This window comes from Roseateles sp. P2_H4 (genome assembly GCF_056403315.1).
The window spans coordinates 1-43,467 of the sequence record NZ_JBFUFR010000050.1 but is presented as its reverse complement, the minus strand read 5'-3'; the positions used below and the strand labels follow the sequence as shown (position 1 = coordinate 43,467).

At 67.5% G+C, this 43,467-nt stretch carries 42 protein-coding genes and 1 pseudogene; 26 read left to right on the top strand and 17 right to left on the bottom strand.

The genetic code is table 11. The features are described from left to right. The 4 genes from AC1DW3_RS26995 to AC1DW3_RS26980 all read right to left on the bottom strand — a co-directional run. Positions 1–1,347: TolC family protein (locus AC1DW3_RS26995; protein WP_477936720.1), on the bottom strand; the 1,347-nt coding region annotated here is incomplete at its 3' end. Next, positions 1,344–1,598 carry a hypothetical protein gene (locus AC1DW3_RS26990; protein ID WP_477936718.1) on the bottom strand — a complete coding sequence of 85 codons (255 nt, stop codon included), beginning with the start codon at positions 1,596–1,598 and terminating at the stop codon, positions 1,344–1,346. The genes AC1DW3_RS26995 and AC1DW3_RS26990, both read right to left, overlap by 4 nt. An 82-nt stretch (positions 1,599–1,680) precedes the next feature. Next, entirely contained in the window at positions 1,681–2,016 is a 336-nt protein-coding gene (locus AC1DW3_RS26985; protein WP_477936716.1) for a hypothetical protein, read from the bottom strand. 10 nt (positions 2,017–2,026) lie between these two features. Continuing rightward, positions 2,027–2,881, bottom strand: a complete 855-nt coding sequence (locus AC1DW3_RS26980) for a cupin domain-containing protein (RefSeq protein ID WP_477936714.1) — start codon at positions 2,879–2,881, stop codon at positions 2,027–2,029. A gap of 101 nt (positions 2,882–2,982) precedes the next feature. On the opposite strand from AC1DW3_RS26980, the gene AC1DW3_RS26975 reads away from it, so the two are divergent. Together AC1DW3_RS26975 and AC1DW3_RS26970 are read left to right on the top strand one after the other, a co-directional pair. Next, positions 2,983–3,531, top strand: a complete 549-nt coding sequence (locus AC1DW3_RS26975; RefSeq protein WP_477936712.1) for a carboxymuconolactone decarboxylase family protein — start codon at positions 2,983–2,985, stop codon at positions 3,529–3,531. Between the two features lie 22 nt (positions 3,532–3,553). Then, entirely contained in the window at positions 3,554–4,258 is a 705-nt protein-coding gene (locus tag AC1DW3_RS26970) for a glutamine amidotransferase (protein ID WP_477936710.1), read from the top strand. A gap of 117 nt (positions 4,259–4,375) precedes the next feature. On the opposite strand, the gene phaP is transcribed toward AC1DW3_RS26970, so the two are convergent. The 6 genes from phaP to AC1DW3_RS26940 all read right to left on the bottom strand — a co-directional run bounded on the left by phaP (position 4,376) and on the right by AC1DW3_RS26940 (position 10,920). Further along, entirely contained in the window at positions 4,376–4,765 is a 390-nt protein-coding gene (phaP, locus tag AC1DW3_RS26965; protein WP_477936708.1) for a TIGR01841 family phasin, read from the bottom strand. 181 nt (positions 4,766–4,946) lie between these two features. Next, entirely contained in the window at positions 4,947–6,923 is a 1,977-nt protein-coding gene (gene acs, locus AC1DW3_RS26960; RefSeq protein ID WP_477936706.1) for an acetate--CoA ligase, read from the bottom strand. A gap of 16 nt (positions 6,924–6,939) precedes the next feature. Next, complete coding sequence (locus AC1DW3_RS26955; RefSeq protein WP_477936704.1) at positions 6,940–8,652, bottom strand: cation acetate symporter; 1,713 nt, start codon at positions 8,650–8,652, stop codon at positions 6,940–6,942. Beyond that, positions 8,649–8,957 carry a DUF485 domain-containing protein gene (locus AC1DW3_RS26950; protein WP_477936702.1) on the bottom strand — a complete coding sequence of 103 codons (309 nt, stop codon included), beginning with the start codon at positions 8,955–8,957 and terminating at the stop codon, positions 8,649–8,651. Before AC1DW3_RS26950 ends, AC1DW3_RS26955 begins: the two co-directional genes overlap by 4 nt. A gap of 140 nt (positions 8,958–9,097) precedes the next feature. Continuing rightward, complete coding sequence (locus AC1DW3_RS26945) at positions 9,098–9,841, bottom strand: LuxR C-terminal-related transcriptional regulator (protein WP_477936700.1); 744 nt, start codon at positions 9,839–9,841, stop codon at positions 9,098–9,100. A 101-nt stretch (positions 9,842–9,942) separates the two neighbouring features. Beyond that, positions 9,943–10,920, bottom strand: coding sequence for an NADPH:quinone oxidoreductase family protein (locus AC1DW3_RS26940; RefSeq protein WP_477936698.1), 978 nt, complete (start codon positions 10,918–10,920; stop codon positions 9,943–9,945). A gap of 92 nt (positions 10,921–11,012) precedes the next feature. On the opposite strand from AC1DW3_RS26940, the gene surE reads away from it, so the two are divergent. The 6 genes from surE (at position 11,013) to AC1DW3_RS26910 (ending at position 17,623) form a co-directional block, all read left to right on the top strand. Beyond that, positions 11,013–11,756: a 5'/3'-nucleotidase SurE gene (gene surE / locus AC1DW3_RS26935; RefSeq protein ID WP_477936696.1), complete on the top strand. Its 744-nt coding sequence runs from the start codon at positions 11,013–11,015 to the stop codon at positions 11,754–11,756. A 4-nt stretch (positions 11,757–11,760) separates the two neighbouring features. After that, the gene (locus AC1DW3_RS26930) at positions 11,761–12,564 is read left to right on the top strand and encodes a protein-L-isoaspartate(D-aspartate) O-methyltransferase (protein ID WP_477936694.1); all 804 of its coding nucleotides are present in this window, start codon (positions 11,761–11,763) and stop codon (positions 12,562–12,564) included. Between the two features lie 63 nt (positions 12,565–12,627). Continuing rightward, positions 12,628–13,500, top strand: coding sequence for a peptidoglycan DD-metalloendopeptidase family protein (locus AC1DW3_RS26925; protein ID WP_477936692.1), 873 nt, complete (start codon positions 12,628–12,630; stop codon positions 13,498–13,500). A gap of 47 nt (positions 13,501–13,547) precedes the next feature. Beyond that, positions 13,548–14,555 (top strand): RNA polymerase sigma factor RpoS, encoded by a 1,008-nt coding sequence (gene rpoS / locus AC1DW3_RS26920; protein ID WP_477936690.1) that lies wholly within the window; start codon positions 13,548–13,550, stop codon positions 14,553–14,555. 30 nt (positions 14,556–14,585) lie between these two features. Next, the gene (gene rlmD / locus AC1DW3_RS26915) at positions 14,586–15,941 is read left to right on the top strand and encodes a 23S rRNA (uracil(1939)-C(5))-methyltransferase RlmD (RefSeq protein ID WP_477936688.1); all 1,356 of its coding nucleotides are present in this window, start codon (positions 14,586–14,588) and stop codon (positions 15,939–15,941) included. 167 nt (positions 15,942–16,108) lie between these two features. Next, the gene (locus AC1DW3_RS26910; RefSeq protein ID WP_477936686.1) at positions 16,109–17,623 is read left to right on the top strand and encodes a glycoside hydrolase family 5 protein; all 1,515 of its coding nucleotides are present in this window, start codon (positions 16,109–16,111) and stop codon (positions 17,621–17,623) included. Positions 17,624–17,687: 64 nt separating this feature from the next. Here the strand turns inward: AC1DW3_RS26910 and AC1DW3_RS26905 are convergent, their stop codons facing one another. Continuing rightward, on the bottom strand, positions 17,688–18,377 hold the full coding sequence (locus tag AC1DW3_RS26905; RefSeq protein WP_477936684.1) for a Bax inhibitor-1/YccA family protein: 690 nt from the start codon (positions 18,375–18,377) through the stop codon (positions 17,688–17,690). A gap of 88 nt (positions 18,378–18,465) precedes the next feature. On the opposite strand from AC1DW3_RS26905, the gene AC1DW3_RS26900 reads away from it, so the two are divergent. The 6 genes from AC1DW3_RS26900 to AC1DW3_RS26875 all read left to right on the top strand — a co-directional run bounded on the left by AC1DW3_RS26900 (position 18,466) and on the right by AC1DW3_RS26875 (position 25,250). Beyond that, entirely contained in the window at positions 18,466–18,867 is a 402-nt protein-coding gene (locus tag AC1DW3_RS26900; protein WP_477936682.1) for a GlcG/HbpS family heme-binding protein, read from the top strand. A gap of 157 nt (positions 18,868–19,024) precedes the next feature. Beyond that, complete coding sequence (gene carA, locus AC1DW3_RS26895; RefSeq protein ID WP_477936680.1) at positions 19,025–20,221, top strand: glutamine-hydrolyzing carbamoyl-phosphate synthase small subunit; 1,197 nt, start codon at positions 19,025–19,027, stop codon at positions 20,219–20,221. A gap of 14 nt (positions 20,222–20,235) precedes the next feature. Next, positions 20,236–20,877 carry a leucine efflux protein LeuE gene (gene leuE, locus AC1DW3_RS26890; protein ID WP_477936678.1) on the top strand — a complete coding sequence of 214 codons (642 nt, stop codon included), beginning with the start codon at positions 20,236–20,238 and terminating at the stop codon, positions 20,875–20,877. Between the two features lie 15 nt (positions 20,878–20,892). Further along, a complete protein-coding gene (carB, locus tag AC1DW3_RS26885; RefSeq protein ID WP_477936676.1) occupies positions 20,893–24,171 on the top strand; it encodes a carbamoyl-phosphate synthase large subunit in 3,279 nt (1,092 codons plus the stop codon). A gap of 156 nt (positions 24,172–24,327) precedes the next feature. Beyond that, positions 24,328–24,804 (top strand): transcription elongation factor GreA, encoded by a 477-nt coding sequence (gene greA / locus AC1DW3_RS26880; protein ID WP_477936674.1) that lies wholly within the window; start codon positions 24,328–24,330, stop codon positions 24,802–24,804. Beyond that, positions 24,804–25,250, top strand: coding sequence for a DUF4149 domain-containing protein (locus AC1DW3_RS26875; protein WP_477936672.1), 447 nt, complete (start codon positions 24,804–24,806; stop codon positions 25,248–25,250). Before greA ends, AC1DW3_RS26875 begins: the two co-directional genes overlap by 1 nt. Here the strand turns inward: AC1DW3_RS26875 and AC1DW3_RS26870 are convergent. Further along, positions 25,228–25,701, bottom strand: coding sequence for a YhbY family RNA-binding protein (locus AC1DW3_RS26870; protein WP_477936670.1), 474 nt, complete (start codon positions 25,699–25,701; stop codon positions 25,228–25,230). The two genes, AC1DW3_RS26875 and AC1DW3_RS26870, sit on opposite strands and share 23 nt — an antisense overlap. 20 nt (positions 25,702–25,721) lie before the next feature. On the opposite strand from AC1DW3_RS26870, the gene AC1DW3_RS26865 reads away from it, so the two are divergent. The 4 genes from AC1DW3_RS26865 to glmM all read left to right on the top strand — a co-directional run bounded on the left by AC1DW3_RS26865 (position 25,722) and on the right by glmM (position 30,626). After that, positions 25,722–26,396, top strand: coding sequence for an RlmE family RNA methyltransferase (locus AC1DW3_RS26865; RefSeq protein WP_477936668.1), 675 nt, complete (start codon positions 25,722–25,724; stop codon positions 26,394–26,396). A gap of 85 nt (positions 26,397–26,481) precedes the next feature. Beyond that, positions 26,482–28,380 (top strand): ATP-dependent zinc metalloprotease FtsH, encoded by a 1,899-nt coding sequence (ftsH, locus tag AC1DW3_RS26860; RefSeq protein ID WP_477936666.1) that lies wholly within the window; start codon positions 26,482–26,484, stop codon positions 28,378–28,380. 58 nt (positions 28,381–28,438) lie between these two features. After that, positions 28,439–29,281, top strand: coding sequence for a dihydropteroate synthase (folP, locus tag AC1DW3_RS26855; RefSeq protein ID WP_477936664.1), 843 nt, complete (start codon positions 28,439–28,441; stop codon positions 29,279–29,281). A 13-nt stretch (positions 29,282–29,294) separates the two neighbouring features. Continuing rightward, positions 29,295–30,626 (top strand): phosphoglucosamine mutase, encoded by a 1,332-nt coding sequence (gene glmM / locus AC1DW3_RS26850; RefSeq protein ID WP_477936662.1) that lies wholly within the window; start codon positions 29,295–29,297, stop codon positions 30,624–30,626. A gap of 201 nt (positions 30,627–30,827) precedes the next feature. Here the strand turns inward: glmM and AC1DW3_RS26845 are convergent, their stop codons facing one another. Next, entirely contained in the window at positions 30,828–31,316 is a 489-nt protein-coding gene (locus tag AC1DW3_RS26845) for a fasciclin domain-containing protein (protein ID WP_477936660.1), read from the bottom strand. 229 nt (positions 31,317–31,545) lie between these two features. Here AC1DW3_RS26845 and pstS point away from each other — a divergent pair, with 229 nt between their 5' ends. The 7 genes from pstS to phoR all read left to right on the top strand — a co-directional run bounded on the left by pstS (position 31,546) and on the right by phoR (position 38,178). Further along, complete coding sequence (gene pstS / locus AC1DW3_RS26840; protein ID WP_477936658.1) at positions 31,546–32,586, top strand: phosphate ABC transporter substrate-binding protein PstS; 1,041 nt, start codon at positions 31,546–31,548, stop codon at positions 32,584–32,586. 165 nt (positions 32,587–32,751) lie between these two features. After that, positions 32,752–33,711: a phosphate ABC transporter permease subunit PstC gene (pstC, locus tag AC1DW3_RS26835; RefSeq protein ID WP_477936656.1), complete on the top strand. Its 960-nt coding sequence runs from the start codon at positions 32,752–32,754 to the stop codon at positions 33,709–33,711. Continuing rightward, on the top strand, positions 33,708–34,571 hold the full coding sequence (gene pstA / locus AC1DW3_RS26830) for a phosphate ABC transporter permease PstA (RefSeq protein WP_477936654.1): 864 nt from the start codon (positions 33,708–33,710) through the stop codon (positions 34,569–34,571). The genes pstC and pstA overlap by 4 nt, the downstream gene beginning before the upstream one ends. A 12-nt stretch (positions 34,572–34,583) precedes the next feature. Then, the gene (gene pstB / locus AC1DW3_RS26825; protein WP_477936652.1) at positions 34,584–35,369 is read left to right on the top strand and encodes a phosphate ABC transporter ATP-binding protein PstB; all 786 of its coding nucleotides are present in this window, start codon (positions 34,584–34,586) and stop codon (positions 35,367–35,369) included. A gap of 14 nt (positions 35,370–35,383) precedes the next feature. Continuing rightward, entirely contained in the window at positions 35,384–36,091 is a 708-nt protein-coding gene (gene phoU / locus AC1DW3_RS26820) for a phosphate signaling complex protein PhoU (RefSeq protein ID WP_056195475.1), read from the top strand. Between the two features lie 2 nt (positions 36,092–36,093). Further along, positions 36,094–36,795 (top strand): phosphate regulon transcriptional regulator PhoB, encoded by a 702-nt coding sequence (gene phoB, locus AC1DW3_RS26815; RefSeq protein ID WP_477936650.1) that lies wholly within the window; start codon positions 36,094–36,096, stop codon positions 36,793–36,795. 15 nt (positions 36,796–36,810) lie between these two features. Beyond that, a complete protein-coding gene (phoR, locus tag AC1DW3_RS26810; protein WP_477936648.1) occupies positions 36,811–38,178 on the top strand; it encodes a phosphate regulon sensor histidine kinase PhoR in 1,368 nt (455 codons plus the stop codon). Here phoR and AC1DW3_RS26805 read toward each other — a convergent pair. From AC1DW3_RS26805 to trxA, 4 genes are all read right to left on the bottom strand, one after another. Beyond that, on the bottom strand, positions 38,172–39,812 hold the full coding sequence (locus AC1DW3_RS26805; protein ID WP_477936646.1) for a hypothetical protein: 1,641 nt from the start codon (positions 39,810–39,812) through the stop codon (positions 38,172–38,174). The two genes, phoR and AC1DW3_RS26805, sit on opposite strands and share 7 nt — an antisense overlap. A 146-nt stretch (positions 39,813–39,958) precedes the next feature. Then, on the bottom strand, positions 39,959–40,210 hold the full coding sequence (locus tag AC1DW3_RS26800; RefSeq protein ID WP_477936644.1) for a type B 50S ribosomal protein L31: 252 nt from the start codon (positions 40,208–40,210) through the stop codon (positions 39,959–39,961). 135 nt (positions 40,211–40,345) lie between these two features. Beyond that, positions 40,346–41,611 carry a transcription termination factor Rho gene (rho, locus tag AC1DW3_RS26795; RefSeq protein WP_477936642.1) on the bottom strand — a complete coding sequence of 422 codons (1,266 nt, stop codon included), beginning with the start codon at positions 41,609–41,611 and terminating at the stop codon, positions 40,346–40,348. Between the two features lie 256 nt (positions 41,612–41,867). Continuing rightward, positions 41,868–42,197: a thioredoxin TrxA gene (gene trxA / locus AC1DW3_RS26790; RefSeq protein WP_056195487.1), complete on the bottom strand. Its 330-nt coding sequence runs from the start codon at positions 42,195–42,197 to the stop codon at positions 41,868–41,870. Positions 42,198–42,348: 151 nt separating this feature from the next. On the opposite strand from trxA, the pseudogene AC1DW3_RS26785 reads away from it, so the two are divergent. Next, positions 42,349–43,467: pseudogene (locus tag AC1DW3_RS26785) on the top strand (hypothetical protein); the annotation flags it as partial.

Here is a 43,467-nt window from a genome sequence, read left to right as displayed (position 1 = left end):
GGCGGGAGCGGCGCCGGCCTCGGGCAGGGCGGGGGTGGTGCGGCCCAGCAGGGCCTGGTCCAGGTCTGCCTGTGCCAGCCAGAAGTCGCGCAGCGCGTCCTGTGTGGCGCTGACGGCGGCGACCTGGGCGCGGGCGTCGGCCAGCAGTTCGAAGACGCCGATCAGCATGCCGTTGTAGCGCAGCAGCTGCTCATCGGAGATGCGCCGGGCCAGGGGCAGCATCTCGTCGCGGTGGTGGCGCGCGATGTCGAAGGCGCTGCGGTAGAGGCCATAGGCCTCGCGCACCTCGGAGCGCGCGCGGATGGCCGTGTCGGCGGCCTCGTGCGCAGCCAGGTTGGCGAGGGCGTCGGCGCGCGGCAGCGGGCCTGGGCCGAACAGCGGCAGCTCCAGCGCGATCTCCCAGCCGCGCTGCGTCGGTGCCTGGTTGGCCGAGTTGTGCAGCGTGCCCAGCTCCAGCATGCTGACCCAGCGCGTCGTGCGCGCCAGGTCCAGCTGGCGGCCGGCCTGCTCCAGCGTCAGGCGGGCGGCCTGCACATCCAGGCGTTGCGCCAGGGCCAGGGCTTCGACATCGGGTTGCTCGCGGGCGGCGGCGGGCAGCTCGGGCAGGCGCTCGGGCAGGCGCAGCGTGGCCGCGTCCTGGCCCCAGAGTCCCAGCAGGCGCAGCAGGCGCTCGCGCGTCGCCAGCCGCTGCGCCTCGGCGCGCGCCAGGGCCAGGCGCGCTTCTGCCGCGAAGCCCTGTTCGCGCGCCCGCGCCAGCGCATTGAAGTTGCCGACGGCCTGCATGCGACGGGCCAGCTCGGCGCCGGCCTCGGCGGCCTCGACGACCTGCTGGCGATAGGCCAGCGTCTCCTCGGCCGCGACGGCGCGCACCCAGGCGCGGCGAGCATCGGCGGCCAGGGCCAGCACATCGCCGGCGGCCTGGCGCTGCTCGGCCTGCAGGCGGCGCTGCTCGGCCTGGCGCAGCAGCGGCAGGGTCAGCAGGCGGGCCAGGTCGACATGCCAGCCGCGCTCCAGCTCGATCTCGTCGCCGCGCGTCAGCCGGCTGAAGCGAAAGCCCGGGTTGGGCAGGCGCCCGGCTTCGGCGACCTCGGCGGCCGTCACACCCAGGCGCGCCAGCCGGGCTTGCAGGCCCCGGCTGTTCTTCAGCGCGAGCTGCACGGCATCGTCGGCCGACAGCGGCTCGCGCAGGGCGTCGGCAAGCTGCTGGGCCGTCAACGCCTCCAGCGCCAGGGGCTGGCCGGTATGGGCCTGGGTCAGGCGGTTGACCTCGGCAAGGTTGGCGCCCGGATCCACGCTGGCGCAGCCGCCCAGCGCGAGGGCGGCGCCCAGCACGACAAGGCTTCTCATCGCGTCGCCTCCGGCGGCAAGGCCTCGCGCGCATAGCTGCGCCAGCCACCGACGCGGGCGACGCGCTCGTTGGCGGCGCGCCAGTCGGCGGGCGGCGGGTCGTCTGCGGGCCTGGGTTGGGCGACGCTGCGGTGAATGATGGGCGGCACGGAGGCGCGCGCGTCGCTGGGGTCGGGACGGGGCTGGGCGGTGGCGCTCAGCGCCAGCGTGGCGCCGGACAGCAGCGCCAACAGGGCAGGGGTGCAAGACATGCAAGCCTCTCGGGCAGGACGACAACCAGGCCCGCCGGCCCTCAAGGCATCGAGGGCGGCGGGAACTGCGGGGCAGAGAGGCTCAGGCCCGGGGAGGCGGGTCGGGCAGGGGCGGCACGATGCTGGCCCAGGCTTCGGCCGGCGCCTGCGCGACGCGGGCCGCCGGCGTCGCAGCTGCGGTGTCCAGCGTCAGCACCGGGGGCGGTGCGGCGGCGAGGCAACAGGGGGCGCAGAGCTTGCAAGGCTTGGCGTGGTCGTGCGACTCGCCATGGCCTGCATGGTGCTCGTGGCCCATGTGCTGCTGCTGCTGAGTCACCGGCGGAGGCTCGCAGCCCAACTGGCCGGCCGCAAGCAGGCTGCGCAAGGGCAGCAGCACGAGCAGCAGGCAGAGGACGAGGAAGCGGCCGGGGCGACGCATGGGCGGCACTTTAACCGGCCTGCTGCAGCCAGGCCCGCGGCGACAGGCCGGCGTGACGCTGCGCGAACAGGCGGCTCAGCGCCGAGGCGTTGGCATAGCCCAGCTCCGCCGCCAGCGCCTTCAAGGGCTTGCCGGCACGCAGTTCGGCGCGGGCGATGGCCAGCCGCCAATCGGCCAGGTAGTCCGCCGGCGTCTGCCCCAGCGCATCGCGGAAGGCCTCGGCGAAGCGGCTGCGCGACATGCCTGCCGCCTGCGCCATGCCTGCCAGGCTCCAGGCCTCGCCGGGGCGGGCATGCAGGGCGGTGAGCGCGCGGGCCAGGCGTGGGTCGGCCAGGCCGCGCATCAGGCCCAGCGGCAGCGGCGCGTCGCGCTGGTCCAGCATCCAGCGCAGCAGTTGCAGCAGCAGCACCTCGAAGAGCCGGTCCGCCAGCAGGCGCTGGCCGCAGCGCACGCGCTCGGCCTCGCCGAACAGCAGTGTCAGCGTCGCGGTGATGCCCTCCACGCCGGCCAGCGGCAGCACCACCAGCGGCGGCAGCGCCTGCACGAGGGGATGGCCGGCCTCGAAGTCCAGCGTCGCGCAGACGAAGTCCGAGCCTTCGGCCGGCGCGTTGTGGAAGTCGTGCGCCAGCGGCCGCGGGTAGAAGACCAGGCTGGGCTCGCGGACCCACAGATGCTCGACGAGACCGGTCGCGGCGGCATGCCTGACCTCCATCTCGCCGTTGCGCATCACATGCAGGAAGCCGCGGCCGGGGCGGGCGTCGAAATGCGTCACGCCGCACAGCGGGCCGGCATGGAAGAGGCTGGCCCGCACGCGAAAGCGCTCGAACAGCGGGCTGAGCCGGTCCAGCGGTGGGGCCTCGGTCATCGGGACGATTGGGTTGATATATCGGACTGGATGATACCTATCGTCTTTTGAAAGGCGAGACAGTGGAGGCCTTCATCCACTGCAACTGAAAGCTGACCTTCATGAACTCCCGCCTTCCCCTCGTCTCCGCCACCGACACCCCTGCGGCCAGCCGCGCGACGCTCGACGCCGTCCATGGCGCTTTCGGCGCGACGCCGAACATGTTCCGCGCCGTCGCCAACTCGCCGGCCGCGCTGCAGGCCCTGTGGGGCTTTTTCGGCGCGCTGGGCGGTGGCAGCATTCCCGCCAAGCTCGGCGAGCAGATCGCCGTTGCCGTGGCTGATCGCAATGCCTGCGAATACTGCCTGGCCGCCCACACGGCCCTGGGCCGCAAGGCCGGTGCGACGCCCGCCGAGATGAGCGCGGCGCAGGCCGGTGAATCGGCAGACCCGGCGACGGCCGCGGCGTTGCGCTTTGCGCTCCAACTCGTCGAGCGGCGCGGCCAGGTGGATGACGCCGACGTCGCGGCGCTGCGAGCGGCAGGCTTCAACGACGGCCAGATCGTCGAGATCCTGGCGCACGTCGCGCTGAATCTGTTCACCAACTATGTGAACGTCGCGTTCGCCGTGCCGGTGGATTTCCCCGGCGTGAAGCTGCGCTCGGCAATGTGACCGGGAGGCGATGATGGCGCCGATGAAAACCGCTCTCGCCCTGCGCCATCTCGCCTTCGAAGATCTCGGCCTCATCGAGCCCGTGCTGAAGGCGCGGGGATTCGAGGTCCGCTATCACGAGGTCGGCGTCGACGACGTCGGCGCCATCGACCTCGATGCGGTCGACCTGCTCGTCGTGCTCGGCGGGCCGATCAGCGTCGAGGACGAGGAGCGCTTTCCGTGGCTGATCGACGAGGTCGCCCTGATCCGCCAACGGCTGGACGCCGAACGGCCGCTGCTCGGTATCTGCCTCGGCGCGCAGCTGATGGCGCGGGCGCTGGGTGCACGGGTGAAACCGATGGGCGTCAAGGAGATCGGCTTTGCGCCGCTGATATTGACGGCGGCAGGGCAGGGCACGGCACTGGCCGAGCTGGGCGGCCAGCCCCTGCTGCATTGGCATGGCGACCAGTTCGAATTGCCGGCCGGCATGACGTCACTGGCCGCGACGGCCACCTGCCCTCACCAGGCGTTCGCGCCGCATGACAAGGCGCTGGGGCTGCAGTTCCACCCGGAGGTGGCACCCGAGCGCTTCGAGCAATGGCTGATCGGCCACATCGACGAGCTGGAGCGCGCCGGCATTGATCCGGTTGAGCTGCGCGCCGCGATGGCATGTGAGGCCGAAGGCCTGAAAGCCGCGCTGATGCGGCTGATGACGCGCTGGTTGGACCAGACCCTGACCCCTGGCTGAGTCAGAGCCGCTCAAACACCGCTGCCGCCTCCCAAGCCGTAGTCGCAGTCGCCCAGCAGGATGGCCTGCGCGGTCTCGCGGAACGTGCCGCCCCCAGCACCACCACATCGCGCTGGCTCATGACTTCCCCTGCTTGGCAGCACGCTGCGTGATGTGGGACAAGGCCTCGGTCTGGGCCTGCCGCGCCATGTCGGCGAGCTCCTTCATGTCGGCCAGCGTCTTCTCGAAGGCCTGGCGCATGACCTCTCCCTGCTTGGCCGGGTCGGGAAGCCCGCCGCTGAGCATGCCCTGGGCGGCGGCCTGCATGCCTTGCATCGCCTCGGTCATCATGGCCGTCTGCTTGGCCGCCAGGGCCTGCATCGACGCCAGGACGGCCTGGTTGGCTTCGGTCAGTGCCTCGATGTCCTTGCGGCGCGCCTCGACGATGGCGGACATGTCGACGCCGGGCATCTTGAATTGCTCCATCATCTTGGTCACGTCACCAAAGGGATTGGTCTGATTCGCCATGATCTGTCTCCAGGTTGATAGGTTCAGCTCGTGGGCCCGGTCAGGAAGCCTGACCCAACTGCTCAAGGATGGCCGGGTTCTGTGATCACCCACATCGCTGCGCGATATGAGTGACCCCCAACCCGGCTCCGCCGCTGACGCGGCGCAAGCCCTCTTCGCTGGCTTGCCTTGAGCCGCCGGGTCAGGAAGCCTGACCCAACTGCTCAAGGATGGCCGGGTTCTCCAGCGTCGAGGTGTCCTGGGTGATCGTCTCGCCCTTGGCGAGGGAACGCAACAGGCGGCGCATGATCTTGCCGCTGCGGGTCTTCGGCAGGTTGTCACCGAAGCGGATTTCCTTGGGCTTGGCGATCGGCCCGATCTCCTTGGCGACCCAATTGCGCAGTTCGGTGGCGATCTTCAGCGCTTCGGCGCCGGTTGGCCGCGCCCCTTTCAGCACGACGAAGGCGCAGATGGATTCGCCCGTGGTGTCGTCGGGCCGGCCCACCACGGCGGCCTCGGCCACCAGATGGGTGCATGACACCAGCGCCGACTCGATCTCCATCGTGCCCATGCGGTGACCGCTGACATTGAGCACGTCGTCGATGCGACCGCCGATGGTGAAGTAGCCGGTCTGAGCGTCGCGCGTGGCGCCATCGCCAGCCAGGTAGTAGCCGCGCAACTCGGCTGGGAAATAGCTGGAGTGGTAGCGCGCTTCGTCGCCCCAGATCGTACGGATCATGGCCGGCCAGGGTTTCTTGATGACGAGCAGCCCGCTCTCGCCGTTGGGCAGGTCGCCGCCGGTTTCATCGACGATCGCGGCCATGATGCCCGGGAAGGGCAGGGTGCAGGACCCCGGCACCAGCGCGGTGGCACCGGGCAGCGGCGTGATCATCTGGGCACCGGTCTCCGTCTGCCACCAGGTGTCGACGATCGGGCAACGCCCGCCGCCGATGTGCTGGTGGTACCAGGCCCAGGCCGCCGGGTTGATGGGCTCGCCCACCGAGCCGAGGATGCGCAGGCTCTTCAGGTCGAAGCGATCCGGATGCACGGCGGCGTTGCTTTCCGCGGCCTTGATCAGCGAGCGGATGGCGGTGGGCGCGGTGTAGAAGACCGAGACCTTGTGGTCCTGGATCATCTTCCAGAAGCGGCCGGCGTCGGGGTAGGTCGGCACGCCCTCGAACATCACCTGGGTCGCGCCGACGGCCAGCGGGCCGTAGGCGATATAGGTGTGGCCGGTGACCCAGCCGATGTCGGCCGTGCACCAGAAGACATCGGCGTCGTGCAGGTCGAAGGTCCACTTCGTCGTGACCGCCGCCTGCACCAGATAGCCGCCGGAGCAATGCTGCACGCCCTTGGGCTTGCCGGTGGACCCCGACGTGTAGAGCAGGAAGAGCGGGTGCTCGGCGGCTACCCATTCGGGCTCGCAGCTGTCGGCCTGGGCGGCGGTGAGCTCGTGCATCCAGTGGTCGCGTGTCGTCCACTCGATCGCGCCGCCGGTGCGCCGGTAGACGATCACGTGGCGCACGGCTTCGCAGCCGTCCAGCGCCAGCGCCTCATCGACGATGGCCTTCAGCGGCAGTGCCTTGCCACCGCGCAGTTGCTGGTCGGCGGTGATGACGGCGACCGCGCGGGTGTCGGCGATGCGATCGCGCAGCGAAGCGGCCGAGAAGCCACCGAACACCACCGTGTGGACCGCGCCGAGCCGCGCACAGGCCTGCATGGCCACCACGCCTTCGACCGACATCGCCATGTAGATGACGACCCGGTCGCCCTTCTTCACGCCCAGCGACTTCAGGGCGTTGGCCATGCGACAGGTCTGCGCCAGCAGCTCGGCGTAGGTGGTGCGCGTGACCAGGCCGTTGTCGGCTTCAAAGATGATTGCCGTCTTGTCCCCCAGGCCGACTGAGACCTGGGCGTCCAGGCAGTTGTGCGAGACGTTCAGCGTGCCGTCCTCGAACCACTTGAAGTGCGGCGCCTCGGCACTGTTCAGCACCTTCGTGAAAGGCTGCTTCCACCGGACGAACTCGCGCGCGAGCCGGGCCCAGTAGCCCTCGTAGTCGGCGTTGGCTTCGGCCGCCAGCAGGTCGTAGGACGCGCGGCCGGCCACATGCGCCATGGAGGCCAGGGCCAACGGAGGCGCGTACAGCGTCAGGTCTTCGGCGTTGCTGGTCTCGCTCATGGGGTTTCCTTGGTCATCAATGCCCGGACGCTCCCGAGGCGCCGATGCCGGTTTCGGAGCGAACCTGCTGAGCCTCGAAACCTGCGCGGTCCTGGGCCGCCCGCGGGCTGCGGTCGAGGATGGAGAACAGCCAGATGCCGACGAAACCGATCGTCATCGAGAACAGCGCCGGCGACGCGTAGGGGAACAGGGCCGATCCCTTGGGGTTGCCGAGCGTCACCTCCCACACGGCTGGCGACACCAGCGTCAACAGCACGGAGGACACCAGGCCCAGGAAGCCGCCGATCACCGCGCCCCGGGTCGTGCAGTCCTTCCACAGCACCGACATCAGCAGCACCGGGAAATTGGCTGACGCGGCGATCGCGAACGCGAGACTCACCATGAAGGCGATGTTCTGCTTCTCGAACACGATGCCCAACAGCACCGCGACGATGCCGAGGGCGACCGTCGTGATCTTCGAGACGCGCAGCTCCGACGCGCTGTCGGCATTGCCGTGCTTCCACACCGTGGCGTACAGGTCGTGCGACACGGCGGATGCGCCCGACAGCGTCAGCCCGGCCACCACCGCCAGGATGGTCGCGAAGGCCACCGCCGAGATGAAGCCGAGGAAGACATTGCCGCCCACCGCGTTGGCCAGGTGGATGGCCGCCATGTTGCCGCCGCCGAGCAGGCCACCCTTGGCGTCGAGGAATTCCGGGTTCGTCAGCACGAAGCTGATCGCGCCGAACCCGATGATGAAGGTGAGGATGTAGAAGTAGCCGATCCAGGTCGTGGCCCACAGCACCGACTTGCGCGCCTCCTTCGCATTGGGCACGGTGAAGAAGCGCATCAAGATGTGCGGCAGGCCGGCCGTGCCGAACATCAGGGCCATGCCGAAGCTGATGGCCGAGATCGGATCCTTGATGAAGCCGCCCGGGCCCATGATCGAGAAGCCCTGCGCAGCCGCATCGCCCGGCGATTTGCCGGCGGCTGCCGCGATGCCGGTCTTGATCTCGACCGACTTGGCAAACATCGCCTCGGGGCTGAAGCCGAAGCCGTAGAGCACCATGAAGGCCATGAAGCTGGCGCCTGCCAGCAGCAGGCCGGCCTTGATGATCTGGACCCAGGTGGTGGCCGTCATGCCGCCGAACAGCACGTAGACCATCATCAGTGCGCCGACGATGACGACGGCGATCCAGTACTCCAGCCCGAACAGCAGCTTGATCAACTGCCCCGCGCCGACCATCTGCGCGATCAGGTAGAAGGCCACGACCACCAGCGTGCCGGAGGCCGCAAAGACGCGCACCGGCGTCTGAGCAAAGCGGAACGCAGCCACGTCGGCGAAGGTGAATTTGCCGAGGTTGCGCAGCCGCTCGGCCAGCAGGAAGGTCACGACCGGCCAGCCGACAAGGAAGCCGATCGAATAGATCAGGCCGTCGAAGCCGCCCACCATCACCGCGGCGGAGATGCCGAGGAAGGACGCGGCCGACATGTAGTCGCCCGCGATGGCCAGGCCGTTCTGGAAGCCGGTGATGCCGCCGCCGGCGGTGTAGAAGTCGGCTGCCGACTTGGTCTTGGCCGCCGCCCATTTGGTGATGAACAGCGTGCCGACGACAAAGATCGCGAACATGCTGATCGCGGTCCAGTTGGTGGGCTGCTTCTCGGCCTGGCCGAGGTCGGCACCCGCCGCCAGGACCGCGCTACTCCCAACGACCAGCGCCAGCGTTGCCAGCAGGCGCGGCACGTTCATGCCAGGGCTCCCTTGGCGATCTGCGCGGTCAACGCATCGAACTCGCTGTTGGCGCGCCTCACGTAGATCGCGGTGATGGCCACCGTGAAGAGGATGATGCCCAGGCCGATCGGCATGCCGATGGTCGTGACGCCTGCACCCAGCCGGGTCGCGAGGAAGGGTTTGTCGAAGGCCACCAGCAGGATGAAGCCGTAGTACACGACCATCATCGCCAGCGTGAGCCACCAGCCAAAACGCGAGCGACTGGACTTCAGCAGTTGGTACCGTGGATCACGCGCAATGCGCGTCGTCAGGTCAGCTGGCATGACGAATGCAATCGTGTTGGCTCATGCCGGAGAGCCTGCGACATTCGTCCGTCGCTGTCCGTGCGCTTGCGAACAGTGTGTGCTGCCGTCAAACAAAAGGCCCCGGACTTGCCGGGGCCTTGAGGGGCACGAGTCGCTGGTTAGACCAGGCCCTGCTTTGACGCCAGCACCGCCGCTTCGGCGCGGCTGGAGACGTTGAGCTTCTTGTAGATGGACTTGATGTGGTCGTTGACGGTGAACCACTTGATGCCCATCAGGTTCGCGATCTCCTTGATCGTGAAGCCCTTGCTCAGATAGGTCAGCACTTCGCTCTCGCGGGGCGTCAGGCGCTCCCACTCGGGCGGTGGGTCCAGGGCCACGCCGCGGCTGTTGGCGAAGGGAGCGTGCGCGGTCGACAGCGTGCCGAAGCCCGAGTTCAGCGGCATGGTGCCGCTGTCGCTGGCGCCGGGGCGGAAATGCGACAGCAGGCGGCGCGCGATGGCCGGCGACAGTGGCGGCTGGCCGCGCACGATGCGCTGCAACTCCTCCACCAGCACCTCGAAGCGGTCTTCCTTCAGCAGATAGCCGTCAGCGCCGCACTGCAGGGCCGGGAAGAGGTGGTCGTCGTCCGAGTACAGCGTCGTGACGATCTTGATCGCCGACGAACCCGCCAGCTCGGTGAGGAACTCCATGCCGTTGCCGTCGGGCAGCTCCAGGTCGACGAGGATGAGCTTGAAGCCGATCTCCGGATTGCCGCCCGACAGCTTGGCCACCTGGCGGCGGGCGTTCTCGAGGTCACCCACTTCCGTGAGCTCCATCGCGTCGCTGAAGCTCTCTCGCACCACGCGGCAAAGAAAGCTGCGTGCAACGGGGTTGTCTTCGATGATGAGAACTTTGACGGTCATGGCGCGTGGGGACGGCTGTCGAATTCGACCGATGGGAATGTAGCGCACCGCCCCCTAGAAGCTTGGGTAGATCGTCCTTGCCCAAGCCCCCGGTTCAGGCTTCACGAATTGGTAAGAACTAACTTGCCGACGACTTCGCGGGCCGCCATGCGCGCGAAGGCAGCGGGCAATTCCTCCATGGGCAGCACGCGATCCAGCACCGGTTTGATCTTGCCGGCGGCATACCAGGCGGCCAGCTCGCCGAGCATGCGGGCGTTGTTTCCAGGCTCGCGCTTGGCGAATTCGCCCCAGAACACGCCGACCAGGGACGCCCCCTTCAGCAGGGCCAGGTTCAGCGGCAGCGCCGGGATCTGGCCTTGCGCGAAGCCGATGACGAGATAGCGGCCACGCCAGGCGATGGAACGGAAGGCGGCTTCGGCCAGATCGCCGCCGACCGGGTCGTAGATGATGTCGGGGCCCTTGCCCCCGGTCAGGGCCTTCAGCTCATCGCGCAGGTTCTGTGTCGCGTAGTTGATCGCGGCGTCGGCGCCCAGGCCCTTGCAGGCTTCACATTTGGCATCGCTGCCGGCGGCGGCGATGACGCGCGCGCCGGCGGCCTTGGCGATCTGGATGGCCGCCGTGCCCACGCCGCCGGCCGCGCCGAGGATGAGCACGGTCTCACCGGCTTTCAGCGCCGCGCGGTCCATCAGCGCGTGGTGGCTGGTGGCATAGGTGCAGATGAAGGCGGCCGCGTCCTCGAAGCTGAAGCCATCGGGTAGCGGCATGGCCAGCATGGCCGGGATGCAGACCTCGGTGGCGAAACCGCCCAGGCCGCCGAAGGCCGCGACGCGCTGGCCGACGGCGAAGCCCTTGACCCCTTCGCCCACCTCGGTGACGACGCCCGAGAACTCCGTGCCCGGCACAAAGGGCAGGGGCGGCTTCATCTGGTATTTGTTCTGCACGATGAGCAGGTCAGGAAAATTCAGGCTGGCGGCCTTGATCTGAACCCGGATCTGGCCCGCTGGCAGCGCAGTGGCTGGCAGTTCGCGCCATTGCAGCGCCTCGACGCCCACCGGGTTCTCGCAGAGCCATGCCTTCATCGTCGTCTCCTGATTTCGTGAATTCACGATGATAGGAATCAAGGTGGTTACACCCGGTCTCGCAGGTGACGCCCTCCCTACAATTGGCCCCCATGCGCATCCTGATTTCCAACGACGACGGTTACCTCGCGCCCGGCCTGGCGGCCCTGGTGAAAGCCTGTGAAGGCCTGGGCGAGATCGAGGTCATCGCCCCCGAACAGAACGCCAGCGGCACTTCCAACTCGCTGACGCTGAACCGCCCCCTCAACGTCTACCGCGCCGCCAACGGCTTCCGCTACGTCAGCGGCACGCCGTCCGACGGTGTTCACCTCGCCTTGACCGGCCTGCTGGGCTATCGGCCCGACCTGGTGCTGTCGGGCATCAACAACGGCGCCAACATGGGCGACGACACGCTGTACTCCGGCACCGTCGCCGCGGCCACCGAGGGTTATCTGTTCGGCATCCCGTCCATCGCCTTCTCGCAGTCCGAGAAGGGCTGGGTCGAGCTGGAGGCGGCGGCGCGCACGGCGCGCAGCGTCGTCGAGCAGGTGATCAAGGGCGGCCTGGGCCAGGGCTTTCTGCTGAACGTCAACATCCCCAACCGGGCCGACGCCGACCAACTGCCGCGCAAGATCACCCGGCTGGGCCGGCGCCATTCCAGCGAAGGCATCATCGAGCAGGTCAACCCGCGCGGCGAAACCATCTACTGGATTGGCCCGGCCGGTGACGCCCGCGATGCCGGCGAGGGCACGGATTTCCACGCCACCGCCAACGGCCAGGTGTCGATCACGCCGCTGCAGGTCGACCTCACCGAACATTCGGCTCTCGGCGCCTGGGCGCAGCGCCTGGGCCTGTGACGGCATGTCCACTCCCAAGCGCTTCCCTGCCAGCCTGAAGTCGGCCACGTCACCGCAGCGTGAGCTGCTGATGCCGCAGCGCCATCTGCACCAGGCCACGCGGGACGCAGCCCGGCTGGCGCGCCCCAGCGGTACGGGGCTGGACAGCGGCGCCGTGCGCCAGCGCATGGTCGACAGGCTGCGGGCCGAGGGCAAGTTCGACGAGCATGTGCTCGCTGCGATGGCCACCGTGCCGCGCCACGAGTTCGTCGACAGCGCGCTGGCCGCCCAGGCCTATGAGGACACGGCCCTGCCCATCGGCCATGGCCAGACCATCTCCAAGCCTTCGGTCGTTGCCCACATGCTGGGCCTGCTGATGGCCGGCGCCGGAGCGCGCCAACGCGGGTCGCTGGGCCGGGTGCTGGAAATCGGCACGGGCTGCGGCTACCAGGCCGCCGTCATCGCGTTGCTGGCGCGGCAGCTGACGTCCATCGAGCGCCTGCAGGGCCTGCATGACAAGGCCAAGCTCAATCTGCAGCGCGTCGGCCTGCCGCGCGTGCCGCGCCTCATCTGGGGCGACGGCCGCCTCGGCCACGCGGCCAGCGGCCCCTTCGACTGCATCATCGCGGCGGCCGGCGGCGAGGACATTCCCGCCGCCTGGACCGAGCAACTGGCACCCGGCGGGCGCCTCATCGCCCCGACGGCGGCCAGCGGCCGGGGCCAGGTGCTGGTCGTGCTGGATCACCTTGTCGAAGCGGGCGTCAGCCGCTGGGCGCGCAGCGAGCATGAGGCCGTGCTCTTCGTCCCCCTAAAATCCGGCGTCCTCTGACTGGGCCGTCGGCGCACCGCGCCACACAATCGGGTCGGCCTTCCAACGTGCTCTAGCCACACGATGCCCTCAAGCCTGCGCCTTTTATTCACTGCCATCACCACCTCGCTGCTGCTGAGCGCCTGCGGCGTCACGCCGCGTCACCCCGCGCCGGTCGAGGACCGCAATCCCCAGCCGGCCACGGCCGCCGTGGCGCCGGCCGCACCCGCATCGGCAGCGTCCGCACCCGAGGTCAAGCCGCCGCTGCCGGGCGCCGAGAACGCGRGCAAGGCTGGCTACTACACCGTCAAGCCGGGTGATGCGCTGATCCGCATCGCGCTGGACAACGGCCAGAGCTGGCGCGATGTGGCCAAGTGGAACAACCTTGAGAACCCCAACCGCATCGAGGTCGGGCAGGTGCTGCGCGTCGTGCCGCCGGGCGTCGACGCCAATGCCGTGACGTCCAAGCCCATTGCGGGTGCGGGCAAGGTCGAATCTCGCCCGCTGGACGCCAAGCCGCCCGTCGCCGCCGCGAGCGCGCCACCGGCCACGCCGACGACTTCGCCCACGCCGGCCGCATCGGAAGACGACAGCATGGCCTGGGGCTGGCCGGTCAGCCAATCCATCAGCGCCGGTTTCGACGAGCAGCGCAACAAGGGCCTGGACTTTGCAGGCAAACCGGGTGACCCGGTGCTGGCTGTCGCCGATGGTCGCGTTGTTTACGCTGGTTCGGGGTTGCGCGGCTACGGCAACTTGGTCATCATCAAGCACAACAGCACCTACCTGACGGCGTATGCCCACAACCGGGCGATGCTGGTCGAGCAGGACCAAGTCGTACGCAAAGGTCAGAGGATTGCCGAGATGGGTTCCACCGAGAGTGACACCGTCAAGTTGCACTTTGAAGTGCGCAAGCTCGGCAAGCCTGTCGATCCGGCCAAGTTGCTGCCGGCGCGCTGAGAAGCGCCGGCTAGCGAACGCCGATGCACCGGGCCAGCGACCACGTCATGAAACGCGCTGCGCCCAAACTCAACGGTCACGGCAGCAATGGCGGCGAGCCCGCCATCATGTTGTCGGCGATGAACGGCGGCGGCGATGCCGAGCCGGCCGCCGAGAGTGGTGCCGAAGAGGGCCAGGCGCCGCGCAACGGGGGTGAAGAGGTTGAACTCGGCAACGCGCTGCAGGCCTATCTGCGCGACATCCGCCGCACGCCGCTGCTGACGCCGCAACAGGAGTTCGACACGGCCCAGGCGGCGCGGGCGGGTGATTTCGATGCCCGCCAGGCCATGATCGAGCACAACCTGCGCCTGGTCGTCAGCATCGCCAAGAACTACCTCGGCCGCGGCCTGCCGATGAGCGATCTCATCGAAGAAGGCAACCTCGGCCTGATGCATGCCATCAGCAAGTTCGAGCCCGAACGGGGCTTCCGCTTCTCGACCTATTCGAGCTGGTGGATACGCCAGAGCATCGAGCGCGCGCTGATGCATCAGGCCCGCCTCGTGCGGCTGCCGGTGCACATCGTGCGCGAGCTCAACCAGGTGCTGAAGGCTCGCCGCGCGCTCGAGGCGCTGCAGAGTGCCAACGGCTCCGAAGGCCGCGTGCGTGCCGAGGACGTCGCCCAGGCCCTGGGCCGCCCGGTCGACGAGGTGGCCGAGCTGCTGGCCTATGCCGAACTGCCGAGCTCGCTGGATTCGCCGGTGGACCGCAATGGCGAGGGCGGCGAGTCCATGCTCGACCTCGTCGCCGACGATCAGGCCATCGACCCGATGGGCCTGCGCCTGTCGCATGAGGTCGAGGAACTGCTGCAGCACGGCTTGGCCAGCCTCAACGACCGCGAGCGCGAAGTGCTGTCGGGCCGCTACGGCCTGTCGGACCGCGAGCCCGAGACGCTCGACGTGCTGGCGATCCGTCTGAAGCTCACGCGCGAGCGCATCCGCCAGATCCAGATCGAGGCGCTGGCCAAGTTGAAGCGCAACATGATGCGTCACGGGGTAGATCGGGACTCGATCTTCTGACCATTGGTGCGAGCCTCGGATAATCCGGGGATGACTCAAACAACAACGGATTGGCTCAAGGTCGAGAGCATCGAACTTGAGGCGCAGGGCGTGGCGCACAACGCCGAGGGCAAGGTGGTCTTCATCGACGGCGCCTTGCCGGGCGAGATCGTGAAGGCGCAGATCTCGCGCCGCAAGAACAACTGGGAGCAGGGCCAGCTCACCGAGATCAAGAAGGAAAGCCCGCTGCGCGTGACGCCGGGCTGCCCGCATTTCGGCCTGCATGCGGGCGCCTGCGGTGGTTGCAAGATGCAACATCTGCAGGCCGGTGCCCAGGTCGCCGTCAAGCAGCGCGTGGTGGAAGACCAGCTCTGGCATCTCGGCAAGGTCAAGCCCGAAGTGCTGCTGCGGCCCATCGAAGGACCAACCTGGGGCTACCGCTACCGCGCCCGCTTCTCGGTGCGCTATGTGCAGAAGAAGGGCGTCGTGCTGATCGGCTTCCACGAGCGCAAGAGCCGCTATGTGGCCGACATGCAGGTCTGCAAGGTCGTGCCCAAGGTGGTCAGCGACCTGCTGATGCCGATGCGCGAGCTGATCATGGCCATGGCCGAGCGCGACCGCCTGCCGCAGATCGAGCTGGCCATGGGCGACGAGGTCATCGCGCTGGTGCTGCGCCACCTGAACCCGCTGCCTGACGGCGACATCGCGCTGCTGCGCGAGTTCGCCGCCAAACACTGCGTGCAGTGGTGGCTGCAGCCCAAGGGGCCGGACACGGTCAAGCTGCTCGACGAAGGCGGCCCGCAGCTGGCCTACCGTCTGCCCGAGTTCGGCGTGACCATGCCTTTCAAGCCGACGGATTTCACCCAGGTCAATCCGCACATCAACGCGACGCTGGTCGGCCGCGCGCTGCGCCTGCTGGCCGTGCAGCCGGACGAGCGCGTCATCGACTGGTTCTGCGGCCTGGGCAATTTCACGCTGCCGCTGGCGACGAAAGCGCGTGAGGTGCTGGGCATCGAGGGCAGCGAGACCCTGGTGCAGCGCTCGCGCGAGAACGCGGCCGCGAATGGCCTGGCGCACAAGACGAGTTTCGTCGCGCGCAATCTGTTCGAGATGACGCCCGAGCTGCTGGCCCTGGACGGCGTTGCCGACCGCTGGCTCATCGACCCACCGCGCGAAGGCGCCTTTGCGCTGGCCAAGGCGGTGGCCGACATCGCCCAGGACCCGTCGCTGGCACCCGGCTGGACGCCGCCCAAGCGCATGGTCTACGTCAGCTGCAACCCGGCAACGCTGGCGCGGGATGCCGGCCTGCTCGTCAATGTGGCGGGCTATCGCTGCACGGCGGCCAGCGCCGTCAACATGTTCCCGCACACGGCGCACGTCGAAAGCATCGCGGTCTTTGACCGCTGAAGCACTACCAGGTCGGCCTGTGGCGGCTCCGGCTCGCCACGGTTGAGTTGCGCCTGTCTCCGCGTAAGTCCGGGGTGTCGATTCCGGGTTGCTGGACAAAATAGATAAACATTGCTGTTTAGTGGTGTTTATCTATCCACAAGAATTCCGGAGACAAGAGGCTGGCCATGTTCATCCAATTCAAGTTCGCTCGACTCCTGGGTCTGGCCTGGCTGGCGCTAGGCCTGTCGGGGGCCGCCCAGGCGCAAGGGGATGGCGCCGCGATGCCGGCGGCGCTCAAGCGCGGCATCAACATCGTTGGCTACGACCCGATCTGGACCGAACCGGCCAAGGCGCGATTCCAGCCGCGGCATATGCAGGTCATCCGCGACGGCGGCTTCGACCACGTGCGCTTCAACCTGCACGCCTTCGCTCATATGGACGCGGAGAACCGCTTGTCAGCGGCGTGGTTCAAGCAGCTGGACGAGTTGGTGGACGCCGGCCTCAAGGCGGGCCTGCAGGTCATCCTGGATGAGCACAACTTCAACGAGTGCGCCAAGGCGACCGACATCGACCCTTGCCGAGCCCGGCTCAAGGCCTTCTGGCGTCAGGTCGCGGCGCGCTACAAGGGCTCGCCGGATGCGGTGATCTTCGAGATCCTGAACGAGCCCAACGGCGCGGCCGACGCGGTCTGGAACGACATGCTGGCCGAGAACCTGGCCATCATCCGCGAGTCCAACCCGACCCGGCGCGTCATCGTCGGCCCCAAGGGCTGGAACTCGATGGAGCATCTGGACAGCTTGCGCCTGCCCGAGTCCGACCGGCGCCTCATCGTCACCTTCCACTACTACACGCCGATGGAGTTCACGCACCAAGGTGCGAGCTGGACACCGCAGTTCCAGAAGATGTCCGGCGTGACCTGGGGCACCACGGCTGACCGGGAGAAGCTGCAGAAGGACCTGGACTTCGTCAAGACCTGGGCAGACAAGACCGGCCGGCCCATCCTGATGGGCGAGTTCGGTGCGCTGGAGAGCGCTGGCATGGCGCAGCGTGTGGGCTGGACGGCTGCCGTGGCCCGCGCGGCCGAGGCGCGCGGCTTTGCGTGGTCTTACTGGCAGTTCGACTCCGATTTCGTGCTGTGGGATATGAAGGCCGACGGCTGGGTCAAGCCCATCCATGGCGCCCTGGTGCCGGAGAAGGCTGGCGTGGCGGCACCTGCGGCCCGGGCGACGGACCCGGCGCTGGACTACCTGATCAATACCCCGCGCGTCACGGCCTGGTCGGTCTATGGCGACGGCCAGTCCACTGAGCAGGTGCCTTGCGCCGCGACCGGCAAGGTCTGCCTGCGTGTGGCCTTGGCCTCAAGCAAGCCCAACCCCTGGGACATTGGTGCCGTCGTGCCATTGCAAGGCAGCATCGCCAAGGGCGACAAGCTGCAAGTCATCGCCTGGGCTCGGCTGGACACCGAGGACGCCAAGGCCAAGGTCGTCGTACCCATGCTGCTGCAGGTCGGCGCGCCGCCCTATACGGCCGTGATCTCGGGCTCCGTGACGCTGACCAGCAAGCTGGAGCCCATCGCCATCGGCGGCGTGGCGGCCGACAGCTTTGCCGGCGGCACGGTCAACCTCGCGCTGCAGCTGGGCCAGATTGGCCAGCCCATCGTGCTCAGCGCGCCCTTTGTACTGAAGAATTACAAGCCCTAGTAAACCGTGACGCCCCAAGAGAAAAGGCGGCCGAGGCCGCCTTTTTCATTGGGCTGGAAAACGCTCAGTCGCGCTCGCCGCCGAAGATGCCCAGCAGGGACAGCAGGCTCTGGAACACGTTGTAGATGTCCAGGTAGATGGCCAGCGTGGCGCTGATGTAGTTGGTCTCGCCGCCATCGATGACGCGCTTGATGTCGTACAGCATGAAGGCCGAGAACACGCCCAACATCAGCACCAGGATGGTCAGCATCAGCGCTGAGGATTGCAGGAAGATGTTGGCGATGCAGGCCACGAACAGCACGACGGCGCCGACCGCCAGGAACTTGCCCATGGACGACAGGTCGCGCTTGATGACGGTGGCCAGCGTGGCCATCGTGAAGAAGACCGCTGCCGTGCCGCCGAAGGCCGTCATGACCAGGCTGGCGCCGTTGCGGTAACCCAGCACCTGGGCGATCAGTCGCGACAGCATCAAGCCCATGAAGAAGGTGAAGCCCAGCAGGGCCACGACGCCCGCGCTGCTGTTCTTGGTCTTCTCGATGACGAACATCAGGCCGAAGGCGCCGATGAAGAAGACCGCGGTGCTGATGCCGAAGCCCATCTTGGCCATGAAGCCGGTGGACACGCCGATCCAGGCGCCCAGCACCGTCGGCACCAGCGACAGGGCCAGCAGCCAGTAGGTGTTGCGCAGCACGCGCTGGCGGTCGACGGCCAGGCCGCCGGCGTAGCCATAGGAATTTTGCAGACTCTCGTTCATGACGATGCTCCGGGGACAAGTTAACCGCGGGAATTCTAGGCTCCCGCCAGGCCGCTACATTGGGGCCTATCCCTTGGAAAGCAAGACCATGAAACAGCAATCTCAACTCGAACTCGCCGACGTCAAACGCATCGCCGCCGCCGCGGAAGCCCATGCCCTCAGCAAGGGCTGGGCGGTATCCATCGCCATCGTCGACGCCGGCGGCCATCTGCTGTGGCTGCAGCGCCTGGATGGCGCCTCGCCCAGTTCGGCCCTGTTTGCACCCGCCAAGGCGCACACCTCGGCATTGGGCCGGCGTGAATCCAAGATCTACGAGGACATGATCAACGGCGGCCGTCAGTCCTTCCTCAGCGTGCCGGGCATGCACGGCCTGCTGGAGGGCGGCGTGCCCATCCTCGTCGACGGCCAGTGCGTGGGCGCGGTCGGCGTCAGTGGCGTCAAGTCCAGCGAAGACGCCGAAATCGCCAAGGCGGGCATCGCAGCGCTTTGAGGCGGTACTTTGCGGCGTCACGAAGCCGTCGCGAGGTGGTCACGAAGCCTCCGTACTAACCCCAGTCGGCTATACTCGATGGGTTTACCTGAACCCATCTGCTGCCCGGCGAAAACCTCCTCGGTTTCCTCAAATTGATCCGCTCTCGGGCGGGTTGATGCTGGGCACGCGCCCCACTTGCGGAGACTTTCTCGTGCTGGCTGACCTGCTCCATCCCCCTCAAGCAATCCTGGCTCTGGCGGATGGGACGGTGTTCCGAGGTCAGTCCATCGGCGCCGTGGGCCAGACCGTCGGCGAAGTGGTGTTCAACACCGCGCTGTCGGGCTACCAGGAAATCCTGACCGACCCCAGCTACTGCAAGCAGATCGTCACGCTGACGTATCCGCACATCGGCAGCTATGGCGTCAGCGACGAGGACGTCGAGGCCTCCAAGGTCTTCGCCGCCGGCCTCGTCATCAAGGACCTGCCGCTGCGCGCGTCCAACTTCCGCAGCGGCCGCACGTTGGACCAATACCTGCGTGACGAGGGCACCGTGGCTATCGCCGGCCTCGACACCCGCCGCCTGACCCGCGTGCTGCGCACCAAAGGCGCCCAGAACGGCTGCATCCTGGCGCTGACCGCCGGCGAAGCGCTGACGCAAGCCCATGTCGACACGGCAGTCGCCGCGGCCAAGGCTGCACCGTCGATGTCCGGCCTGGACCTGGCCAAGGTCGTCAGCCGCACCGAGAACGAAACCTGGACGCAGACCGAGTGGAAGCTCGGCAGCGGCTACGGTACGCAAACCAACCCGAAGTTCCACGTCGTCGCCTACGACTTCGGCGTCAAGCTCAACATCCTGCGCATGCTGGCCGAGCGCGGCTGCAAGGTCACCGTCGTGCCGGCTCAGACGCCCGCCAGCGCCGTGTTCGACCTGGAGCCGGACGGCGTCTTCCTGTCCAACGGCCCCGGCGACCCGGAGCCCTGCGACTACGCCATCAAGGCCACGGCCCAGTTGATCGAGTCCGGCATTCCCGTCTTCGGCATCTGCCTGGGCCACCAGATCCTGGCGCTGGCCAGCGGTGCCAAGACCTTCAAGATGAAGTTCGGCCACCACGGCGCCAACCACCCGGTCAAGGACCTGGACAGCGGCCGCGTCGGCATCACCAGCCAGAACCACGGCTTCGCGGTCGACCCCGACACGCTGCCGGCCAATCTGCGCGCCACGCACGTCAGCCTGTTCGATGGCACGCTGCAGGGCATCGCCCGCACCGACAAGCCGGCCTTCAGCTTCCAGGGCCACCCGGAAGCCAGCCCCGGCCCGCATGACATTGCCTATCTGTTCGACCGTTTCCTGTCCCTGATGAACAAGTCCTGAAGGAGGGCCTGCACATGTTCGGCATCACCGATCTCGGCACCTTCCTCGCGGCGGCGATCTTCATCATCCTGCTGCCCGGGCCCAATTCGATCTATGTGCTGTCCGTTGCGGCGCAGCGCGGCGTTCGCACCGGCTACGGCGCGGCCTGCGGCGTGTTCGTCGGCGACACGCTGCTGATGACGGCCGCCGCTGCTGGCGGCGCGTCGCTGCTGATGGCCAGCCCGCAGATCTTCTTCGTCGTGAAGATGGTCGGCGCGGTCTACCTCGGCTGGATCGGCATCCAGCTGCTGCGCGGCGCGCTGAGCACCTGGCGCGGTGATGCGAAGGCCGATGAGGCGCCGCGCGTCGTCGACGCCAGCCAGCCCTTCCGCAAGGCCCTGGTCGTCAGCCTGCTCAACCCCAAGGCCATCGCCTTCCTGCTGTCCTTCTTCATCCAGTTCGTCGACCCGGCCTATCCGCATCCGGCGCTGACCTTCCTGATCCTGGGTTCCATCATCCAGGTGTTGAGCTTCATCTATCTCTCGACGCTGATCTTCGCCGGCGCCCGCCTTGCAGCGGCCTTCCGTGCCCGCCGTCGTCTCTCTGGCGTCGCCAATGCCGGCGTCGGTGCACTTTTCGTTGGGTTCGGGGCCAAGCTGGCCACGGCCACGCTCTAAGAAGACTCGCAAGCCATGCCAAAACGTACAGACCTCAAGACCATCCTCATCATCGGCGCGGGCCCGATCATCATTGGCCAGGCCTGCGAGTTCGATTACTCCGGCGCCCAGGCCTGCAAGGCCCTGCGCGAGGAGGGCTACAAGGTCGTGCTGGTCAACAGCAACCCCGCGACCATCATGACGGACCCGGACACGGCGGACGTCACCTACATCGAGCCCATCACCTGGCAGGTGGTCGAGAAGATCATCGCCAAGGAGCGCCCGGATGCGGTGCTGCCGACCATGGGCGGCCAGACGGCGCTGAACTGCGCGCTGGACCTGCACAAACATGGCGTGCTGGCCAAGTACAACGTCGAGATGATTGGTGCCAACGAGCATGCGATCGAGAAGGCCGAGGACCGCCTCAAGTTCAAGGACGCGATGACCAAGATCGGCCTGGGCTCGGCCCGGTCCGGCATCGCGCATTCGCTGGAAGAGGCCTGGAGCGTGCAGAAGCGCATCCACGCCGAGATCGGCGGCGCGGGCTTCCCGATGGTCATCCGCCCCAGCTTCACGCTTGGCGGTTCGGGTGGCGGCATCGCCTACAACCCGGAAGAGTTCGAGACCATCTGCAAGCGCGGCCTGGACCTGTCTCCCACCAACGAGCTGCTCATTGAAGAGAGCCTGATCGGCTGGAAGGAATACGAGATGGAGGTCGTCCGCGACAAGGCGGACAACTGCATCATCGTCTGCTCCATCGAGAACCTGGACCCGATGGGCATCCACACCGGTGACTCCATCACCGTGGCGCCGTCGCAGACGCTGTCGGACAAGGAATACCAGCTGCTGCGCAACGCCAGCATCGCCATCCTGCGCGAGATCGGCGTTGACACCGGCGGCTCCAACGTGCAGTTCTCCATCAATCCGAAGGACGGCCGCATGGTCGTCATCGAGATGAACCCGCGCGTGTCGCGCTCCTCGGCGCTGGCCTCCAAGGCCACCGGCTTCCCGATCGCCAAGATCGCCGCCAAGCTGGCCGTGGGCTACACGCTGGACGAGCTGAAGAACGACATCACCGGCGGCATCACGCCGGCGAGCTTCGAGCCCAGCATCGACTACGTCGTCACCAAGATCCCGCGCTTCGCCTTCGAGAAGTTCCCGATGGCCGACTCGCGCCTGACGACGCAGATGAAGTCGGTGGGCGAGGTGATGGCCATGGGCCGCACCTTCCAGGAATCCTTCCAGAAGGCCCTGCGCGGCCTGGAGACCGGCATCGACGGCCTGACCGAGCGTTCGACCGACCGCGAAGACATCGTGCAGGAGATCGGCGAAGCCGGCCCCGAGCGCATCCTCTACCTGGCCGATGCTTTCCGCATCGGCATGTCGCTGGACGAGATCTACGAGGAGACCGCGGTGGACCCGTGGTTCCTCGCCCAGATCGAGCAGCTGGTGCAGATCGAAGGCGAGCTGAAGGGCCGCGCCATCGAGTCCATCACCGAAGCCGAGCTGCGCCTGCTGRAGAGCAAGGGCTTCTCGGACAAGCGCCTGGCCAAGCTGCTGGGCACCCACCAGCACGCCGTGCGTGAGCGCCGCCATGCGCTGAAGGTGCGCCCCGTCTACAAGCGCGTGGACACCTGCGCGGCCGAGTTCGCCACGCAGACGGCCTATATGTACTCCACGTACGAAGGTGCGGACGCCGAGTGCGAGGCCAACCCGACCGACAAGAAGAAGATCATGGTGCTGGGCGGTGGCCCGAACCGCATCGGCCAGGGCATCGAGTTCGACTATTGCTGCGTGCACGCCGCACTCGCTATGCGCGAGGACGGCTACGAGACCATCATGGTCAACTGCAATCCCGAAACCGTGTCGACCGACTACGACACCTCGGACCGCCTCTACTTCGAATCGGTCACGCTGGAAGACGTGCTCGAGATCGTCGACAAGGAAAAGCCGGTTGGCGTCATCGTGCAGTACGGCGGCCAGACGCCGCTGAAGCTGGCGCTGGACCTGGAGCGCGCCGGCGTGCCCATCATCGGCACCACGCCTGATTCCATCGACATCGCCGAGGACCGCGAGCGCTTCCAGAAGCTGCTGCACGAGCTGGGCCTGCGCCAGCCGCCCAATCGCACCGCGCGCACCGAAGAGCAAGCCGTCGCGCTGGCCAACGAGATCGGCTACCCGCTGGTCGTGCGCCCGAGCTATGTGCTGGGCGGCCGCGCGATGGAGATCGTGCACGGCGACAAGGACCTAGAGCGCTATATGCGCGAAGCCGTGCGCGTGTCGGAGAAGTCGCCGGTGCTGCTGGACCGCTTCCTGGAGGATGCCGTCGAGGTCGACGTCGACTGCATCGCCGACGCCTCCGGCGACGTGATGATCGGCGGCATCATGGAGCACATCGAGGCGGCCGGCATCCACAGCGGCGACTCGGCCTGCTCGTTGCCGCCCTACACGCTGGCGGCCGACCTGCAGGACGAGTTGCGCCGCCAGACGGCCGCGATGGCCAAGGCGCTGAAGGTCGTCGGCCTGATGAATGTGCAGTTCGCCATCCAGGGCGACGTGACCGCGGGCCTGGCGGCCTGCACCGTCTATGTGCTGGAAGTGAATCCGCGCGCCTCGCGCACGGTGCCCTATGTGTCCAAGGCCACCGGGCAGCAACTCGCCAAGATCGCCGCGCGCTGCATGGCCGGCCAGAAGCTGGTCGACCAGCGCGACCGCAAGGGCCGCGTGCCGGCCGAAGTGATCCCGCCTTACTTCAGCGTCAAGGAAGCCGTCTTCCCGTTCAACAAGTTCCCGGGTGTGGACCCCATCCTCAGCCCCGAAATGCGTTCGACGGGCGAGGTGATGGGCTCAGCCCGGACCTTCGGCGAGGCAATGCTGAAGAGCCAGATCGGCGCGGGCTCGCGACTGCCGCGCCAAGGCAATGTCTTGATCACGATCAAGAACAGCGACAAGACCCGCGCGGTCGCCATCGCCAAGGACCTGCATGCGCTGGGCTTCGGCATCGTGGCGACCAAGGGCACGGCCGCCGCCATCACGGAAGCCGGCGTGCCGGTCAAGCTGATCAACAAGATCAAGGACGGGCGCCCGCACATCGTCGATGCGCTCAAGGGCGGCGACATCCAGCTCGTCTTCACGACGGTGGACGAGACGCGCACGGCCATCGCCGACAGCCGCTACATCCGCCAGGCGGCACTGGCCAGCCGCGTGACCTATTACACGACGATGGCGGGCTGCGAAGCCGCGGTCGAGGGCATGAAACACCGTGACGGCCTGACCGTGCAATCCCTGCAGGAACTGCACGCCGAGCTGGCTTAAACTACAGCTCATCGATTCCGCCGCAGCAGCCCGACCGGGCCGCAGCGGCGGAACTCTTTTTGCCCATCGATATAACCAGCGCCCCCACGCTCGCGTTGCTAGCTGCCCCCCGAGGGGGCGGTCAGCGGCTCCGGGCGGCCGAGCGCCACTGACGACATGACGACCATTCCCCTGACCAAGCGCGGCGCCGAGGCGCTCAAGGCCGAGCTGCATCGCCTCAAGACCGTCGAGCGCCACGCCGTCGTCCAGGCGATCGCCGAGGCGCGCGCCCAGGGTGACCTGAGCGAAAACGCCGAATACGACGCGGCCAAGGACAAGCAGGGCTTCATCGAAGGCCGCATCCTCGAGATCGAAGGCAAGCTCGCGGCGGCGCAGATCATCGATCCCTCGTCGCTGGACGCCGGCGGCCGCGTCGTCTTCGGCGCGACGGTGGACCTGGAAGAGGAAGCCAGCGGCACCGAAGTGACCTACCAGATCACCGGCGATGACGAGGCCGACATCAAGCTGGGCCGCATCTCGGTGGGCTCGCCTATTGCGCGCGCGCTGATCGGCAAGGAAGCCGGCGACGTGGCCGAAGTGCAGGCTCCCGGCGGCATCAAGCGCTACGAAATCGTCGAAGTCCGCTACGTCTGATGTGGGTGCGGCTTCAAGCGCTGCTGGCCGCCCTTTGGGGCGGCTTTTTGCTTTGTGTGGCCTTCGCTGCAGCGCCCAGCGCCTTCGCGGTGCTGGAGCGGGCTCAGGCCGGCCTGGTGGTCGGTCGGCTGTTCAGCCTCGAGGCCCAGGTCAGCCTGGCGGCGGCATTGATCCTGATGCTGCTGGAGCGCCGCCTGGCGCGTGATGCGGTCGAGGCGGGTGCAGCGAGCAACGTCTTTTCGGTGGCGCTGTTGCTGCCGGCCGTGGCGCTGTTCTGCACCATCGCCGGCTATTACGGCCTGCAGCCCCTGATGGCGGACGCACGCGCCGGTGCCGGCGTGGCGTCCTTCGGGGCGCTGCATGGCGCCTCGCTGGCCTTCTTCGCGGTCAAGGGCCTGGCCGTGCTGGCCCTGGCCTGGAGACTCAGTCCGAGACGTTCTTCTTGACGCTGGTCATGCGGCGCTTGGCGCGCTTGAGCTCACCGCCCTGGGCGACGCGCTGGTTGCCCAGCACCTTGAGCTTGGTGACCTGGGGTCGGCCGTTGCCGCTCTTGGAGAACTTGACGATCTTGACCACGCGCGGGCCGGGCCGGGCATCGGTGCGCTCGGCGGCCGCTTTCTCGGGAATCGGTCGCCACAGCACCAGCAGCTTGCCGATGTGCTGGATAGGCGCCGCGTTCAACTCGTCGCAGAGCTGGGCGAACATTTCCTCGCGGGCCGCGCGGTCATCGCCGAGCACCCGCACCTTGATCAGGCCGTGGGCCTTCAGCGCGGCGTCGGTTTCCTTGACGACGGCCGGTGTGAGGCCGTCGCCGCCGATCATCACGACGGGGTCGAGATGGTGGGCGTCGGAGCGCTTGTCCTTGCGCTGGGCAGGGGTCAGGATGATTTGAGGCATCCCCGTATTATCCCGTAGGCATGAAAACTCAAACCAAAAGCAAAAAGCTCAACAAGGCGTGGTTGAACAACCATGTCTCGGATCCCTATGTGCAGCAGGCGCAGAAGGACGATTATCGCTCCCGCGCGGCCTACAAGCTCAAGGAGATCGACGAGGAGCTGAAGCTGATCCGCCCGGGCCAGGTGGTCGTCGATCTGGGCTGCACGCCAGGTGCCTGGAGCCAGTACCTGCGCCGGCGTTTCGCGCCCACGGAGGCAGGGCGGGGTGGGGCGGCGGTGGGCCAGCTCAACGGCACCATCATCGCGCTGGACGTGCTGGAGTTCGAGCCCATCGAGGGGGTGCAGTTCATCCAGGGCGATTTCCAGGAAGACGCCGTCCTGGCCGAACTGGAAGCCGCGCTGGCCGGCCGGCCGGTGGACGTCGTCGTGTCGGACATGGCGCCCAATATGTCGGGTATTGCGTCCACCGATGCTGCCCGCATCTCCGGCCTGGTCGAGCTGGCCGTGGATTTCGCCAGCAGCCACCTCAAGCCCGACGGCACGCTGGTGGCCAAGGTCTTTCACGGCAGTGGTTACGACGAGCTCGTGACCCTCTTCAAGGCGCATTTCAAGGTCTTCAAGGTCGTGAAGCCCAAGGCCTCCCGCATCCGCTCTTCCGAGACATTCTTGGTGGGCATGGGGCTGAAAAACCGCTGATTACAGGGGCTACCCCCTTGCCGCCCCTAAAATCGCCCCCACTGTCCTGAAACCCGCGCTGGGCCATCAGGGCCAAGGAGTCGTAGTGAACAATCAATGGTTTTCGAAGTTTGCCGTCTGGATCGTGATCGCCCTGGTGCTGTTCACGGTCGTGAAGCAGTTCGGTGGCACGACCGCCCCCGGCAAGCAAGTGACCTATTCCGAATTCCTTGACCTGGTGCAGGCCCGCCGCATCAAGTCGGTCGTCCTGCCGGATGGTTTCGCCGGCGATGTGGTCGCCGAAGACACCGACGGCAACAAGCTGCGCACCCTGGCCACCGCCAAGGACCAGGGCCTGGTGGGCGACCTGCGCAACAACGGCGTCAAGTTCGACGTCAAGCCGCGCGAGGAGCAGAGCTTCCTGGTCAGCATGCTGATCAACTGGACACCGATGCTGCTGCTGATCGGCGTCTGGGTCTACTTCATGCGCCAGATGCAGGGCGGCGGGAAGGGCGGCGCGTTCAGCTTCGGCAAGAGCAAGGCCCGCATGCTGGATGAAGCCAGCAACTCCATCACCTTCGCTGACGTCGCCGGTTGCGACGAGGCCAAGGAAGAGGTGAAGGAGCTGGTCGACTTCCTGAAGGACCCGCAGAAATTCCAGAAGCTCGGCGGCCGCATTCCCCGCGGTGTGCTGCTCGTCGGCCCTCCCGGCACCGGCAAGACGCTGCTGGCCAAGTCCATTGCCGGCGAGGCCAAGGTTCCCTTCTTCACGATTTCGGGCTCCGATTTCGTCGAGATGTTCGTCGGCGTCGGCGCGGCCCGCGTGCGCGACATGTTCGAGCAGGCCAAGAAGAGCGCGCCCTGCATCATCTTCATCGACGAAATCGACGCCGTCGGCCGCCATCGTGGCGCGGGCCTCGGTGGTGGCAATGACGAGCGCGAGCAGACGCTGAACCAGATGCTGGTCGAGATGGACGGCTTCGAGACCAATCTCGGCGTCATCGTCGTGGCGGCCACCAACCGACCCGACATCCTCGACCCGGCCCTGCTGCGCCCCGGCCGCTTCGACCGCCAGGTTTATGTGACGCTGCCGGACATCCGTGGCCGTGAGCAGATCCTGAACGTGCACATGCGCAAGGTGCCCATCGGCCAGGACGTCAACGCGTCCATCCTCGCCCGCGGCACGCCTGGCATGAGCGGTGCCGACCTGGCCAACCTCGTCAACGAGGCTGCCCTGTTCGCGGCGCGCCGCAACGGCCGCCTGGTGGAAATGATCGACTTCGAGCGCGCCAAGGACAAGCTCTACATGGGCCCCGAGCGCAAGAGCATGGTCATGACCGAGGACGAGAAGCGCGCCACGGCGTATCACGAGTCCGGCCATGCCGTCGTCGCCGAACTGTTGCCCGGTACCGACCCGGTCCACAAGGTCACCGTCATGCCGCGCGGCCGTGCGCTGGGCGTGACCTGGCAGCTGCCCGAGCGTGACCAGCACAGCCTGTACTTCAAGCAGATGCTCAACAGCATCAGCATCATGTTCGGTGGCCGCATTGCCGAGGACCTGTTCGTCCACGACATCTCGACCGGCGCCTCCAACGACTATGAGCGCGCCACCCGCATGGCCCGCGACATGGTCACGCGCTATGGCATGAGCGAGGCCCTCGGCCCGATGGTGTATGCCGAGAACGAAGGCGAAGTCTTCCTCGGCCGCAGCATGACCAAGACGACCAACATCAGCGAGACCACGCAGCAGAAGGTCGACAGCGAAATCCGCCGCATCCTCGACCAGCAGTACGCCGTGGCCCAGAAGATCCTCGAGGACAACAAGGACAAGGTCGAGGTCATGACCGAGGCGCTGATGAAGTGGGAAACCATCGACCGCGACCAGATCCTGGACATCATGGCCGGTCGCCCGCCGCGCGCGCCTGACGACAAGCCGACCGCGAGTGGCCCGACCGGCGGCGGCACGCCCCCGGTCAGCACCGACGGCGCCCCCGCCGCGGCCTGATCCACACCCCAACGACGGGCCCGGCTTACACCGGGCCCGTTTTCAATTCCGAGCCCACATGCATTGGCAGACCCGCCGCTTCCGCATCGATCTGAGTCRCCCCCGTGTGATGGGCATCGTCAATGTGACGCCGGATTCGTTTTCAGATGGCGGCCGGCATGACGACACGCGCACGGCGATCGCGCACTGCGAGCGCCTCGTCGCCGAGGGCGTCGACATCCTCGACATTGGCGGTGAATCGACCCGCCCCGGCGCACCGCGCGTCGATGCCGACAGCGAATGGGCGCGTATTGCCGAGGTGCTGTCCGCGGCCGTGACGCTGGGCGTGCCGGTCTCTGTCGACACCTGCAAGCCCGAGGTCATGCGGCGTGCGCTGGATGGCGGCGTGGACATCGTCAACGACGTGCTGGCCTTGCAGGCGCCCGGCGCGCTGGCGGCCGTGGCGGGCAGCGGTGCGGGCGTCTGCCTGATGCATATGCGCGGCGAGCCGGCGTCGATGATGGACCTGGCCGTCTATGGCGACGTCGTGGCCGAAGTGGGCGCCTTCCTGGCCCAGCGCGCCCAGGCCGCACTGGGCTCGGGCATCCCGGCCGACTGCATTGCGCTGGACCCCGGCTACGGCTTTGCGAAGACCGCCGAACACAACCTCCAGCTGCTGGCCGGCCAGCGGCGCCTGACCGAACTGGGCTACCCGCTGCTGGTGGGCTGGTCACGCAAGCGCACGCTGGGCGACATCACCGGCCGGCCGGTGGACCAGCGCCTGGCTGCCAGCCTSGCCGCGGCGCTGCGGGCCGTCAGCGCGGGCGCGAACGTGATTCGTGTGCACGATGTCCCGGCCACGGTGGACGCCCTCAAGGTCTGGGCCGCAGTCGATGCGGCGACAATCCCGGCCATTGAATAGAAGGATGAGCTCGATGGCCCGCAAGTATTTTGGAACCGACGGCATTCGAGGCACGGTGGGCCAGGGCCCGATCACGCCGGACTTCATGCTGCGCCTGGGTCATGCGGTGGGTCGCGTGCTGCGCAACACGTCCAAGCGCCCGACGGTGCTGATCGGCAAGGACACGCGCATCTCCGGCTACATGCTCGAATCCGCCCTGGAGGCCGGCTTCGCCTCCGCGGGCGTCAACGTGCTGCTGACCGGCCCGCTGCCGACGCCGGGCGTCGCCTACCTGACGCGGGCCCTGCGCCTGGACCTGGGCGTCGTCATCAGCGCCTCGCACAATCCCTTCGCCGACAACGGCATCAAGTTCTTCTCCGCCAAAGGCGAGAAATTGCCCGATGCCTGGGAGCTGGCCGTCGAAGCCGCGCTGGAAGAGGCACCGCAGTGGGTGGACTCGGCCAGCCTCGGCCGCGCCAAGCGCCTGGAAGACGCCCGCGGCCGCTACATCGAGTTCTGCAAGAACAGCTTCGGCTCCGACCTGACGCTCAAGGGGCTGAAGATCGTCGTCGACGCGGCCCATGGCGCGGCCTATCACGTCGCCCCCGACGTCTTCCACGAACTGGGCGCCGAGGTCATCTCCATCGGCTGCAAGCCTGACGGCTTCAACATCAATGCCGGCTTCGGCGCGACGGCGCCCGGTGCCCTGGTCGAGGCCGTCAAGGCCAATGGCGCGGACTACGGCGTGGCGCTGGACGGCGATGCCGACCGCCTGCAGCTGGTGGATGCCAACGGCCGCCTCTACAACGGCGACGAACTGCTCTATGTGATGGTGGCCGACCGTCTGGCCCAGGGCCTGCGCGTGCCGGGTGCCGTCGGCACGCTGATGACCAATATGGCCGTCGAGCTGGCACTGCGCGCGCGCGACGTCGATTTCGTGCGTGCCAAGGTCGGCGACCGCTATGTGCTGGAAGAGCTGGCCGCGCGCGGCTGGCAGCTGGGCGGCGAGGGCTCGGGCCATCTGCTGGCGCTGGACAAGCACACGACCGGCGATGGCATCGTCAGCGCGCTGCTGGTGCTGCAGGCCGTCTGCCGCAGCGGGCGCAGCCTGTCGGAGCAATTGCAGGGCGTGGAGCTGTTCCCGCAGACGCTGATCAATGTGCGCCTGCAGGCCGGCCAGGACTGGAAGAGCAGCACCCGCCTCGCCGACGAGCAATCGGCGGTCACGGCCGAGCTCGGCAACAAGGGCCGCATCCTGATCCGTGCTTCCGGCACCGAGCCACTGCTGCGCGTCATGGTCGAGGCCTCTGATGCCGCGGTGGCCCAACGCTGCGCCCAGCGCCTGGTGGACGCGATCTCGGCCTGAAGTGAAACTGCCCCTCGCCCAACCTCGCATCGCTGAACGCGAGCGAGTCTGGTCGGTCCCCCGCGGGGACGGCGATGCTCTCGGCATCGAGCCGCGAGCACATCGCCAAAGCGGGCCGGCTCGGGAGCGGCCCAGCGCTCGGCCCGAAATGCTATGAGAAAGGCCGCCCTCGGGCGGCCTTCTTGTTTCTCTCGGCAGCAGTTACTTCTTCGGCGGCATCAGCACGCGGTCGACGACATGGGCCACGCCATTGGTCGCGACGATGTCGGCCTGCTGCACGACGGCGTCGTCCACGGTGACGAAGCTGCCGGCCTTGGCCAGGGCCAGGGTCGCGCCCTGGTGGGTCTTGGCAACGCCCGGTTTCACATCGGCGGCAGCCACGCGGCCGTCGATGACGTGATAGCCCAGCACGGCTTTGAGCTGGGCCGGGTCGGCGGCCAGCGCTTCCAGCGTCTTGGCCGGCACGGCCTTGAAGGCCTCGTCGCTGGGGGCGAAGACGGTCAGCGGGCCGGCGGCGCGCAACTCGTCCACCAGGCCGGCCTGGGCCACCAGGCGGTTGAAGGTGCTGAGCTGCGGGTCGCGGGCCAGTGTGTCGGCCAGCGGCGCCGGGGCGGGCGCTGTGGGCGCAGAGGCGCAGGCGGCCAGCAGGGCGCTGGCGGCCAGGGCGATCAAGGAGGTGCGGCGGATCATGTCGGAAGCTCCGGTTGGGTCGGTAAACGGCTGGCCGGGACTCTAGAAGCGGGATATGACGATTGCATGAACCGAAAATGACAGTGTCACAAAGCGGTTCAGAGCGCTTCCCAGCCGCCCCTCGACGCGCTCCAATCTCCGGGTAAATGACGGGGAGGTCACTGAATCGTCACATTCGATCCCTAGGATGACGGTCATCGTCAAAACCGCCACGCGGAAGGTGTCTCAGATGAACTTTGTCCAGGTCAGCAAGTCGCTCGCAATCGTCGCGAGCCTGTTTGGCGCCCAGGTGGCCCTTGCCCAGGACGTGACCGGCGCTGGCGCCACCTTCCCGGCGCCCATCTACGCCAAGTGGGCCGATGCCTACAACAAGGCCACCGGCGCCCGCATCAACTACCAGTCCGTCGGCTCCGGCGCCGGCATCCGCCAGATCAAGGCCAAGACGGTCGACTTCGGCGCCTCCGACATGCCGCTGAAGGACGACGAACTCGCCAAGGACGGCCTCGTGCAGTTCCCGATGGTCATCGGCGGCGTCGTGCCCGTCGTCAACATCAAGGGCATCGCCCCGGGCCAGATCAAGCTGACCGGCCCTGTGCTGGCCGACATCTACCTCGGCAAGGTCACCAAGTGGAACGACGCGGCCATCACCGCGCTGAACCCGGGTGTCGCGCTGCCTGACGCGGCCATCGCGCCGGTGGCACGCGCCGACGGCTCGGGCACGACCTTCATCTTCACCAACTACCTGTCCAAGGTCAGCGAAGACTGGAAGACGAAGGTCGGCGAAGGCACGACGGTCAAGTGGCTGGCTGGCACGGCCGGCAAGGGCAACGAGGGCGTCGCCGCCTTCGTGCAGCGCCTGCCCAATTCCATCGGCTACGTCGAGTACGCCTATGTGAAGCAGAACAAGATGAACTACGTCCAACTGAAGAACAAGGACGGCCAGTGGGTCAACCCGAGCGACGACGCCTTCAAGGCCGCCGCCGCCGGCGCTGACTGGAACAAGACCTTCTACCAGATCACCACCGACCAGCCCGGCAAGACCGCCTGGCCGCTGACCAACCCGACCTACATCCTGATGTTCAAGTCGCAGGACAAGGCGGCCCAGGCCAGCGCCGCGCTGAAGTTCTTCGAGTGGGCCTATGTCAACGGCGACAAGGCGGCCGACGACCTCGACTACGTGCCCCTGCCCGCCGCCGTGAAGGACCTGGTGCGCAAGCAGTGGACCGACCAGATCAAAGACACCGCCGGCAAGGCCGTCGCCTTCAAGTGATCCCTGGGCGCTGACGCTGACCCGAATGCAGCCCGGCCCCGGCCGGGCTCCGCCACGTCCCAGCGCCCATCCCCTGACCCGACTTTCGGAGGTTCCTTGGCAGCCATCCTTCCAGCCGGCAGCGCAGGCGCTGATCGAGGCGAGCGGCGCTCGCATACTTCACCCATGGAACCCAAACCCCAGCGCCGCCGCGTCGCCCCCTGGGCCGACACCTTGTTCGCCGCCCTGTCGCAGGGCGCCGCCTGGCTGACGCTGGCCTTGATGGTCGGCATCATCGGTTCCCTGATCATCGGCGCGGCGCCGGCCCTGAAGGCCTTCGGCCTGGGCTTCCTGACCAGCGCGGAATGGGACCCGGTGCAGGAGAAGTTCGGCGGCCTGGTGATGATCTACGGCACGCTGGCCAGTTCCTTCATCGCCCTCGTCATCGCCGTGCCGGTCAGTTTCGGCATCGCCATCTTCCTGACCGAGCTGTCGCCCAGCTGGCTCAAGCGCCCCCTGGGTGTCGCCATCGAGCTGCTGGCTGCCGTGCCGTCCATCGTCTACGGCATGTGGGGCCTGCTGGTCTTCGGCCCCATCCTGGCCACCTTCGTGCAGCAGCCGCTGCAGGCCGTGCTGAGTGGCGTGCCCCTGCTGGGTTCGCTGGTCTCCGGCCCGCCGGTGGGCATCGGCATCCTGTCGGCCGGCATCATCCTGGCGATCATGATCATCCCCTTCATCGCCTCGGTGATGCGCGACGTCTTCGAGGTCACGCCGCCGATGCTGAAGGAATCCGCCTACGGCCTGGGTGCGACGACCTGGGAGGTCGTCTCGCGCGTCGTGCTGCCGTACACCAAGACCGGTGTCGTCGGCGGCATCATGCTCGGCCTGGGCCGGGCGTTGGGCGAGACGATGGCCGTCACCTTCGTCATCGGCAACATGAACCAGCTGAACTCGCTGTCGGTCTTCGAGGCCGCCAACAGCATCACGTCGACGCTGGCCAATGAATTCGCCGAAGCCGGCGAGGGCCTGCACCAGGCCTCGCTGATGTACCTCGGTCTGGTCCTCTTCCTCATCACCTTCGTCGTGCTGACCATCTCCAAGCTGCTGCTGCTGCGCCTGAAGAAGAGCGAAGGAGCCCGTTCATGAGCTCGACCCTTGACACTCGCCGCCTGGCGATGCACCACAAGCGCAAGCGCACCAATGTCATCGCGCTGGCGCTGTCGCTGGGCGCCATGGGCTTTGGCGTGTTCTGGCTGGTCTGGATCCTGTTCGAGACCATCTATCTCGGCATCGGCGGCCTGAGCCTGGCCACCTTCACCGAGATGACGCCGCCGCCGCAGGGCGAGGGCGGTGGCCTGGCCAACGCCATCTTCGGCAGCTTCGTCATGGTCGGCCTGGCCACGCTGGTCGGCACGCCGGTCGGCATCCTGGCCGGTGTCTATCTCGCCGAATACGGCCAGAAGACCTGGCTGGGCAGCGCGGTGCGCTTCATCAACGACATCTTGCTGTCCGCCCCGTCCATCGTCGTCGGCCTGTTCGTCTACGCCATGGTCGTCGCCAAGCTGAAGAGCTTCTCCGGCATGGCGGGCGCGCTGGCCCTGGCGCTGCTGGTCATCCCCGTCGTCATCCGCACGACGGAGAACATGCTCAGCCTGGTGCCCAATGCGCTGCGCGAGGCGGCCTATGCGCTGGGCACGCCGAAGTGGAAGGTCATCCTGACCATCACGCTGAAGTCGGCGCGTGCCGGCGTGCTGACCGGCATCCTGCTGGCCCTGGCCCGCGTGTCGGGCGAGACCGCACCGCTGCTGTTCACGGCGCTTTCCAACCAGTTCTGGACGAGTGACATCAGCTCGCCGATGGCCAGCCTGCCGGTCACCATCTTCAAGTTCGCGATGAGCCCCTACGAGAACTGGCAGAAGCTGGCCTGGGCCGGCGTCTTCCTGATCACCGTCGGCGTGCTGCTGCTGAACATCCTCGCCCGCGTGCTCTTCAAGAACAAACACTAAGGACCCGATCTCATGGACGCCAAGATCGAAACGCCCGTGGGCGAGCGCGCCAAACTCTCGGTGCGCAACCTGAACTTCTTCTACGGCAGCTTCCACGCGCTGAAGAACATCAACCTCGACATCCCCGAGAACAAGGTCACCGCCTTCATCGGTCCGTCGGGCTGCGGCAAGAGCACGCTGCTGCGCACGCTGAACCGCATGTACGAGCTCTACCCCGAGCAACGTGCCGAAGGCCAGATCCTGCTGGACGGCGAGGACGTGCTGGCCAGCAAGGACGATGTCTCGCTGATCCGCGCCAAGATCGGCATGGTCTTCCAGAAGCCCACGCCCTTCCCGATGTCCATCTACGACAACATCGCCTTCGGCGTGAAGCTGTTCGAGACGCTGCCGCGCGTCGAGATGGACGAGCGTGTGGAGTGGGCCCTGAAGAAGGCCGCGCTGTGGACCGAGGTGAAGGACAAGCTCAACCAGAGCGGCTCCGGCCTCTCCGGCGGCCAGCAGCAGCGCCTGTGCATCGCACGCGGCATTGCCATCAAGCCCGAGGTGCTGCTGCTCGACGAGCCCTGCTCGGCGCTGGACCCGATCTCCACCGGCAAGATCGAGGAGCTCATCCACGAGCTCAAGGCCGACTACACGGTCGCCATCGTGACCCACAACATGCAGCAGGCCGCGCGCTGCTCGGACTACACGGCCTATATGTACCTGGGCGACCTGATCGAATTCGGACCGACCGCTGAGCTCTTCATGAAGCCCAAGCGCAAGGACACCGAGGACTACATCACCGGCCGCTTCGGCTGATCAAGGAGGACGGTATGGTGGACAAACATCTCTCGACCCAGTTCGACGCCGAGCTCAGCGGCATCTCGACCCGCGTGCTCGAAATGGGCGGCCTGGTGGAAGCCCAGGTGGCCCAGGCCGTGCAGGCGTTGGTGGACTTCAGCGCCGCATCGGCCGACGAAGTGCTGACCAAGGAAAGCCGCGTCAACACGATGGAAATCGAGATCGACCGCGATCTCTCGACCATCATTGCGCGCCGCCAGCCGACGGCCCGCGACTTGCGCCTGCTGATCGCCATCAGCAAGAGCATCGCCAACCTCGAGCGCGTCGGCGACGAAGCCGCGCGCATCGCCCGCACGGTGCAGCGCCTGGTGGCCAGCGGTGTTTCGAGCCGCATGCGCCTGCCGATGTCCGACCTCAGCTTCGAGGCCGAACTCGCCACCACCCAGCTGCGCAAGTCGCTGGACGCCTTCGCCCGCCTGGACGTGGAGCGCGCGCTGGACGTGCTCAAGCACGACGACGAGATCGACAAGGAGTTTGATGGCCTGCTGCGCAAGCTCATCACCTACATGATGGAAGACCCGCGCACCATCTCCTCGTCCATCGACCTCGTCTTCGTGGCCAAGGCCATCGAGCGTGTCGGCGACCACGCCAAGAACCTGGCCGAGGTGGTCATCTACGTGGTCAAGGGCCAGGACGTGCGACACAACTCGCCCGAGGCCGTCGAAACCATGGTGCGTTGATCATGAGCCGAGTCCTTGTCGTTGAAGACGAATCGGCGATCGCCGAGCTGATCTCCATCAATCTCCGCCATGCCGGCTTCGAGGTGACGATCGCCGGCAGCGCCACCCAGGCCCAGTACGAGGTGGACCGCGTGCTGCCCGACCTGGTCGTGCTGGACTGGATGCTGCCCGGCCAGAGCGGCGTGGCGCTGGCGCGCCAATGGCGTGGCGTGGCCCGCACCAAGGAGCTGCCCGTCATCATGCTGACGGCGCGCGCCGAGGAAGGCGACAAGATCGCCGGCCTGGATGCGGGTGCCGATGACTACATCACCAAGCCGTTCTCGACCAACGAGCTGCTGGCGCGCGTTCGCGCCGTGCTGCGTCGCAAGGCGCCCGAGGCGCTGGACAGCGCGGTCGAGGTCGGCCCCTTGCTGCTGGACCCGGGCACGCGCCGCGTCAGCCGCGATGGCGCCGAGGTCAAGCTCGGCCCCACCGAGTTCCGCCTGCTGCATTTCTTGATGACGCACCCCGAGCGTGTGCACAGCCGTTCGCAGCTGCTGGACCGCGTCTGGGGCGACCACGTCTTCATCGAGGAACGCACCATCGACGTCCACGTCAAGCGCCTGCGCGAAGCGCTGGAGCGCGTGCAATGCGCCCGCATGATCGAGACCGTCCGTGGTGCCGGCTACCGCTTGACCCAACAGAGCAGCGCGCTCTCTGCCTGAGTTTCATCCGCCGACATGACCTGGTTACTGCCGCGACTCCTGATGGCCCTCGGGGCCGCGCTGTTCGGGTTTGTCATTGGAGTGGGGGTACGCACGGCCACGGGTATCGACAGCCTTGGGCTGGGCGTCGGCGTCGTCAGCGGCGTCCTGCTGACTTTGCTGGTCGACGCGGTGCGCGGCCACCGCCTGCTCAGCTGGCTGCGTGGCAACCAGCTCGAGAACGCGCCGCGCGACACCGGCCTGTGGGGCGAGGTCGGCTACCGCATCGAGCGTGCCGTGCGCGACCGGGACCGCAGCGTGGGGCGCGCCCGGCTGGAGCTGGAGCAATTCCTGTCGGCCATCGAAGCCTCGCCCAACGGCGTGCTGATGCTGGACTCGCACGAACAGATCGTCTGGTGCAACCGCGTCGCGGCCGACCACTTCGCGCTGGACCCGCAGCGCGACCTGCGCCAGCGCATCACCAACCTCGTGCGTGCGCCCGCCTTCGTGGCCTATTTGCAGGCCGGCACCTTTGCCGAGCCGCTGGTGCTGGGCAACGGCCGCGGCCCGGGCACGCTGTCCATCATCGTGCGCGAGTACGGCGAGGGCATGCGCCTCGTGCTGTCGCTGGACATCACCGAGCGCGTGCGCTCCGAGGCCATGCGGCGCGACTTTGTCGCCAATGTCTCGCACGAGATCCGCACACCGCTGACGGTGCTGTCCGGCTTCATCGAGACCATGCACACGCTGCCGCTGACGGCCGTCGAGCGTGAGCGCGTGCTGGTGCTGATGAACCAGCAGACCCAGCGCATGCAGACGCTGGTGGCCGACCTGCTGACGCTGGCCCAGTTGGAAGGCAGCCCGCGCCCGGCACCGGACCGCTGGGTGGGCCTGGACGGCCTGCTGCTGCGCATCGCGGCGGATGCCGAGGTGCTTTCCGCTGGCCGTCACCAGCTGCATCTGAGGCCGGAGACCAACGTCGAGCTGGCCGGCATCGAGAGCGAACTGCTCAGCGGCATCGCCAACCTCGTCACCAATGCCGTGCGCTACACGCCGGACGGTGGCGAGGTCGAGGTGGCCTGGCGGCTGCTCGAGGGTGGCAATGGCGAGCTGACCGTCATCGACACGGGCCTGGGCATCGCGCGCGAACACATCCCGCGGCTGACGGAGCGCTTCTACCGTGTCGACGGCAGCCGCTCACGCGAGACGGGGGGCACGGGCCTGGGCCTGTCCATCGTGAAGCACGTCATGCAGCGCCATGGCGGCGAGCTGATGATCCAGAGCGATGTCGGCAAGGGCTCGCGCTTTCGCCTCGTTTTCCCGGCCGCGCGCGTGCGCCAGGCCAGCGACTCGGCGCTGGGCGACGAGGCGGCCTTCAACGCGGCCGCGCTGTCGGATCACTGACGCTTCAGGAGCACGAGACTGGCGCTGCCGCTGCGGTCCGTTGGCCGCTTCACCTGCGCAACCACCTGCCAGCCCTGGGGTGTCGGTTGGCCGGCGCTGATGACGGCGTGGCTGCATGCGGAGGTGGTCAGCGAGCCACGGCCGCGAACCAGCCAGCCGCCATGCCATTCCAGCGCCGCCAGCGTCGCGAGGTTCTGGCCCGGTGCGGCCAGGCAGTTGGCGTCGGCCGGCACGCGCGCCTTCAGCCGGGCGACCAGCGGTGCCAGGCTGCGCGCATAGTCCAGCGGCGGCAGCAACAGGCTCATGACCAGCAGCCAGCCCAGGGCGACGCCGCCGGCCGGCAGGGCCAGGCTCTTCCACAGCGCATGGCGATGGCGGGCGGTGCGCCAGCGCACCAGGGCCAGCCAGGACAGCGTCGCGGCGATGGCGAACAGCAGGGCCAGCACGCTGAACTCCGGCTCGAAACCCTCCGCCAGGCGGCGCAGATTGGCCATCGGCCGCGCCGGCCAGCCGGTGTGCATGGACACGTAGTAAAGCCAGCCGAACAGCGCCACCGCGGAGAAGATGAAGACGCAGAACCAGTCCACGGCGGCCGAGACGCTGCGGCTCAGCGTCGGCAGTGCGAAGGCGGCCAGGATGGCCAGCGAGGGCAGGGCCAGCAGGAGCGCGCGCTCCGAGCCGTCCATCGTGATGCAGGCCACCAGCGGCACCAGCAGCGCAATGGCCGGCACGGTGATGTGGCGGCGCAGGCCATGGCGGCGCCAGCGCCACAGCGTCCACAAGGCCAGCGGCCCGGACGGCCAGCAGAACCAGGCCAGCAGGCTCAGCAAAGAGGCGAACTGCAGGCCGGGCCTGACGCGCCAGGCCCAGCCGTCGAAGGCCCAGGCCGCCAGCACGGCCAGCGTCAGCGAAGCCAGCAGCCAGAGCCTCTGGGCCTTGGCTTCGTCATAGCTGGAGCGGTGGTTGAGCAGCAGGCCGAGCAGGCCGAGGGCGCAGGCCACGGTCGGGGCGCCGCTGGCAGCCAGCGCAGGCAGAGCCAGCAGGATGGCTGCCCGTGCGCGGCCCTGCTTGAAGGGCGCTGCGGCCAGGCCATAGAGGTAGCCCGCGATGGCCAGCAGTTGCATCAGCTCGGGGGTCGTCTCGTGGCCCAACTGCAGCAGGCCGAGCGACGCCATCAGCGCCAGCAGGGCGCCGTCGGCCAGGGCCCGGGCGTAGTCGATGGCCTGGGCTTCGCCGCCAAAGGCGAAGGCCACCGGCTGGGCCGCCTCGGTGCGGGCCAGATGGAAGCAGGTGTACCAGACCGCCACGAGCACGCCGACCAGCACCAGGGCATAGGGCAGGCGGGCGGCGACGGGCGCGTCCAGGAAGGGCAGGATCTTGATGGCCAGCGCGCCCAGCCAGTAGGGCAGGGGGCCGCCCTCGGCGGGGATGCCGGCGATGGCCGGCTGCCACCAGGGCGCGTGCCCCTGGGCGATGCTGGCCATGAAGCCGAAGCTGCTCAGGTCGGCATTGCGCCAGGGGGCGCGACCGAAGATGCCCGGCAGCACATAGGCGGCGCACAGCAGGATCAGCGCCAGGCGTGGCAGGCGCTCGACGCCGCGCTCGGCGACGATGGCGGGGGTGGGGAGATTCACTCGCGAAACTTCGATGAAACCGGCCGGCATCATGCCGTCAAACGCCGGCCGAACGGCGGAGTCGGCAGTTTTGAGCTGCCAAAAAGCAAAAGGGCAGCCTGGGCTGCCCTTTGGACGTTGGTGCGGCGAAACAGCCGCGAGCCAATTTACTTCTTGAGGTGAGCGAACTTGTTGCGGAACTTCTCGACGCGGCCGCCCAGGTTGTCGATGCTCTTTTGCGTGCCCGTGTAGAAGGGGTGCGACTCGCTGGTGGTTTCCAGCTTCACCAGCGGCAGCTTCTTGCCGTCGATCTCAATGGATTCCTTGGTCTGCACGGTCGAACGCGTGACGAACTGGAAACCGTTGGACTGGTCGACGAACGCGACGTCGCGGTAGTTGGGGTGAATGCCGTCTTTCATGGGAACCTCTTGGCTAGGTCGGGAGCCACGCCGACGATGTCAATCGCTTGGTCGGCGCACTTTCCGGGGGTGTCAGGGCGGAAAACCCGCGATTGTAGCGGGCTTCCTTGCGGTTTGGCCAGTTTCGGGCTGAAGTTACCCGCCGCGCCGCATCATGTCGAAGAAGTCATGGTTGTTCTTCGACGCCTTCATCTTCTCGAGGATGAACTCCATCGCCTCGATTTCGTCCATGTTGTAGAGCAGCTTGCGCAGGATCCAGCTCTTTTGCAGGATCTCGGGCTTGAGCAGCAGTTCCTCGCGGCGCGTGCCGGACTTGTTGATCAGCAGCGACGGGTAGACGCGCTTCTCGGCCATGCGGCGATCCAGGTGGATTTCGCAGTTGCCGGTGCCCTTGAACTCTTCGTAGATCACCTCGTCCATCTTGGAGCCGGTGTCGATCAGGGCGGTGCCGATGATGGTCAGCGAGCCGCCTTCCTCGATGTTGCGCGCCGCGCCGAAGAAGCGCTTGGGGCGCTGCAGGGCGTTGGCGTCCACACCACCGGTCAGCACCTTGCCGGAGCTGGGCAGCACGTTGTTGTAGGCGCGGGCCAGGCGCGTGATCGAGTCCAGCAGGATGATCACGTCCTTCTTCAGCTCCACCAGGCGCTTGGCGCGCTCGATGACCATTTCGGCCACCTGCACGTGGCGGGCGGCGGGCTCGTCGAAGGTCGAGCTGATGACTTCACCGCGCACGGTGCGGATCATTTCGGTCACTTCTTCCGGGCGCTCGTCGACGAGCAGCACGATGAGGTGGCAGTCCGGGTGGTTGGCCACCAGCGCGTGCGCCAGGCTCTTCATCATCTCGGTCTTGCCCGTCTTGGGCTGGGACACGATCAGCGCGCGCTGGCCTTTGCCGATGGGCGCCACCAGGTCGATGATGCGACCGGTGATGTTCTCTTCACCCTTGTAGCCTTCACGTTCGAGCTTGAACTGCTCCTTGGGGAACAAGGGCGTCAAGTTCTCGAACATGATCTTGTTCTTGCTCTCCTCCGGCGTCTGGTTGTTGACGCGGTCGACCTTGACCAGAGCAAAGTAGCGTTCGCCGTCCTTGGGCACGCGCACTTCGCCTTCCACCAGGTCACCGGTGTGCAGGTTGAAGCGGCGGATCTGGCTGGGCGACAGGTAGATGTCGTCCGTGGAAGCCATGTAGCTGGCCTCGATCGAGCGCAGGAAGCCGAAGCCGTCGGGCAGGACTTCGAGCACGCCATCGCCGAAGACCTGCTCGCCAGCCTTGGCGCGCTTCTTCATGATGGCGAACATCAGTTCCTGCTTGCGCAGGCGGGTGACGTTGTCGATCTCCAGCGCCTCGCCCATCTCGATGAGGGCGGAAACGTGGAGCGCTTTGAGTTCGGAAAGATGCATGGGCGAATACCCGTCAGGGGCCGCAGCGCCAGCCAAGGCGCAACGGCGATTCCACGGCCGCCCCGGAGTAGGACCGAATAGCTACCGTCAAACAGCGAACGGCGCGGATCCGGAAACTAGCAAAGTGGTGGGAGGGGGAGCCGAGTCCACGCTGGCTGGGTGCTGAATTTGTATCCAGGAACCCGGGGCGTGTTGGCTTTGGCTGCTGCAGTGATCGCGCTGAGGGCGCCGGAATCACTGCAGCAGTTGGACGCGATTATAGGTTCGCGTCGAGGAAGGCGGTCAACTGGGCCTTGGAGAGGGCGCCGACCTTGGTGGCGGCGAGCTGGCCGTCCTTGAAAAGCATCAGCGTCGGGATGCCACGGATGCCAAACTTGGCCGGCACTTCGCGGTTCTCGTCGACGTTCATCTTGGCGATCTGCAGCTTGTCACCGTAGCCGGTGGCGACCTCGTCCAGGATGGGCGCGATCATCTTGCAGGGGCCGCACCATTCGGCCCAGTAGTCCACCAGCACCGGCTTGCCGGACTGGATCACGTCGGCGTCGAAGGACGCGTCGGAAACATGCTTGATCAATTCGCTGCTCATGGGAGGGTTCCTTGGCCTCAAAGGGTTGGCGGTCGCCGCGCAGGCGCCGTCCGAATAGGCAAAATCATTGTGACATAGCCACTTTTGCCCGGACGGTCACGAGGGTGACCGAAGCAATGGCAGACATCAGGGCGGGAGGCCCGCTTTACAAGTGCAACAAGCCATCAACCTGGGTCTGATCCCCGGGGAAGACATCGAAGCCTTCTGGCGCCGGGTTGCCGGCACCTGCGCCGGCTGGCTGCTCGAGCAGGGCGCGCCGCTGCGCGACGCCGTGCTGCTGCTGCCCTTCGCCCAGCAGCTCGCCCCGGCCCGGCGCGCCTTCCTGGCCCGTGGCGGCTGGATGCCGCGCATCACCACCAGCCACAGCCTGGCCTCGGCGCTGGGCCCGACCGCATTGGCCACCCCCGACCAGCTCTCCGGTGACGCCGTCATCGACGCCTTCACGGCCGACCGCCTGCTGGCCGAGCAGAGCTGGGTGCAGCCCCTCAAGCGCAGCAGCCCGCGCGACTACCGCGTGGCCCTGGCCCGCCTCGTCGACACCGCCCAGGCGCTGACCCGCGCGGCCGCCCAGGTGCCGCCGCAGGAGCGAGCTGCCTTTTTCGACACCGCCCACGAGCGGCTTGCGGCCCTCGATGCCGGCCCCGGCCTGCTGGAGCGTGCGCTGGCGCAGGTCGCGCTGGCCTGGGTGGCCTCCGACGAGCGCCGGCCGGCCACCGACACGCTGTTCGCGCTGCGGCCCAGCGCCTGGATCTGCCTGCGTGTGGGCGGCCCTGACCTGCTCGCCCGAACGCTGCTCGCCCAGGCCGGCGACGTGCCCACCCTGTGCCTGGACGGCGACCTGGACATCGACCAGGCCTGGGCCGGTTTCACGCCCACCGCCCGGGTGGAGGAGGCCGTCGCTCCCGATTTCGAGAACCTGGCCGAGCAGGCCGCCACCGCCGTCATCCAGCACCTGAACGCCGGCCGCCGGCCGGTCGCGCTGCTGGCCCAGGACCGCGTCGTCATCCGCCGCGTGCGTGCGCTGCTGGCACGCCAGGGCGTGCCCGTGCACGACGAGACCGGCTGGACGCTGGCGACGACGCCCGCCGCCGCTGCGGTGATGGCCCTGCTGCGCGCGGCCCTGGCCGGTGGCGCGGTCGACGACTGGCTGGCCTGGCTGAAATCGGCGCTGGCAACGGACTGGGACCTTGGCGACCTGGAGTCGCGCTGCCGCCGCTTCGGCTGGCGCCAGGCCGCCCAGCTCGACGCGGCCACGCTGCCGCCGGCCACC

What these genes read in the sequence shown, in the direction of transcription:
- AC1DW3_RS26990 (WP_477936718.1), bottom strand. Translation starts at nt 1,598, where the DNA reads ATGTCTTGCACCCCTGCCCTGTTGGCGCTGCTGTCCGGCGCCACGCTG.
- AC1DW3_RS26985 (WP_477936716.1), bottom strand. Translation starts at nt 2,016, where the DNA reads ATGCGTCGCCCCGGCCGCTTCCTCGTCCTCTGCCTGCTGCTCGTGCTG.
- AC1DW3_RS26980 (WP_477936714.1), bottom strand. Translation starts at nt 2,881, where the DNA reads ATGACCGAGGCCCCACCGCTGGACCGGCTCAGCCCGCTGTTCGAGCGC.
- AC1DW3_RS26975 (WP_477936712.1), top strand. Translation starts at nt 2,983, where the DNA reads ATGAACTCCCGCCTTCCCCTCGTCTCCGCCACCGACACCCCTGCGGCC.
- AC1DW3_RS26970 (WP_477936710.1), top strand. Translation starts at nt 3,554, where the DNA reads ATGAAAACCGCTCTCGCCCTGCGCCATCTCGCCTTCGAAGATCTCGGC.
- phaP (WP_477936708.1), bottom strand. Translation starts at nt 4,765, where the DNA reads ATGGCGAATCAGACCAATCCCTTTGGTGACGTGACCAAGATGATGGAG.
- acs (WP_477936706.1), bottom strand. Translation starts at nt 6,923, where the DNA reads ATGAGCGAGACCAGCAACGCCGAAGACCTGACGCTGTACGCGCCTCCG.
- AC1DW3_RS26955 (WP_477936704.1), bottom strand. Translation starts at nt 8,652, where the DNA reads ATGAACGTGCCGCGCCTGCTGGCAACGCTGGCGCTGGTCGTTGGGAGT.
- AC1DW3_RS26950 (WP_477936702.1), bottom strand. Translation starts at nt 8,957, where the DNA reads ATGCCAGCTGACCTGACGACGCGCATTGCGCGTGATCCACGGTACCAA.
- AC1DW3_RS26945 (WP_477936700.1), bottom strand. Translation starts at nt 9,841, where the DNA reads ATGACCGTCAAAGTTCTCATCATCGAAGACAACCCCGTTGCACGCAGC.
- AC1DW3_RS26940 (WP_477936698.1), bottom strand. Translation starts at nt 10,920, where the DNA reads ATGAAGGCATGGCTCTGCGAGAACCCGGTGGGCGTCGAGGCGCTGCAA.
- surE (WP_477936696.1), top strand. Translation starts at nt 11,013, where the DNA reads ATGCGCATCCTGATTTCCAACGACGACGGTTACCTCGCGCCCGGCCTG.
- AC1DW3_RS26930 (WP_477936694.1), top strand. Translation starts at nt 11,761, where the DNA reads ATGTCCACTCCCAAGCGCTTCCCTGCCAGCCTGAAGTCGGCCACGTCA.
- rpoS (WP_477936690.1), top strand. Translation starts at nt 13,548, where the DNA reads ATGAAACGCGCTGCGCCCAAACTCAACGGTCACGGCAGCAATGGCGGC.
- rlmD (WP_477936688.1), top strand. Translation starts at nt 14,586, where the DNA reads ATGACTCAAACAACAACGGATTGGCTCAAGGTCGAGAGCATCGAACTT.
- AC1DW3_RS26910 (WP_477936686.1), top strand. Translation starts at nt 16,109, where the DNA reads ATGTTCATCCAATTCAAGTTCGCTCGACTCCTGGGTCTGGCCTGGCTG.
- AC1DW3_RS26905 (WP_477936684.1), bottom strand. Translation starts at nt 18,377, where the DNA reads ATGAACGAGAGTCTGCAAAATTCCTATGGCTACGCCGGCGGCCTGGCC.
- AC1DW3_RS26900 (WP_477936682.1), top strand. Translation starts at nt 18,466, where the DNA reads ATGAAACAGCAATCTCAACTCGAACTCGCCGACGTCAAACGCATCGCC.
- carA (WP_477936680.1), top strand. Translation starts at nt 19,025, where the DNA reads ATGCTGGGCACGCGCCCCACTTGCGGAGACTTTCTCGTGCTGGCTGAC.
- leuE (WP_477936678.1), top strand. Translation starts at nt 20,236, where the DNA reads ATGTTCGGCATCACCGATCTCGGCACCTTCCTCGCGGCGGCGATCTTC.
- greA (WP_477936674.1), top strand. Translation starts at nt 24,328, where the DNA reads ATGACGACCATTCCCCTGACCAAGCGCGGCGCCGAGGCGCTCAAGGCC.
- AC1DW3_RS26875 (WP_477936672.1), top strand. Translation starts at nt 24,804, where the DNA reads ATGTGGGTGCGGCTTCAAGCGCTGCTGGCCGCCCTTTGGGGCGGCTTT.
- AC1DW3_RS26870 (WP_477936670.1), bottom strand. Translation starts at nt 25,701, where the DNA reads ATGCCTCAAATCATCCTGACCCCTGCCCAGCGCAAGGACAAGCGCTCC.
- AC1DW3_RS26865 (WP_477936668.1), top strand. Translation starts at nt 25,722, where the DNA reads ATGAAAACTCAAACCAAAAGCAAAAAGCTCAACAAGGCGTGGTTGAAC.
- glmM (WP_477936662.1), top strand. Translation starts at nt 29,295, where the DNA reads ATGGCCCGCAAGTATTTTGGAACCGACGGCATTCGAGGCACGGTGGGC.
- AC1DW3_RS26845 (WP_477936660.1), bottom strand. Translation starts at nt 31,316, where the DNA reads ATGATCCGCCGCACCTCCTTGATCGCCCTGGCCGCCAGCGCCCTGCTG.
- pstS (WP_477936658.1), top strand. Translation starts at nt 31,546, where the DNA reads ATGAACTTTGTCCAGGTCAGCAAGTCGCTCGCAATCGTCGCGAGCCTG.
- pstC (WP_477936656.1), top strand. Translation starts at nt 32,752, where the DNA reads ATGGAACCCAAACCCCAGCGCCGCCGCGTCGCCCCCTGGGCCGACACC.
- pstA (WP_477936654.1), top strand. Translation starts at nt 33,708, where the DNA reads ATGAGCTCGACCCTTGACACTCGCCGCCTGGCGATGCACCACAAGCGC.
- pstB (WP_477936652.1), top strand. Translation starts at nt 34,584, where the DNA reads ATGGACGCCAAGATCGAAACGCCCGTGGGCGAGCGCGCCAAACTCTCG.
- phoU (WP_056195475.1), top strand. Translation starts at nt 35,384, where the DNA reads ATGGTGGACAAACATCTCTCGACCCAGTTCGACGCCGAGCTCAGCGGC.
- phoB (WP_477936650.1), top strand. Translation starts at nt 36,094, where the DNA reads ATGAGCCGAGTCCTTGTCGTTGAAGACGAATCGGCGATCGCCGAGCTG.
- phoR (WP_477936648.1), top strand. Translation starts at nt 36,811, where the DNA reads ATGACCTGGTTACTGCCGCGACTCCTGATGGCCCTCGGGGCCGCGCTG.
- AC1DW3_RS26800 (WP_477936644.1), bottom strand. Translation starts at nt 40,210, where the DNA reads ATGAAAGACGGCATTCACCCCAACTACCGCGACGTCGCGTTCGTCGAC.
- rho (WP_477936642.1), bottom strand. Translation starts at nt 41,611, where the DNA reads ATGCATCTTTCCGAACTCAAAGCGCTCCACGTTTCCGCCCTCATCGAG.
- trxA (WP_056195487.1), bottom strand. Translation starts at nt 42,197, where the DNA reads ATGAGCAGCGAATTGATCAAGCATGTTTCCGACGCGTCCTTCGACGCC.